We start from the raw sequence: 56,059 nt of genomic DNA, 5'->3' as shown, positions 1-56,059 counted from the left end.
CGGGCCACGAAGGCGCGGGCCGTCTTCGCGCTCGGACTGATGGGTGCGCTGACCGGACTGTTCATCGGGGGAGTGGTGCCGGCCACGGTGGCGCTCCAGTTGGCCCGGCAGGCGCGCCGCGAGGCGTACGCCTCAGGGGGGTTCCTGACCGGCGCGGCCTGGCTGCGGCGGGGGGAGACCCTGGCCTGGACGGGCCTGGGGCTGGTCGCGGTGAGTGTGGTCGTCGCGTTGGTGATCGGCGTGATCCGGCTCGCCGAGGCACCCTACGGGCACGACTTCGCGCCGAACATGGACTGAGACCGCTCTCGCGCCGCAGGCCGGTGGGCTGACCGGCGACGGTAGCCTGACGGTGTCCGCCGCACGGCGGCGGACGCGGCCGATGAGGAGGATTCCCGTGACGGAACCGGCGCGTCCCGAGAGCGGCGAACCCGCTCAGCCCACCGCCGGGCGCTCGGAGGCCGGTGCACCGGAACCGGGCAGCTGGACATCACCGGGACCGACCGGGGCAGACCTCTCCGCCGGGCACCCGCCGTCTCCACCGACCCCGCACGGACCCGTACCCTCCGCGCCGCCGTTCGGGTCCGTTCCCTCCGGGCCGTCGTTCGGATCTCCACCCTCTGCCCCGTACGGACCCGTACCGTCCGCGCCGCCGTACGGACCCGTACCGTCCGCGCCGCCGTTCGGACCCGGTCCGTCCGGGCCGCCGTTCGGGGCTGTGCCGTCCGGGCCGGTGGGTGGGCCGGGTGTGGGCGTACCCGGCGGGTGGGGTTCCGGCCCGGGGCACGGCGGTGGTGGCCGGGTCCCGCCGCCGCAGGAGCGGCCCCGACCGCCGAGTCGGGTGGAGCCCGTACCGGGCACTCCGTTCGCCATGGTGCACCTGGATGTGCCGCCGGTCACTTCGGGCCTGGCGGTCGGCTCCCTGATCGCCGGCATCATCTCCATTCTGGTGTCGTTCCTGGTCATCTGTGTGGGTTCGGTGGGGGGCGGGCTGAACGGTGTCTGGGCGGCCGGGTCCTTCGCCACCCTCGGCGGCCTCACCGGGGCCGGTGCCCTCGTGGCGGGCCTGCTGGGCGTCCGGCAGATCCGGCGGCCGACGCCGGCGCCGGCGGTGCGGTTCACCGGCCGTGGTCTCGCCATCGCCGGGATCAGCTGCGGCGGCGTCGGGTTGCTGTTGAGCCTGCTCGGCGTGGGCCTGGCCCTCCTGCTGACGCTGGCCTGAGCAAGATGCCTGATCAGAAGCGGCTGTTGCCGCGCGTCAGACTGCTGGCCTCGGCTCGGGGGCTCGGCGGGTGGTTTCCGGTGGAGCCGGTACACTTGTATCTGTAGGTGCCCATCACGGGCGGGTGGAGCGACGGAGCCGGTTGCCGAGCGGTGAGAAGTTCGGCAGGTCTCCCGTTTTGACCTGCGCGGCTGTGGTAGGTACTCTTTCCCCTTGTGCCCGGGCCAGCCCGGGCAAATCGTGCGTGCGCTGGATCCGGCCTCCGGTTTCCGGAAGGCGCCACGAATGAGCCAAAGATCCGGCGCACGGTCGCGTGTGCCGGTGACAGACCCCCGGGGCTGCGCTCACAAGCGTGCGGAACCGGGACCGTGATCGGGCGACACGCCCGACCGCGGGTGCCGGGACCTCCGCGAGGTGGCCCTGGTCGGAATGTAGGAGAGCCGGTCATCAGGTCGGCTACGGCAGACGGCGCGGTCGCGAAAGCGGCCGAAGGGAGCGGAGAAACCCGGTGCCCACGATCCAACAGCTGGTCCGAAAGGGCCGCCAGGCGAAGACCACCAAGACCAAGACCCCGGCGCTGAAGGGTTCCCCTCAGCGGCGCGGCGTGTGCACCCGTGTGTACACCACCACCCCGAAGAAGCCGAACTCGGCGCTGCGCAAGGTTGCTCGTGTCAAGCTCAGCAGCCAGGTCGAGGTGACCGCCTACATCCCGGGCGTCGGGCACAACCTGCAGGAGCACTCGATCGTGCTCGTCCGCGGTGGCCGTGTGAAGGACCTCCCCGGCGTGCGTTACAAGATCGTCCGCGGCTCGCTGGACACTCAGGGTGTCCGCAACCGCAAGCAGGCGCGCAGCCGTTACGGCGCGAAGAAGGAGAAGAGCTGACATGCCGCGTAAGGGACCTGCCCCGCGTAAGCCGCTGGTCGCTGACCCGGTGTACAACTCGCCGCTGGTCACCCAGCTGGTAAACAAGATCCTGCTTCGCGGCAAGCGTCAGCTCGCCGAGCGCATCGTCTACGCCGCCCTGGAGGGCTGCCGCGAGAAGAGCGGCACCGACCCGGTCGTCACGCTCAAGCGCGCGATGGACAACGTCAAGCCGACCCTCGAGGTCCGCAGCCGCCGTGTCGGTGGCGCGACCTACCAGGTTCCGGTCGAGGTCCGTCCCGCCCGGGCGACCACGCTGGGGCTGCGCTGGCTGGTCACCTACTCCCGCGCCCGCCGCGAGAAGACCATGGTCGAGCGGCTGATGAACGAGCTGCTGGACGCGAGCAACGGCCTCGGTGCCGCCGTCAAGCGGCGTGAGGACACCCACAAGATGGCGGAGTCCAACAAGGCCTTCGCGCACTACCGCTGGTAACACCTGAGGTCCCGGCGCCTACCGGCGCCGGGGCCGCCACCAGTTGTGTCGGGACGACGATAAGTAGGGATTGAAGTGGCCGCCGCAGACGCGCTCGCCAACGTACGCAACATCGGCATCATGGCGCACATCGATGCCGGTAAGACCACTACCACCGAGCGAATTCTGTTCTACACCGGTATCACGTACAAGATCGGTGAGGTTCATGAGGGCGGCGCCGTCATGGACTGGATGGAGCAGGAGCAGGAGCGCGGTATCACCATCACTTCCGCCGCCACGAAGTGCGAGTGGAAGGGCCACACGATCCAGATCATCGACACGCCCGGCCACGTCGACTTCACGGTCGAGGTGGAGCGGTCGCTTCGAGTCCTGGACGGTGCCGTCGCGGTCTACGACGGTGTGGCCGGCGTGGAGCCGCAGACGGAGAACGTCTGGCGTCAGGCGGACAAGTACAACGTCCCCCGGATGTGTTTCGTCAACAAGCTCGACCGTACCGGCGCGGACTTCTTCCGCTGCGTGCAGATGATGATCGACCGGCTGAACGCCACCCCGCTGGTGCTTCAGATCCCGATCGGCGCCGAGAGCGACTTCATCGGCGTGGTCGACCTGGTCGAGATGCGCGCCCTCACCTGGCGTGGCGAGACCCAGAAGGGTGAGGACTACGCGGTCGAGGAGATCCCGGCCGAGCTGGCCGACTCCGCTGCCGAGTGGCGCGAGAAGCTGATGGAGACCCTGGCCGACGTCGACGACGCGGTGATGGAGAAGTACCTGGAGGGCGAGGAGATCTCCGTCGAGGAGATCAAGGCCGCCATCCGTCGGGCCACCATCGCCGGCAAGGCCAACCCGGTCCTCACCGGTACCGCCTTCAAGAACAAGGGCATCCAGCCGATGCTGGACGCGGTCGTCGCGTACCTGCCGTCGCCGCTGGACATCCCGGCGATCGAGGGTACGGCCACCGACGGTGAGACCCCGATGCTGCGCAAGCCGTCGGTGTCCGAGCCGTTCTCCGGCCTGGCCTTCAAGATCCAGACGGACAAGCACCTCGGCAAGCTCACCTACGTGCGGATCTACTCCGGCACGCTCGAGTCCGGCTCCCAGGTGGTCAACTCCACCAAGGACCGCAAGGAGCGGATCGGCAAGATCTACCAGATGCACGCCAACAAGCGGGAAGAGCGCAGCACCGCGAAGGCCGGCGACATCATCGCGGTGCAGGGTCTGAAGCAGACCACCACCGGTGACACCCTGGCCGACTCGGCGAACCCGGTCATCCTGGAGTCGATGACCTTCCCGGAGCCGGTCATCGAGGTGGCCATCGAGCCGAAGACCAAGGCCGACCAGGAGAAGCTCAGCACCGCCATCCAGCGGCTGGCCGAGGAGGACCCGACCTTCCGCGTCAAGCTGGACGACCAGACCGGTCAGACGGTCATCTCCGGCATGGGCGAGCTGCACCTGGACATCCTGGTCGACCGGATGCGCCGCGAGTTCAACGTCGAGGCGAACATCGGTAAGCCGCAGGTGGCGTACCGCGAGACCATCCGCCGCAAGGTGGAGAAGGTCGAGTACACCCACAAGAAGCAGACCGGTGGTTCCGGCCAGTACGCCCGGGTGATCGTCAGCCTGGAGCCGCTGCCGCTGGGCAACGACGCGCCGACCTACGAGTTCGCCAACGCGGTCACCGGCGGCCGTATCCCCCGGGAGTTCATCCCCTCGGTGGACGCGGGTGCGCAGGACGCCATGCAGTACGGCATCCTCGCCGGCTTCCCGCTGGTGGGCGTCAAGCTGACGCTGCTGGACGGCCAGTACCACGAGGTCGACTCGTCGGAAATGGCGTTCAAGATCGCCGGCTCGATGGTGATGAAGGACGCGGCCCGCAAGGCCGATCCCGCGCTGCTCGAGCCGATGATGGCCGTTGAGGTCACCACTCCTGAGGAGAACATGGGTGACGTCATCGGTGACCTGAACTCCCGCCGTGGCATCATCCAGGCGATGGAGGAGCGCAGCGGCGCCCGCGTCGTCCGGGCTCTGGTGCCGCTGTCGGAGATGTTCGGCTACGTCGGCGACCTGCGGTCGAAGACCCAGGGCCGGGCTAGCTACAGCATGCAGTTCGACTCCTACGCCGAGGTTCCGGCCTCGGTGGCCAAGGAGATCATCGCCAAGGCGACGGGTGAGTGACGTCCGCCTGAGCTGAGCCGACGGTGGTCGCGGGAGGTTTCCCCGACCGCGACCACCTCGGTCGGATTGGGTGAATTCCGGGCCTGTAGGCTTCATCGCCGCAGAGCCCACAAAAGCTTCCCGGCCGTCAGGCCGGAAAGGCTGTCGACAGAGTCCTAAGCGCCACTCGTGGCGTACCGGGGCGAACGAACCAAGAAGTCCACAGGAGGACACCAGTGGCGAAGGCGAAGTTCGAGCGGACTAAGCCGCACGTCAACATCGGCACCATTGGTCACATCGACCACGGTAAGACGACGCTGACGGCGGCCATCACGAAGGTCCTGCACGACCAGTACCCCGACCTGAACCCGTACACGCCGTTCGACGAGATCGACAAGGCGCCGGAGGAGAAGGCCCGGGGCATCACGATCTCGATCGCGCACGTCGAGTACCAGACCGAGGCGCGGCACTACGCGCACGTCGACTGCCCCGGTCACGCCGACTACATCAAGAACATGATCACCGGTGCCGCCCAGATGGACGGCGCGATCCTGGTGGTCGCCGCGACCGACGGCCCGATGCCGCAGACCCGCGAGCACGTGCTGCTGGCCCGCCAGGTCGGCGTGCCGTACATCGTCGTGGCGCTGAACAAGAGCGACATGGTCGACGACGAGGAGCTGCTGGAGCTCGTCGAGCTCGAGGTTCGTGAGCTGCTCTCGTCGCAGGAGTACCCGGGCGACGACCTGCCGGTCGTGCGTGTCTCGGCGCTCAAGGCCCTGGAGGGTGACCCGGAGTGGACCGGGCGCCTGCTGGAGCTGATGAACGCTGTCGACACCGCGATCCCGCAGCCGGAGCGCGAGACCGAGAAGCCGTTCCTGATGCCGATCGAGGACGTCTTCACGATCACCGGTCGTGGCACCGTCGTCACCGGTCGCGCGGAGCGCGGCATCCTCAAGCCGAACGAGGAGGTGGAGATCGTCGGTATCCGCGAGAAGTCGCAGAAGACGGTCTGCACCGGCATCGAGATGTTCCGCAAGCTGCTCGACGAGGCCCGCGCGGGTGAGAACGTCGGTCTGCTGCTGCGTGGCATCAAGCGCGAGGACGTCGAGCGCGGCATGGTGGTCGTCAAGCCGGGCACCACGACCCCGCACACCGAGTTCGAGGCGACGGTCTACATCCTCTCCAAGGAGGAGGGCGGCCGGCACACCCCGTTCTTCCAGAACTACCGTCCGCAGTTCTACTTCCGGACCACGGACGTCACCGGTGTCGTCACCCTCCCCGAGGGCACCGAGATGGTCATGCCGGGTGACAACACCACGATGACCGTGAAGCTGATCCAGCCCATCGCGATGGAGGAAAACCTCAAGTTCGCGATCCGGGAGGGTGGCCGTACGGTCGGCGCTGGTCGCGTCACCAAGATCATCAAGTGAGCTGGGTAACCCCGATTAGACCCGCCGCCGGTCGTGCGGCATACTAGTCAGGTTGCGTAACGACAGTTCGCTGCCCGCGTTCGACTCACGTCGAACCTCCGGGTAGGCAGGACAGTCGGGCGTGGGGTGGTTGGCGGTTCACCCGTCAACCACCCTCGCGCGGCGTTCAGGTCGCGGTAGTGCGATCGGCGCCTCGACCCACCGCGGTCAGGATCGCTCCGGAAGGTTGGGGCGGAGCTGGGCCACAGAACGCGACACGCCCGACCGCGGGGGTGGGCGAAGAGGGTCTGTACCAGCCGGTACAGGACACCCGCAACACAGCGGCATCGAGAGAAGGAACAGAAGCCACCATGGCGGGACAGAAGATCCGCATCCGGCTCAAGGCCTATGACCACGAGGTCGTCGACTCCTCGGCGCGGAAGATCGTCGAGACGGTGACGCGTACCGGGGCGCAGGTCGCGGGCCCGGTGCCGCTGCCCACGGAGATCAACCGTTTCTGCGTCATCCGCTCGCCGCACAAGTACAAGGACTCGCGCGAGCACTTCGAGATGCGTACGCACAAGCGGCTGATCGACATCATCGACCCGACCCCGAAGACGGTCGACTCGCTCATGCGCCTCGACCTGCCGGCTGGCGTCGACATCGAGATCAAGCTGTAGGGACCGGACACATGGACAGGCAAGTTAAGGGGATCCTGGGCGCGAAGCTCGGCATGACCCAGGTCTGGGACAACAACAAGGTTGTTCCGGTGACCGTGGTTCAGGCCGGCCCGTGCGTCATCAGCCAGGTTCGTGACGCCGACAAGGACGGTTACTCCGCGGTCCAGCTGGCGTACGGCACGATCGACCCGCGCAAGGCCAAGAAGCCGCTGCGTGGGCACTACGCGAAGGCTGACGTGGCGCCGCGCCGGCACATCGTCGAGCTGCGCACCTCCGACGCCGCGGACTACTCGCTCGGTCAGGAGATCACGGTCGAGGAGTTCCCGGCCGGCATCTCGATCGACGTCACCGGCAAGACCAAGGGCAAGGGCTACGCCGGCCCGATGAAGCGGCACGGCTTCCACGGTCTGCGCGCCAGCCACGGTGTCGAGCGCAAGCACCGCTCGCCGGGCTCCATCGGCGCCTGCGCCACCCCGGGTCGGGTCTTCAAGGGCACCCGGATGGCGGGCCGCATGGGCGGCGTGCGCTACACCGTGCAGAACCTGACCGTCCAGGCGGTCGACACCGAGAACAACCTCCTGCTCGTCCGCGGTGCCATTCCCGGCCCGAAGGGCGCGCTGGTCCTGGTCCGCACTGCGGCCAAGACGAAGGCGAAGAAGGGCGGTGCGGCCAAGTGACCACCGTTGACGTCTTGAACTCCGAGGGCACCAAGACCGGCTCGGTCGAGCTTCCCGGGGACATCTTCGACGTGCAGGCCAACGTGCCGCTGATGCACCAGGTCGTGGTGGCGCAGCTGGCCGCGGCTCGGCAGGGCACGCACAAGACCAAGACCCGGGGCGAAGTCTCCGGCGGCGGCAAGAAGCCCTACAAGCAGAAGGGCACCGGTCGGGCCCGGCAGGGCTCGATCCGCGCGCCGCAGTTCGCCGGCGGTGGCGTGGTGCACGGCCCGGTGCCGCGCGACTACAGCCAGCGCACCCCGAAGAAGATGAAGGCTGCCGCTCTGCGTGGCGCCCTCTCGGACCGGGCACGCGCCGGGCAGGTGCACGTCGTCGAGGCGTTCGTCTCGGGCGAGAAGCCGTCGACCAAGGCCGCGCTGGCCGCGCTCACCAAGGTGACCGAGGCCCGCCGGGTGCTGGTCGTGCTGAGCAGCGTCGACGAGCTGAACTGGGTGTCGCTGCGCAACGAGCCGCGGGTGCACCTGATCGAAGCCGGCCAGCTCAACACGTACGACGTGTTGGTGGCCGACGACGTGGTCTTCACCAAGGAGGCCCTGGACGAGTTCCTGGGCGTTCCCGCCGAGACCACCGAGGAGGGTGGCAAGTGAGCACGATCGCCGACCCGCGCGACATCATCGTTGCGCCGGTCGTCTCGGAGAAGAGCTACAGCGAGCTGAACCGGAACTGGTACACCTTCCTGGTGCACCCGGACGCGAACAAGACCGCGATCAAGATCGCTATCGAGCAGATCTTCAACGTCCGTGTCCTGACGGTCAACACGCTCAACCGCGAGGGCAAGCGCAAGCGGACCCGCACCGGGTTCGGCAAGCGCAAGAACACCAAGCGCGCGATGGTGAAGCTGGCTGAGGGCGACCGTATTGACGCCTTCGGCGGCCCGGTCAGCTGAGGGGTGTAGACAATGGCTATCCGTAAGTACAAGCCGACGACGCCGGGCCGGCGTGGCTCCAGCGTCGCCGACTTCGCCGAGATCACCCGGTCGACGCCTGAGAAGTCGCTGCTGGCACCGCTGCCGAAGAAGGGTGGGCGTAACGCCCACGGGCGGATCACCGCCCGGCACCAGGGCGGCGGCCACAAGCGGCAGTACCGGATCATCGACTTCAAGCGGGTCGACAAGGACGGTGTGCCGGCCAAGGTCGCGCACATCGAGTACGACCCGAACCGCACCGCGCGCATCGCGCTGCTGCACTACGCCGACGGCGAGAAGCGGTACATCATCGCGCCGAAGGACCTGAAGCAGGGCGACCGGGTCGAGTCCGGTCCGGGCGCCGACATCAAGCCGGGCAACAACCTGCCGCTGCGCAACATCCCGGTCGGTACCACCATCCACAACGTGGAGCTGCGTCCGGGTGGCGGGGCCAAGCTGGCCCGCTCGGCCGGCGTCGGCATCCAGCTGCTCGGCCGGGAGGGCGTGTACGCCACCCTGCGTATGCCGTCGGGTGAGATCCGGCGTGTGGACGTGCGGTGCCGGGCCAGCATCGGCGAGATCGGCAACGCCGACCAGTCGAACATCAACTGGGGTAAGGCCGGCCGGATGCGGTGGAAGGGCAAGCGCCCGACCGTCCGTGGTGTGGCCATGAACCCGGTCGACCACCCGCACGGTGGTGGCGAGGGCAAGACCTCCGGTGGTCGCCACCCGGTCAACCCGCAGGGTAAGCCCGAGGGCCGCACCCGTCGTAAGGGCCAGCCGAGTGACCGGCTGATCGTCCGCCGCCGCTACGCCACGCGTAAGCGCGGCTGAGGGAGATAAGACATGCCTCGCAGCCTGAAGAAGGGCCCGTTCATCGACGACCACCTGCTCAAGAAGGTGGAGACGCAGAACGAAAAGGGCTCGAAGAACGTCATCAAGACTTGGTCGCGGCGCTCGACGATCATCCCGGAGATGCTCGGGCACACGATCGCGGTGCACGACGGACGTAAGCACGTCCCGGTGTTCGTGACCGAGGCGATGGTCGGGCACAAGCTCGGCGAGTTCGCGCTGACCCGCACGTTCAAGGGTCACGAGAAGGACGACCGGAAGAGCCGCCGGCGCTGACGCCGCGGGCATACGGATAGAGGATCAAGGGGTTACAGCGATGCCAGGAAAGGGCGACGCTCCGGTGCTTCCGGGCGCGCGGGCGGTTGCGCGATACGTGCGCATCTCGCCGATGAAGGCGCGCCGGGTGGTCAACCTCGTCCGCGGCCTGCCCGCGAAGGAGGCTCTCACGGTGCTGCAGTTCGCGCCGCAGGCTGCGAGCGAGCAGGTGTACAAGGTGCTCGCGAGTGCGATCGCCAACGCGGAGAACAACGAGCGGCTGGACCCCGACGCGTTGCTCGTCAGCGAGGCGTTCGTGGACGAGGGCCCGACCATGAAGCGGTTCCAGCCGCGGGCGCAGGGCCGGGCGTACCGGATCCGTAAGCGCACCTGCCACATCACGGTGGCGGTCGAGGCGGTGGCGCCGGCCGCGCCGAAGAAGTCGGCGAAGAAGGCGGCACCGGCGGCGCAGAGCGCACCGGCCGAGACGCAGAGCAACACGGAGGGCGCCGAGTAATGGGTCAGAAGGTTCACCCGCACGGGTTCCGCCTCGGCATCTCGACCGACTGGAAGTCCCGCTGGTTCGCGGACAAGCTCTACAAGGACTACATCGGCGAGGATGTCAAGATCCGCCGGATGATGTCCAAGGGCCTGGAGCGCGCCGGCATTTCCAAGGTCGACATCGAGCGCACCCGCGACCGGGTCCGCGTTGACATCCACACCGCCCGGCCGGGCATCGTCATCGGCCGTAAGGGTGCGGAGGCCGACCGGATCCGCGGCGAGCTGGAGAAGCTCACCGGCAAGCAGGTGCAGCTGAACATCATCGAGGTGAAGAACCCCGAGTCGGATGCGCAGCTGGTTGCCCAGGGCGTGGCCGAGCAGCTCTCGAGCCGGGTCAGCTTCCGTCGGGCGATGCGCAAGGCGATGCAGTCGGCGATGAAGAACCCGATGTGCAAGGGCATCCGGGTGCAGGTCTCGGGTCGCCTCGGCGGCGCCGAGATGAGCCGCACGGAGTTCTACCGCGAGGGTCGGGTTCCGCTGCACACGCTGCGGGCCAACATCGAGTACGGCTTCTTCGAGGCCCGTACCACCTTCGGCCGCATCGGCGTGAAGGTCTGGATCTACAAGGGTGACGCGGTGCCGGGTCGGGAGACTCCGGCCGAGGCGCCGTCGCGCCCGCGCCGGGATCGCGGTGACCGCCCCGAGCGGCCGCGTCGTGGTCGCTCCGGCTCGTCCGGTACGACCTCCGGTGGCACCGAGGCCGGCCGGGCTGCCGCGACGACCGTCGCGCAGCAGGCCGAGACGCCGAGTGGCGAGCCGGTGGACACGTCCGCCGTCGCCGCCGCGGCAGAAACGCAGCAGGAGGGCTGACAGATGCTGATGCCGCGCAAGCCCCCGAAGGGCTTCCGCAAGCCGCACCACCCGGACCGTAGCGGCGCGTCCAAGGGCGGCAACCGGGTGGTGTTCGGCGAGTTCGGGATCCAGGCTCTCGAGCCGGCGTACGTGACCAACCGGCAGATCGAGTCGGCGCGTATCGCGATGACCCGTCACATCAAGCGTGGCGGCAAGGTCTGGATCACCATTTTCCCGGACCAGTCCCTCACCAAGAAGCCGGCCGAAACCCGGATGGGTTCCGGTAAGGGCTCGCCGGAGTGGTGGGTCGCCAACGTCAAGCCGGGACGGGTTCTCTTCGAGATGTCCTTCCCGAACGAGCAGATCGCGCGAGAGGCGATGCGTCGCGCGATCCACAAGCTCCCGATGAAGTGCCGGATTGTGACGCGCGAAGTGGGTGAATCCTGATGGCAGCGGGCGTCAAGCCCTCCGAGCTGCGTGAGCTCTCCGAGGAGGAGCTGGTCACGAAGCTGCGTGAGGCCAAGGCGGAGCTGTTCAACCTCCGCGTGCAGGCCGCAACCGGGCAGCTGGACAACAACCGGCGGCTGCAGGTCATCCGTCGGGAGATCGCCCGGATCTACACGATCATGCGTGAGCGTGAGCTGGGGCTCTCGGCCGCGCCGACTGAGGTGGCTTCATGAGCGAGAACACGACGACCGCGGGCGCGGAGCTCGTGCGGGGACGCCGTAAGGTCCGCGAGGGCCTGGTGGTCAGCGACAAGATGGACAAGACCGTCGTGGTCGAGGTCGAGGACCGTGTCAAGCACGCGCTGTACGGCAAGATCATGCGCCGGACCAGCAAGCTCAAGGTCCACGACGAGCAGAACTCCGCGGGCATCGGCGACCGGGTCCTGATCATGGAGACCCGTCCGCTGTCCGCCACCAAGCGGTGGCGGCTCGTGGAGATCCTCGAGAAGGCCAAGTAGCGAAGGCTCGAGCTCGGCCGGATCGGTCGGGCGCAGGTTCCGCCAGGCTCCGGCCGCTCCGGCGGCCGGAGAACCGGCAGACATAGGAGATAGACGTGATTCAGCAGGAGTCGCGACTGCGCGTCGCCGACAACACGGGTGCCCGGGAGATCCTGTGCATCCGAGTTCTCGGTGGCTCCGGTCGGCGCTACGCGAGCATCGGCGACGTCATCGTCGCCACCGTCAAGGACGCGATCCCCGGTGCTGGTGTGAAGAAGGGCGACGTCGTCAAGGCGGTCGTCGTGCGTACGGCCAAGGAGAAGCGTCGGCCGGACGGTTCGTACATCCGCTTCGACGAGAACGCCGCCGTCATCATCAAGGACGGTGGGGACCCGCGGGGCACCCGCATTTTCGGCCCGGTCGGTCGTGAGCTGCGGGACAAGCGGTTCATGAAGATCATCTCTCTCGCGCCGGAGGTGTTGTGACCGTGAAGGTCAAGAAGGGCGACACGGTCGTCGTCATCGCCGGCAAGGACAAGGGTGCCAAGGGCAAGGTCATTGCGGCCTACCCGCGGCAGGACAAGGTCCTGGTCGAGGGCGTGAACCGGATCAAGAAGCACACCCGCATCAGCACCACTCAGCGTGGCGCCAAGACCGGTGGCATCGTCACCCAGGAGGCCCCGATCCACGTGTCGAACGTGATGGTCCTGGACTCCGACGGTAAGCCGACCCGTGTCGGTTACCGCATCGACGAGAATGGCCAGAAGGTCCGCATCGCGCGTAGCACCGGTAAGGACCTGTGATGACCACGGCTACCGAAACCAAGACCATGCCGCGCCTCAAGGAGCGGTACCGCAACGAGATCGTGGCGAAGCTGCGCGAGCAGTACGACTACGGCAACCCGATGCAGGTGCCGCGGCTGGTGAAGATCGTCGTGAACATGGGTGTCGGCGAGGCTGCTCGCGACGCCAAGCTCATCGACGGCGCGGTCCGCGACCTGGCCACGATCACCGGCCAGAAGCCGCTGGTCCGGCGGGCGAAGAAGTCCATCGCGCAGTTCAAGCTGCGGGAGGGAATGCCGATCGGCGCGAAGGTCACCCTGCGCGGCGACCGGATGTGGGAGTTCCTGGACCGGCTGCTGTCCATCGCGCTGCCGCGTATCCGTGACTTCCGCGGCCTCGACGGGCGCAAGCTCGACGGGCACGGCAACTACACGTTCGGTCTGACCGAGCAGTCGGTGTTCCACGAGATCGACCAGGACAAGATCGATCGCCAGCGGGGCATGGACATCACGGTGGTCACGACCGCCACGACCGACGACGAGGGCCGGGCGCTGCTCAAGCTCCTGGGCTTCCCGTTCAAGGAGAACTGAGATGGCCAAGAAGGCGCTGATCATCAAGGCGGCCGCGAAGCCGAAGTTCTCGGTTCGCGCGTACACCCGCTGCCAGCGGTGCGGGCGTCCCAAGGCGGTCTACCGCAAGTTCGGGCTCTGCCGGGTGTGCATCCGGGAGATGGCCCACCGCGGTGAGCTGCCCGGCGTGTCCAAGGCTTCCTGGTAATAGCCCGGCGCGCCCCGCGCGTTAGCTGGACTGTCTCTTCGCCGTAGGCCTGCGCTGACAAAGCCGCGGGAACCCCGGCGAGAAAGGTTGACGAGTTTCATGACGATGACCGACCCGATCGCAGACATGCTCACGCGTCTGCGTAACGCCAACCAGGCGTATCACGACCGGGTGACGATGCCCTACTCGAAGATCAAGGCGAACATCGCCGAGGTCCTCAAGACCGAGGGTTACATCGCCACCTGGTCGGTCGAGGAGCCCGAAGAGGGTGCCGTCGGCAAGCGACTGGTCGTCGAGCTGAAGTACGGCCAGAACCGGGAGCGGAGCCTGGCCGGCATCAAGCGCGTCTCCAAGCCCGGTCTGCGGGTTTACGCCAAGTCGGACGGGCTCCCGCGGGTGCTCGGCGGGCTGGGCGTGGCGATCATTTCGACGTCCCAGGGGCTGCTCACCGACCGGCAGGCCCGCAAGCGGAGCGTTGGCGGGGAAGTCCTCGCCTTCGTCTGGTAACGGGAGACAGGTAGAAATGTCGCGTATTGGACGTAAGTCGATCCCGGTACCATCCGGCGTCGACGTGACGATCGACGGCCGGACCGTCAAGGTCAAGGGCCCCAAGGGCGAGCTGTCGCACACTCTGGCCGAGCCGATCTCCATCGAGCGGGCCGAGGACGGGCAGCTGAGCGTCAACCGCCCGAACGACGAGCGCAAGGCCAAGGAACTGCACGGCCTGAGCCGCACCCTGGTCGCCAACATGATCGTCGGAGTCACCGAGGGCTACCGCAAGAGCCTGGAGATCTCCGGCACCGGTTACCGGGTCACCGCCAAGGGCAAGGACCTCGAGTTCGCGCTCGGGTTCTCGCACCCGGTCACGGTCCCCGCGCCGGACGGCATCACCTTCACGGTGGAGAAGCCGACGCTGTTCCACGTGGCCGGCATCGACAAGCAGCAGGTCGGTGAGGTCGCCGCCAACATCCGGAAGATTCGCCCGCCGGAGCCCTACAAGGGCAAGGGTGTCAAGTACCAGGGCGAGGTCATCCGACGTAAGGCCGGAAAGGCAGGTAAGAAGTGAGCGCCACGCTGCTCAAGCGCCGCCGCGGCGTCGCCGCCAAGCGTGCCGTCGGGCGTGCGCGTCGGCACTTCCGGGTCCGCAAGAGCGTCAACGGCACGCCCGAGCGTCCGCGCCTGGTCGTCACCCGTTCGCTGCGGCACATCGTCGCCCAGATCGTGGACGACACCAAGGGTCACACCCTGGCGTCGGCCTCGACCCTGGACGCCTCGGTGCGCGGCACGGAGGGCGACAAGAGCGCCCTGGCCGGCAAGGTCGGCACCCTGCTCGCCGAGCGGGCCAAGGCCGCTGGCATCTCCAAGGTCGTCTTCGACCGCGGTGGCAACCGGTACGCGGGGCGGGTAGCCGCGCTTGCCGACGCCGCCCGCGAAGCCGGGCTCGAGTTCTGACAATCCCCGTCACGAGAGAAAAGGAAGGCTGCTGATGCCAGGTCAACAGCGCCGTGGCGGCGGGTCCGGTGGCAACGAGGGTGGTCGCCGCGACAACCGCCGTGAGGGCGGCCGCGGAAACGCGCCCGCCGAGAAGACCCCGCACCTTGAGCGGGTCGTCGCGATCAACCGTGTCGCCAAGGTCGTGAAGGGTGGTCGTCGCTTCAGCTTCACCGCCCTGGTGATCGTGGGCGACAGCGACGGCACCGTGGGCGTGGGCTACGGAAAGGCCAAGGAGGTGCCCGCGGCGATCGCCAAGGGTGTCGAGGAGGCCAAGAAGCACTTCTTCAAGGTGCCGCGGATCGGCTCCTCGATCCCGCACCCGGTGCAGGGCGAGGCCGCTGCCGGTGTGGTGCTGCTCAAGCCGGCCTCGGCCGGTACGGGTGTCATCGCCGGTGGCCCGGTGCGTGCCGTGCTGGAGTGCGCGGGCATCCACGACGTGCTCTCCAAGAGCCTCGGGTCGTCGAACCCGATCAACATCGTGCACGCCACCGTGGCTGCGCTGAAGGGGCTCGAGTCCCCTGAGGCCGTGGCCGCGCGTCGGGGCCTGCCGGTGGAGGATGTTGCGCCGGCCGCCATGCTGGCGTCCCGGGCGGGGGTGGCTTCCTGATGGCACGTCTCAAGGTCACCCAGGTCCGGTCCGTGATCGGGACCAAGCACAACCAGCGTGAGTCGCTGCGTTCGCTCGGTCTCAAGCGGATCAACGACGTGGTGGTCAAGGAGGACCGGCCCGAGATTCGCGGGATGATCTTCACGGTGAACCACCTCGTGAAGGTCGAGGAGGTCGAGTAATGACGATCAAGGTCCACCACCTGCGCCCGGCGCCGGGGGCCAAGACCGCCAAGACCCGCGTGGGTCGTGGTGAGGGCTCCAAGGGCAAGACCGCCGGTCGCGGTACCAAGGGTTCCAAGGCCCGTAAGAACATCTCGGCGGCGTTCGAGGGTGGGCAGATGCCCATCCACATGCGACTGCCGAAGCTGAAGGGCTTCAAGAACAAGTTCAAGGTGGTCTTCCAGGTGGTCAACCTGGACCGCCTGGCTGAGCTGTTCCCCAACGGCGGTCAGGTCGGCCCGGCCGAGCTGGTCGAGGCCGGCGCGGTCCGCAAGGGCCAGCCGATCAAGGTTCTCGGTTCCGGGGACCTGGGCGGTGTCTCGCTCCAGATCTCGGCGCACGCCTTCAGTGCGTCGGCCAAGGAGAAGATCGCCGCCGCCGGTGGCTCGGTAACAGAGCTGTAAGCTGCACAAACGCTTGGCGCCCGCCAGTTGATCACAGCTGGCGGGCGCCATGCTCTCAACTCGGGCGTGTGCGCCCGGTAACATCGGATTCGGTTTATGTAGCCGGGCACATCTGCCCGGACCGGGATCGGGCTGTTAGAGTCCCTTCCCAGCATGGAGAATCGGGCACCCTGCCCGACACCACCACCACCCCGATCCGCCTGGGATGCCCGGCGGCCCGCCTCGCGCAGGAGGAAGAAGTTGCTGTCCGCCTTTCTCAGTGCGTTCCGTACGCCTGACCTGCGCAAGAAGCTGCTGTTCACAGTAGGCATCATCGCGATCTACCGGCTCGGCGCCACTCTGCCCAGCCCAGGTGTCTCGTACGGCAACGTGCAGAAGTGCCTCGACACGATCGAGGGCTCCACCGGTGTGCTGAACCTGCTCGACCTCTTCTCGGGCGGCGCACTGCTCCAGCTGTCGGTCTTCGCGCTGGGCATCATGCCCTACATCACCGCGTCGATCATCCTGCAGCTGCTGACGGTGGTGATCCCCCGGCTCGAGCAGCTCCGCAAGGAGGGCCAGGCCGGCCAGGCGAAGATCACCCAGTACACCCGCTACCTGACCCTCGGCCTCGGTGTCCTCCAGGCCTCGGCGTTCGTGGCGCTGGCCCGCTCCGGCCAGCTGTTCAACAACCAGTGCGACGAGTTCCCGATCATCCCGCAGGGCACCGGCATCCCGGACTGGCTGACGCTGTCCATCCTGGTGATGACGATGACCGCGGGTACCGGCGTGGTCATGTGGCTCGGTGAGCTGATCACCGACCGCGGCGTCGGCAACGGCATGTCCGTCCTGATCTTCACCTCGATCGCCGCCCGGCTTCCCAGTGAGGGCTGGCGGATCAAGGAGAGCCAGGGCTGGTTCAAGTTCTTCCTCGTCATCGCTCTGGTGCTGGTGGTCATCACCGCGGTCACCTTCATCGAGCAGGCCCAGCGCCGCATCCCGGTGCAGTACGCCAAGCGCATGATCGGCCGGCGGATGTACGGCGGCACCTCGACCTACATCCCGCTGAAGGTCAACCAGGCGGGTGTCATCCCGGTCATCTTCGGTTCGTCGCTGCTCTACCTGCCGCAGCTGGCGCTCCAGTTCTTCGACCAGAACGACCCGGGCAAGACCCAGGCGTGGATCCAGAACAACCTGGTCGACCCGACCAGCCCGATCTACATCTCGGTCTACTTCCTGCTGATCATCTTCTTCACCTACTTCTACGTCTCGATCACGTTCAACCCGACCGAGGTCGCGGACAACATGAAGAAGTACGGCGGTTTCGTGCCGGGCATCCGCCCCGGCAAGCCCACCGCCGACTACCTGGACTTCATCCTCAGCCGCATCACCCTGCCGGGGGCGCTGTACCTCGCGATCATCTCGATCCTGCCGAACTTCTTCTTCATCTGGCTGGACCGGCAGCAGTACCTCAACTTCCCGTTCGGTGGTACCGCTGTGCTGATCATGGTTGGTGTTGCTCTCGAGACCAGCAAGCAGATCGAGAGCCAACTGATGCAGCGGAACTACGAAGGGTTCCTGCGGTAGATGAGACTGGTTCTGGTTGGCCCGCCGGGCGCGGGCAAGGGCACACAGGCAGAGTTCATCGCCGCGCACCTGTCCGTTCCGAAGATCTCGACCGGGGACATCTTCCGGGCCAACGTTTCGCAGGGCACGCCGTTGGGCGTCGAGGCCAAGCGGTACATGGACGCCGGCAAGCTGGTCCCGGACGAGGTCACCATCAACATGGTCCGGGACCGGCTCGCCGAGCCGGACACCGCCGAGGGCTTCCTGCTCGACGGCTTCCCTCGGACCACCCCGCAGGCCGCGGCCCTGGACAAGCTCCTGGCCGACCTGGGCACCGCTCTGGACATCGTGCTGGAGCTGGTGGTCGATGACGACGAGGTGATCCGGCGGCTGTCCGGCCGGCGCACCTGCCGGGGTTGCGGCAAGATCTGGCACGTCGAGTTCGACGCGACCAGCCGGGAAGGCATCTGCGACAGGTGCGGCGCCGAGTTGTTCCAGCGGGACGACGACAAGCCGGAGACCATCGCGGCGCGGCTGCGGGAGTACGCGGACAAGACCGCGCCGTTGGTGGACTACTACGGCGCTCAGGGCAAGCTGGTCGGCATAGACGCCACGGGCCCGGTGGAGGACGTCACGGTCCGCGCGATCGACGCCCTGCGCTCCTACGGGAGCTGACCGCCGTCGGCTGACCGCCACCCGGATAGAGTGCGAACAGCGGGGTACGCTCGGCGTGCCCCGCTGTTCGTGGCAACGAAAGGTATCGCCTCCATGCGTCGTCCCCAGCTGGACATCCAGCTGAAAACCCCCGAGCAGATCGACAAGATGCGAGCCGCCGGCCTGGTGGTCGCGGAGGCGCTTCGCAGGATGCGGGAAGCGGTCGCGCCCGGGGTGACCACGGCCGATCTGGACGCGATCGCCGAGTCGACGATCCGTGAGGCGGGTGCCGTCCCGTCCTTCAAGGGCTACCACGGGTTCCCGGCGTCGATCTGCTCGTCGGTGAACGAGCAGATCGTGCACGCCATCCCGTCGCCGGAGCAGGCGTTGGCCGAGGGGGATCTGATCTCGATCGACTGCGGTGCGGTGCTCGACGGCTGGCATGGCGACGCGGCGATCACCGTCGGCGTGGGCGAGGTCGATCCGGCGCTGCTGCGGATGGCGACGGTCGCCGAGGACGCCATGTGGGCCGGAATCGCCGCCGCCGCCCGGGGCGCCGCCAGCGGCAAGGGCCGGCTGACCGACATCTCGCACGCGGTGGAGAACGCGGTACGCAAGGGCGGCCGGTACGGCATCGTCGACGGTTACGGCGGTCACGGCATCGGCACCGAGATGCACCAGGACCCGCACGTGCTCAACCACGGCCGGCCGGGCAAGGGGCCCCGACTGGTGCCGGGCATGGCGCTTGCCATCGAGCCGATGATCACCATGGGTTCCCCGCGTACCGTCGAGTTGGCCGACGGGTGGACGGTAGTCACCCGGGACGGCTCGCGGGCTGCGCACGTCGAGCACACCATGGCGCTGCTGCCCGACGGGGTGTGGGTGCTGACCGCCCCCGATGGTGGCCGGGGCCGCCTCGGTGACCTGGTCACCGCCCGCCAGCCGAGCAACGCGCCGTCCGCCTGAGTCGCGCCCGAGCCAAGGACCCCGACCCACCTTCGATCGAGTGCCGGGTGGGCGGACTGGCGGGCCGGTGGCATGCTTGCCCGCATGGATGGGCGTGACGGGATGCGGGCAGCGGACGCCGACCGTCAGGCCATCGCCGATCGGCTGCGGGTCGCGCTCGACGAGGGCCGGCTGAACCTGCACGAGTACGACGAGCGACTCCAGCGGGCGTACGCCGCTCGTACCTACGCCGACCTGGACGACCTGGTGCGTGATCTGCCGGCGGCGGGTGCGGTGGCACCGACGCCGGGTGCGGTGCCTGCGCAGCGGGCGGCCGACGGTGCGGTATCGGCGTCCGACGGCGCCGTCGACCGGACGGTGACCGTGCGCTGGCTGGTCGAGGTCTGGGAGCCGTGGCTGAAGACTGTCGGGATCGTGGTGGCGATCTGGGCGGTGACCTCCTTCGCCTCCCGCGACCTGCTTTACTTCTGGCCCGCCTGGGTGGCCGCGCCGTGGGGTGCGATCCTGCTGGTCCAGACCGTCACCGGGCTGGTCGGTGGCGAGCCCCGGCGGTGGGCGGCAGAGCGGGAGCGCCGCCGGCGGCGGCGGGCCGAGAAGAGGGCCGTCAAGCGGGACCGCAAGGCCGCCCGTCATCTGCCGCACCACGGCCGGCGATCGGCGGGCGGAACCGAGGCCCTGGCCGATGCGCAAGGGTCGCAGCATGACCTGGGTCACCAGGCGACCGAACCGGGCCGCGTGCCGCAGCAGCCGGAGGGGAATGCCTGAAAGGCACGTTTGTCGTGCCGGTCCGGGCGTATTGGCCGGTCGGTTTGGCGACGGCGTGCATGCGGGCGTACACTTTCTGATCGGCGCACAGCGTCCACTCCGCCATGCCCACCAAGCGCTTCGGTGGGACGCGGAGCCGCGGCTGGCGCGGGTCAACTGATCATGATCAGCACCCGTGTAAGGCGTTGTGAGCCGGTCCGGAGTAACCGACGTCAGGACAGCGGAGGACATGCCGAAAAAAGACGGAGCCATCGAGATCGAAGGTCGGGTCATCGAGCCCCTGCCGAACGCCATGTTCAGGGTGGAGCTCGCCAACGGCCACAAGGTGCTGGCTCACATCAGCGGCAAGATGCGGCAGCACTACATCCGTATCCTGCCGGAGGATCGGGTCGTCGTGGAACTCTCGCCGTACGACCTGACCCGCGGGCGCATCGTCTACCGCTACAAGTAGTCCTGACGACGGCCGGAAACGTCCCGTGTCCGTCTTCGACGTCCGGTGTCGCGCCTCGTGGTGCCGGGCCAGATGGGAAGTAAGGCAACCGTGAAGGTCAAGCCGAGCGTCAAGAGGATCTGCAACAAGTGCCGGGTTATCCGCCGGCACGGCCGGGTCATGGTCATCTGCACCGACCCGCGCCACAAGCAGCGCCAGGGCTGATCGTCACGGCCGACCGGTGACCACCGGTCGGCCGAGGGCGTGATCCGGGCCGCAGATCCAGCCAGCACATCACACATGCTCGTCCCAGCCGCGAGCGGTGCGCAGCGCGTACTTTCTCGTGGTTGACCCCCGGTCGGAGGCCGGGGCCCGCTTGGGCAGCGACCGAACCGCGTCGCCGGCGCATCACGCGCCGGAGGGACAGGTCGGTCGGTAGCGGGGTGGGACGGGTCCACACCTCCGCGAGACAACACAAGGAGTACGCCCACAGATGGCACGTCTAGTCGGCGTCGACCTCCCCCGCGAGAAGCGGCTGGAGATCGCGCTCACCTACATCTTCGGCGTGGGTCGCACCCGCGCTCTGGAGACGCTCGCTGCCACCGGCATCTCGCCGGACAAGCGCGCCCGGGACCTCACGGACGAGGAGCTGGTCCAGCTCCGTGACCACATCGAGGCCAACTACAAGGTTGAAGGCGACCTGCGCCGCGAGGTCGCCGCTGACATCCGCCGCAAGGTCGAGATCGGCTGCTACGAGGGCATCCGGCACCGCCGGGGTCTGCCCGTCCGTGGCCAGCGGACCCGTACCAACGCCCGCACCCGCAAGGGCCCGAAGCGGACGGTCGCCGGCAAGAAGAAGCCCGGCAAGAAGTAATTCTCTTTCACCGGAGTGCGGGTCCGGGTCTGCCCAGGTAGGCCAGGCCGCAACCCGTGCCGGGAAGTCAACTAGGAGCGCACAGACTTATGCCACCGAAGGCTCGTGCCGGGGCCGCTGTAAAGAAGGTCCGGCGCAAGGAACGCAAGAACGTCGCCCACGGGCAGGCGCATATCAAGAGCACCTTCAACAACACCATCGTGTCCATCACGGACCCGACCGGTGCCGTCATCTCCTGGGCCTCCGCGGGCCAGGTCGGCTTCAAGGGTTCGCGCAAGTCGACCCCGTTCGCCGCCCAGCTGGCCGCCGAGGCCGCTGCGCGTCGGGCCATGGAGCACGGCATGCGCAAGGTCGACGTGTTCGTCAAGGGCCCCGGCTCCGGCCGGGAGACCGCCATCCGTTCGCTGCAGGCGGTGGGCCTGGAGGTCGGGCAGATCTCCGACGTCACCCCGCAGCCGCACAACGGATGCCGTCCGCCGAAGCGTCGTCGGGTCTGAGAGGTTAGAGAGAGATGGCTCGTTACACCGGTGCTGACTGCCGCCGTTGCCGGCGGGAGAAGATGAAGCTGTTCCTCAAGGGCAGCAAGTGCGATGGTCCGAAGTGCCCGTTCGAGTCCCGGCCGTTCCCGCCCGGGCAGCACGGCCGCGGCCGCACCAAGGAGACGGAGTACCTGCTCCAGCTCCGTGAGAAGCAGAAGGCTCGCCGGGTCTACGGCGTGCTGGAGAAGCAGTTCCGCGGTTACTACGAGGAGGCCGTGGCCAAGCAGGCCAAGACCGGTGAGGTCCTCCTGCAGATCCTCGAGTCGCGGCTGGACAACGTGGTCTACCGGGCTGGCTACGCCAAGTCCCGGGACATGGCCCGTCAGCTGGTCAAGCACGGTCACTTCACGGTGAACGGCAAGAAGGTCGACATCCCGTCGTACCGCGTCAGTGCACACGACATCATCGAGGTTCGGGCGAAGAGCAAGGAGCTCACCCCGTTCATCGTGGCTCAGGCCGAGGCCGGTTCGAAGACCGTGCCGGCGTGGCTGGAGGCCATCCCGAGCCAGATGAAGGTTCTCGTGCACTCGCTCCCGGCCCGCCAGGTGATTGACACCCAGGTCCAGGAGCAGCTGATCGTCGAGCTCTACTCCAAGTAAGGGCTCGTTGCGGTGGTCCGCCCGGCGACGGGCGGGCCACCGGAACAGTTTGTGTCGTGGGCGTCATATGGCGGGCGCCCCGGAAGAGAAGAGAAGACATGCTCATCAGCCAGCGACCGACCCTCTCCGAGGAGTCGATCAACGAGACCCGGTCCCGGTTCACCATCGAGCCGCTGGAGCCGGGCTTCGGCTACACCCTGGGCAACTCGCTGCGGCGTACGCTGCTGTCGTCCATCCCGGGTGCGGCGGTCACCTCGATCAAGATCGACGGTGTGCTGCACGAGTTCACCACGATCCCCGGCGTCAAGGAGGACGTGGTCGAGCTCGTCATGAACATCAAGGAGCTCTGCGTCAGCTCCGAGCACGACGAGCCGGTCAGCATGTACCTGCGCAAGCAGGGCCCGGGCGACGTGACCGCCGGTGACATCCAGCCCCCGGCCGGTGTCTCGGTGCACAACCCGGACCTGAAGCTCGCCACCCTCAACGGCAAGGGCCGGCTCGACATGGAGCTGACCGTCGAGCGGGGTCGTGGCTACGTCACGGCGGCGCAGAACAAGCAGGCGGGCGCGGAGATCGGCCGGATCCCGGTCGACTCGATCTACTCGCCGGTGCTCAAGGTGACGTACCGCGTCGAGGCGACCCGTGTCGAGCAGCGGACCGACTTCGACCGGCTGATCATCGACGTCGAGACCAAGCCGTCGATGGGCCCGCGTACCGCGCTGGCCTCGGCCGGTTCGACGCTGGTGGAGCTGTTCGGGCTGGCCCGGGAGCTGGACGAGACGGCGGAGGGCATCGACATCGGCCCGTCGCCGCAGGACGCGCAGCTGGCGGCGGACCTGGCCCTGCCGATCGAGGAGCTGGACCTCACCGTCCGCTCCTACAACTGCCTCAAGCGCGAGGGCATCAACTCCGTTGGTGAGCTCATCGGGCGTACCGAGGCCGACCTTCTCGACATCCGTAACTTCGGCCAGAAGTCGATCGACGAGGTCAAGATGAAGCTCGCCGGGATGGGTCTGGGGCTGAAGGACTCGGCTCCGAACTTCGACCCGGCGCACGTCGTGGACGCCTTCGGCGAGGCCGACTACGACACCGACGACTACCGCGAGACCGAGCAGCTCTAGTCCGCGCTGCCGCCACACCTGAGGAGCACCAAGCATGCCCACGCCCACCAAGGGCCCCCGCCTCGGCGGCAGCCCCGCGCACGAGCGGCTGATGCTGGCCAACCTGGCCACCGCGCTGTTCCAGCACGGCAAGATCCAGACCACCGAGACGAAGGCCCGGCGGCTGCGTCCGCTGGCCGAGCAGCTCATCACCAAGGCCAAGCGCGGCGACCTCGCCTCGCGTCGGCGGGTACTGGGCGTCGTCAAGGACAAGGACGTGGTCTACTCCCTGTTCGACCAGATCGCGCCGCGGTACGCCAACCGCAACGGTGGCTACACCCGGATCGTGAAGACCGGTCCGCGCAAGGGTGACGCCGCTCCGATGGCGATCATCGAGCTGGTCGAGGAGCTGCAGGTCACCGAGCCGACGGCGAACCGCAAGACCGCCGCCCGCAAGGCCGCCCAGCAGGACAAGGTCGAGGCGCTCGCCCCGGCCGAGGAGGCCCCGGCCGCGCGTTCGGCCGACCAGGACTCCGAGGCTCCGGTGTCGGCGTCCGGTGACACCGCCGCCGCCCGCGAGGACAGCGACCTGGCCACCGAAGAAGGCAAGGCCTGATCCAGGCCGTCGTCGGGCCCGGCATCCCCACGGGGTGCCGGGCCCGAGTCGTCTTGAGGGAGGTACGACGTGGACGAGCGGGTCCGGCTACGGCTGGATGTCGCGTACGACGGCACGGACTTCTCCGGCTGGGCCGCCCAGCCGGATCGGCGTACGGTCGCCGGGGTCCTGGTGGAGACGCTGGATCTGGTGCTCGGCGCCGGGACCGCGACCGGGTTGACGGTGGCTGGTCGTACCGATGCCGGTGTGCACGCCTCCGGGCAGGTCTGTCACCTCGATCTGCCCGTGGAGGTCTGGCGCGAGCACGAGGGCCGGCTGCTGCGCCGGCTGGCCCGGCTGCTGCCGGGCGATGTGCGGGTCCGGGCGATGACCGAGGTGCCGGCCAGCTTCGACGCCCGCTTCTCCGCCACCTTCCGGCGGTACGAGTACCGGGTCACCGACGCCCCGTGGGGTGCCGAGCCGCTGCGTCGACACGAGGTGCTGGCCTGGCCGCGCCCGCTCGACACCGATCGGCTCGCCGCCGCCTCCGCCGGGCTGGTGGGGGAGCACGACTTCGCCGCGTACTGCCGACGCAAGGAGAACGCCACCACGTTGCGGGAGGTGACCCGGCTGGACTGGCGGCGTGACCCGGACGGGATCCTGGTCGCCACCGTGCAGGCCGACGCGTTCTGCCAGGCGATGGTGCGCAGCCTGGTCGGCGCGATGCTGGTCGCCGGGGACGGCCGCCGACCCGTGGAGTGGCCGGCCGGCCTGCTGACGCGGCGGGAACGGTCCAGCGAGGTGACCGTCGCGCCCGCGCACGGGTTGTCCCTGGTGGCGGTGGGCTACCCGGACGATCCGGCCGAGTACGCGCGCCGTGCCGAGGCGACCCGACGGTTGCGGGTGCCGGCCGACGCCTGAGGCTCAGTCCTCGTCGGACCCGTCCTGACGTCCGGCGCCGTCGGTGGGCTCGGGCGAGGGCTGGTTGGCGACACCGCCGTTGGCCCGCCGTTCCAGCACGTCCCGGTTGAGGTGCAGTTCGAGCATGTCGAAGAGGATCTCGCGGACGGCCGTGTCACCGGAGCGGATGGTTGCGCCGTCCGCGCGGGAGACCACCGCGTACGCGACGTAGTGGCCGCGTACCTGCCAGCCGACGCGGGCGGGGGCGGTGGCGATGGCGTCGGTGCCGTCGCCGGCCGGCATGCCGCGGAAGCGGCCCTCCCGCTCGTCGAGCACCTGGCGGATCCGGTCGCGGGCCCGTTCGGCGCTGGACCTGTCGGTCAGGTTGAACAGGCCGGTGGTGACCAGGTGTTCCTGGTCGGGGGCGCGCAGGGTGGCCCGGACGACCTGGTTGCAGCCGAGCCGCACGAGCAGATCCGCGACCTCGCCGGTGGCCGCCACCGGGCAGCTCGCGCTCGACTGGGTGCGCAGCACCTCGTACCCGTTCTGGCTGTCGCCGATCGCCAGGGTGCTGCTGGGGAAGACTTCCCGGGCGGTCAGCGGTGCCTGGTCGGTGTCGCGGGAGTCGAGGTCGCTCGCCTGGGTCGGATCCGTGCCCGGGGTGTTGTCCGGTGTGGTGTTCGGGGCGGCCTGCTGGCCGATCAGCTGCCGGCCGTCGAGCAGCGCGGCACCGGCCAGACCACAGAGGGCGAGCAGCACCAACGCGGCGGCGCCACCGATCAGCACCTGCCAGGTGCGGCCACCGCCGCGACGTGGCGGCGGCACGGTCGCGGCCTCCTGCGGTGCGGGTACGGCGGCGGGCAGGTCGTACTGGGCCGTCGGAGCGGCCTCGTAGTTCGGAGCGGCCTCGTAGTGCGGCACCGCGTCCTGCACCGGCGGGGAGGCTGCTGTCGACGTCCCCGACGAGGGCAGCACCAGCTGGTTGGGCCGGGGCAACGACGGCGCGGGGAAGCGCGACGGCGACGGGCCGGACGGCACCGCACCGGCTGCGGGCGGTGGCTGCCCCTCGGAGTCGTCGTCCCGGTACGGGACGAAGGCGTCCTCATCGGAGTCGTACCGATATACCATGTCGTCCAGAGTAGGGACTTTTATCCCTTTAGTAGGTTTTTCTGGGAAAACGAGCGGCGGGTCGTGTCGCCGCCGGGCTACTCCGTCCCGTCGGGCGGGTCGAGGCCGGTGCGAGAATGACCGGCGTGACCGGGGACCATTACTTCACCACCGCACCGAGCGCATCCGCCCACCCGCGCGAGGTGCAGTTCGCCGTCGCCGGCCGCGAGTTCACCCTGGCCTCGGCGTCCGGGGTGTTCTCGGCGACCCGCCTCGATCCGGGTACCGGCGTGCTGCTGCGCAAGGCCGACCTGCCGCCCGCCACGACCGAGGGCGCCCTGCTCGACCTCGGCTGCGGCTTCGGTCCGATCAGCTGCGTGCTCGCGACCGTCGCACCGACGGCGACGGTGTGGGGGGTGGACGTCAACGAGCGGGCCCGGGAACTCACCGCCGCCAACGCGGACCGCCTGGGTCTCGCCGACCGCCTGCGGGTGGCCGCACCCGAGGACGTACCCGCCGACCTGGCCTTCACCCAGATCTGGTCCAACCCGCCCATCCGACCGGGCAAGGACGAGCTGCACGCGCTGCTGTTGCGCTGGCTGCCGCGGTTGACCCCGGACGGGGTGGCCTGGCTGGTGGTCGGTCGCCACCTCGGCGGTGACTCGCTGCACCGCTGGCTGGTCGAGCAGGGCTGGCAGGTGGAACGGCACGCCAGCCAGAAGGGCTTCCGGGTGCTTCGCGTCACGCGGTGAGCCGCCGACGCCGGTAATCGGTTGGCTCCTCCGTCGGGCTCCGGGAGGATGCCCGCGTGGGATATGTGGACGTGGCAGCGGTCGGGTACGTCCTGCCGGACGGGCGGGAACTCTTCGCCGACGTGTCGTTCCGGGTCGGTGAGGGTGCCAAGGTGGCACTGGTCGGGCCGAACGGCGCCGGCAAGACGACGTTGCTGCGGATGGTCGCCGGTGACCTGCCGGTGCGTGCCGGCACCATCGCGCGTACCGGTGGGTTGGGCGTGATGCGCCAGTTCATCGGCATGATCGGGGACGAGTCGACGCTTGCCGACCTGGCGTTGTCGCTCGCCCCGCCACCGCTGCGCGAGGCCGGTCGCCGACTCGCCGAGACCGAGGCGGCCATGCGCGCGGCCGAGCTGCGCGGCAAGTACAGCAACGCCGCCGGCAAGGCCCAACTGGCGTACGCGGACGCGCTGGCCGCCTGGGGCGAGACCGGCGGGTACGACGCGGAGGTCCTCTTCGACACCGTCGCCACCATCGTCCTGGGCCTGCCCTGGGACACCGCCCGGCAGCGACCGGTACGCACCCTCTCCGGCGGTCAGCAGAAGCGCTTCGCGTTGGAGTTGCTGCTGCGCGGCACCGACGAGGTGCTGCTGCTCGACGAGCCGGACAACTTCCTCGACGTGCCCGGCAAACGGTGGCTGGAGGCGCGGCTGCGCGAATCCGGCAAGTCGGTGCTCTACGTCTCGCACGACCGGGAGTTGCTGGCGCACACCGCCGACCGGGTGGTTGCCGTGGAGGGCGGCAGCGCCTGGGTGCATCCGGGTGGCTTCGCGAGCTGGCACGAGGCTCGGATGGCCCGGCACGCCCGCCTCGACGAGCAGCGCCGCCGCTGGGACGAGGAGCACCAGAAGCTGCGTGAGCTGATGCTGATGTACAAGCAGAAGGCCGCGTACAACGACGGGTTGGCCTCGCGCTACCAGGCCGCACAGACCCGGTTGCGCAAGTTCGAGGAGGCCGGGCCGCCGCCCGTACCGCCGAAGGACCAGGACATCCGGATGCGCCTGACCGGCGGACGGACCGGCAAACGCGCGTTGGTCTGCGAGCAGTTGGAGCTCGACGGCCTGACCTACCCGTTCGACCTGGAGGTCTGGTACGGCGACCGGGTCGCGGTGCTCGGTGCCAACGGCACCGGCAAGTCGCACTTCCTGCGGCTGCTGGCGCGCGGTGGCACGGACCCCGATCCGGCCAACCCGCCGGTCGACGGCGCGGCGGTGCTCGCACCGGTGGCGCACGGCGGTGTCGCGCGGCTCGGCGCCCGGGTGCGTCCCGGGCACTTCTCGCAGACCCATGACCGTCCCGAGCTGACGGCGAAGACCCTTGTCGAGATCCTCTGGCGCGGTGACGAGCACCGGGACGGCATGGACCGGCACGCGGCGATGGCGGCGCTGAGCCGGTACGAACTCGCCGGTCAGGGCGACCAGCGCTTCGGCACCCTCTCCGGTGGGCAGCAGGCCCGTTTCCTGGTGTTGCTGCTGGAGCTGTCCGGGGCGACCCTGCTGCTGCTCGACGAGCCCACCGACAACCTCGACCTGGCCTCCGCCGAGGCGCTGGAGGCCGGCCTGGCCGCCTTCGCCGGCACGGTGCTCGCGGTCACCCACGACCGCTGGTTCACCCGCACCTTCGACCGGTTCCTGCTGTTCCGCGGCGACGGCGAGGTGGTCGAGACCGACGAACCGGTGTGGGACGTCGGTTGACGGTGGCCGCCCCGGGTCACCGTCCGGTGAGGCCGCCCGGCCGCTGAGCCTGCGGCATATGGTGATCTCGTGAGTGAGATGACCTATCGCCGGTTGGGCGACTCCGGGCTCGTGGTGTCCGCTGTGGGGATCGGCTGCAACAACTTCGGCCGCAAACTCGACCTCGACGGCACCCGCGCGGTGGTCGACGCGGCTCTCGACGTCGGGATCAACTTCTTCGACACCGCCGACATCTACGGCGAGCCGCACGGCGCGTCGGAGACGCAACTCGGTGCCGCCCTCAAGGGCCGCCGCGACGACGTGGTGCTGGCGTCCAAGTTCGGCATGTCGATGAGTGGCGCCAACGGGCGGGACTTCGGCGTACGCGGCTCACGGCGGTACGTGATGCGGGCGGTGGAGGCGTCGTTGCGCCGACTGGACACCGGCCACATCGACCTGTACCAGTTCCACGAGCCGGATCCGGGCACCCCGATCGACGAGACCCTCGCCGCCCTGGACGACCTGGTCCGCGACGGCAAGGTGCGCTACCTGGGCAACTCCAACTTCGCCGGCTGGCAGATCGCCGACGCCGACTGGACGGCCAAGACTCGCGGGCTGACTCGCTTCGTCAGCGCGCAGAACAACTACAGCCTGCTCAACCGGGACGCCGAGATCGAGGTGCTGCCCGCCTGTGAACGCTTCGGGCTCGGCATGCTGCCGTTCTTCCCGCTGGCCAACGGGCTGCTCACCGGCAAGTACAAGCGTGGCGAGGCGCCGCCGGCCGGTAGCCGGCTGGCCGGTGGCGGCCGGTACGCCCAGCGGCTCGCCGCCGCCGACTGGGACACCATCGAGGCCATCGAGGCGTACGCCGCCGAGCGTGGCGTACCCATGTTGCACGTGGCAATCGGCGGGCTGGCCGCCCAACCGTCGGTGGCCTCGGTCATCGCCGGAGCGACCACGCCCGAGCAGGTACGCGCCAACGCGGCGGCCGGGTCCTGGCAGCCCACCGACGCCGACCTCAAGGCGCTGCGCGAGGTGCTCGACCGCCGCTAGCGGCCAGCGAAACGACACGGGACGCGGAACGGCCCGGCACGCGTGATGCGTGCCGGGCCGTATCCGTCGACGCTGGTTACGGGCGGCGGCGACGCCGGCCGAGCAGCGGTGCGGTCAACGCCACCACGATGAGCGTGGCGACACCGAGCCCGACCGCCCACCACCAGCCGGGTGCCGTGCCGTCGCCGCCACGGTCGGCCCGCGCCGGTTCGGCGTCCCGGTTCTCGGCGACGGGCACCACCGGCGGCGGCTGCGCCACCCGTGCCTGCACCTTCGCCGATGCCGTGCCGGAGTAGGGCGCGGCCGGCTTCACCCGCACCTTCCACTCGCCGGGGGAGAGAATCGGGCCGGTGGTGTAGAAGCCCTGTCCCTCGGCGGCCGGTTCCAACTGCACCGGGCCGACCGTGCGGCCCTCCGAGCCGGTGGCGGTGAGCACCAACCGGACCGCCTTGTCCAGGTAGTGACCGTCGGCGTAGGTGGCCTGGATGGTCACCCCGTCGGCACCGTCACCGGCCACCGTCAGCTTGAGCTTGTTGTTGTGCGCCGCCGCCGGGTTCGCGGCGAGGACCGCCAGGAGCAGAGCGGCGATCATGGCGGTGGTCACCGTCCGGATCCGGGTCACGGTGCCTCCTCACGTCGTTGAGCGGGGCCCCGCCCGGACGATGCCGGGCGGGGCCCACTGATCACAGGCGACGGCCGGGTGCGAGCCGGGTGGGGTCGTCACCGAGGCGTCCAGCGCCCTTGACGGACTTGCCGTCATTGGCCTTGACGCCCGCCGTGCTGGCCGTGCCGCCGAGCCGGACGATCATCGCGTCGGCGTCCCGGATCAGCACTTCCCGGATCTCCGCCTCGGCGACCAGCTTGGTGTCGGCGGCAAGGTCACGGAACTTGATCAGCTCCTTGATGGCCTTGTCGTCCTTGCCCTTGGCCTCCTCCTTGCGGACCTTCTCGAGCTGCTTCGACAACTGGTCGTACGCCTTGTTGGACAGGCGTCCGGTCGCCTTGAACCGGTCCAGCAGGTTCTGCATGTCCCGGAACGAGGTGGTGACGAAGAACCGGACCGACGCGGTGGTGGCGTTACCCGCCTTGTCGGTCGCGGTCACGGTCAGCTCGTGCAGACCCAACGGCAGCTCGTACATCGCCTGCAGCGTGCCGCTGGCGTACGGCCGGCCGTTGAGCGTGCCGACCACGGTGGCGATGCCGGAGGTCGGGTCGACCGCCTGCCAGGACACGCGCACGTCCTGGCTGTCACCGTAGAGCTGACCGTCGGCGATGCCGGAGACCAGCAGGGTCGGCTTGGTGCCGTCGATGCGTACCACCGCGGACTTCAACGTCTCGACGTTGCCGACCTTGTCGGTGGCCCGGTACAGCAGCTCGTGGGTGCCGTCGCCGGTGATCTCCACCGGCTCGGTGTACGGCGTCCACGCGCCACCGTCGAGCGACCACTCCAGCAGCTGCACCCCGGAACCGGCGTCGGTCGAGGTGAGCACCACCGGGATGGTGCCGTTGTGCCAGCCCTCGTCGTTCGCCGGAGCGAACGACGCGGTGCTGACCGGCGCGGTGGTGTCGATCCGGACGGTGACCGTCTTCGTCGCCTCCACGTTGCCGGCCTCGTCGACGGAGCGGAACCGCAGCTCGTGCTCGCCGTCCCCGGTCACCTGCACCGGGTCGGTGTAGGCGGTCCACTCGGTGGCCTCGCCGAGCTGGTACTCGGTGCGGGCCACCCCGCTGCCGCCCTCGGAATCGGTGGCGGACAGCGTGACGGTCACCGGACCGGTGTGCCAGCCCTCGACCGGCGTACCGGACACCTCGGCGGTGGTCACCGGAGCCACGGTGTCGCTCGGCACCTCCTCCGCGGAGAACCGGAAGTAGTCGAACGACGCCACCTTCGAGGCGGTCTGGTTGCCGCTGAGGGTGAACACGCCCACCTTCGGGGTCGCCCCCACGGCCGCGTTGACCAGTTCGGTCAATGCCGTCCAGGTGGTGCCGTCCGCCGAGTACGACGCGGTGAAGGTGTCACCGGCGCGGGACACCCGCAGGGACCACTCGGACGAGGTCAGGTTCTCCGCACCCGGCTGCGGGTCCTGGATCACCCCGTCGATCTCGCTGCGGAACTCGATCCGCCGCGTCACCGGCTGACCGGCCTGGTTGTCCACGACGAAGTCGAACTTGAGGTAGTTGTCGTCGTCGCCGTACACGATCAGACCCGCCTGCTGGTACTGCTCGTCCAGCAGACTGCCGTCGATCCTGGTCTCCATCGTCCAGTCGCCGGTCGGGGCGTTCTGCAGGATGAAGTTCGTCGGATCGGTGTTGTTGGTGCCGTAGATGTCACCGTTGGGCACGTCGACGTAGAGTTTCCCGCCGCTGACCCGGTAGGCGCTCGGGTCCTCCCGCAGGATCGCGTTCCACCGGCACTTGTCAAGCGAGATGCCGTCGAACTCGTCGGACGGGTCGACCGGCCCGGCCGGGGAGTCCGGCGTCACCTGGAACCAGTCGAACACGGCATCCACGACGGGGGCGTCGGTGCCACCGTTGAGGGCGAACAGGCCGATCCGCGGGTTCTCGATGCCGGCCAGCGCGGCGGACCGCCCGACCGGGCTGAAGGTCTGCCCGTCGGCCGACATCTCCGCGGTCAGGTTGGTGCCGTCGCTGCTGATCCGCAGGTAGACGGTGTCACCGTCCGGTGCGGCGACGTTGTCGGCACTGTCGTTGCGCGGCGTGCCGGCAGTCTCCCGGAGGAACTCCACCCGCCGGCTGCCGTTGTAGAGCAGGTCGACCTTGGCGTAGTTGTCGTCGTCGCCGTAGATGATCAGACCGGCCTGCTGGTAGGTCGCCGTCACCGGGACAGTGACCTTCGTGGTCGCCTGCCAGGCACCCGACGGTGCCGGCTGGAGCACCAGGTTGGTGGCGTCGTTGCGGTCGCCGTAGAGGTCGCCGACCCCGGTGGGCAGGCGCAGCGCGCCGTCGGAGACGGACAGCAGCTGGTTCTCCCGGACCACGCTGGTCCACCGGTCGCGGTTGAGCGTGTCGCCGGTGAAGTCGTCCGAACGCGCCCCGAGGCAGGAGGTGTTCGGCGATTCGATCCGGACCGGCACGGTCGCGTACGACCGGGCACCCCGGCTGTCGGTCACCGTCAGGGTGGCGGTGAAGTTGCCGGGCGCGGCGTAGGTGTGCTCGGCGTTGAGCGTGTCGGCCGTACCGCCGTCACCGAAGTCCCACTCGTACGTCAGCGGGGTGTCGCCCTCGGGGTCGGTGGCCGTACCGCTGAACGCGACGGTGAGCGGCGCGGTGCCGCTGGTCGGCGTGGCGTTGGCGGTGACGACCGGCGGAGCGTTGTCGGTGACACCCTTGCCGAGGAAGTCGATCCAGTTGACGTTGAACAGGCTCGCCGTGCCGCCGGCCGGGTCGCGGGCGACGAAGAACAGCTTGCCGTTCGAGTCGGCGTCAGCGGGAACCTCGGCGGTGACGTCGGTGTACGACTGCCAGTCTCCGGTCCCCGGTACGACGACCGAGGTGACAAGCGGACCGTCGGCCGCACCGGCGCGGACCTCGAGCCGACCGCCGGAGTTGGCCGAGGCCACCCGGAAGCGGATCGACTCGATGCCGGTCAGGCTGGCCGGCTCGACCGACCACCAGTCGCCGTCCTCGATGAAGCCGATGTTGTCACCACCGCCTGCGGTGTCCCCGGTGGCCTCCTTGGCCACACCCGGGTCGCCGCTGCCGGTGCCGTCGGCCAGCCGGCCGGTGTTGGAGTAGTACTCGGCCTGCTTGCGCTTGGGCTGGAGGATCTCCAGGGCCCGGCCGGTCAGCGGGTTGGCCCCACCGGAGCCACCCTTGTCGGTGTAGGTCGCCTCCAGCACGGTGAAGACGTTCGCCTCGGCGCCGTGTCCGGCGGCGAGCTGGGTCTGCACCACACCTTCGCAGCCGGTGTGCTGCTCCAGCGGGTGGGCGTGCTCGTCGTGACCGAGGAGCACCTGGAGTTCCACGTCGGCGCAGTCGATCTCGCCGTCCTCCGGGTCGGTCACCTTGATGGTGTACTTGACCTGGTCACCCCAGTCGAAGAAGCCGCCGTCCGGCGGGAACTCGATGGTGACCGTCGGTACGGTGTTGCCGACCGTGACCGGCACGTTCGCCACCGCGGTGCGCCCCTTGGGGTTGGTCACGGTGAGCTGGGCGTTGTAGTTGCCCGCCGAGGCGTACGTGTGGGTGGGGTTGGCCACGTCGGAGCTGTTGCCGTCACCGAACGTCCAGGCGTAGGTCAACTCGCCACCGTCCGGGTCACGCGAGCCGGCGCTGGAGAAGCTGACGGTCAGCGGAGCCGGCCCGGAGGTCGGGTTGGCGCTGCCCACGGCGATCGGAGCCCGGTCACCGGCGATGTAGTCGATCCGGTAGACCCCGGAGTTGTCGTTGTTGCCGCCGAAGCCGCTGCCCCACTCGATCATGTAGAGCGCACCGTCGGGGCCGAACTCGAAGTCCATCGGACGGATGAAGCTCATCCCGTCCAGCAGGCGGTTGATGTCCACCAGGGACTTGCCGTCCGCGGTGAGCTGCATGGTGTACATCCGCGACTGGTTCCACTCACCGAGCAGCGCCTTGCCGTCGAAGTACGCCGGCCACTTGCGGTCGGAGTTCAGGTCGGCGTCGTACCGGTAGACCGGGCCGCCCATCGGCGCGCCGCCGCCACCGATCTCGGGGAACAGCGGGTTCGCGGCGTAGCCGTAGTCGACAGTGGCCGAGACGGCCGGCGGCAGGTTGGTCAGGCCGGTGTTGTTGGGCGAGTCGTTTACCAGGTTCGCGCAGTCGAACTTGGCACCGCTCGGCCCGGACGGGAACTGGTAGTCGTTGTACGCCTTGTTCGCGCCGTGGCAGTACGGCCAGCCGAAGTTGCCCGGCTTGTCGATGATGTTCCACTCGACGAGACCCTCCGGGCCCCGGTTCGGGTTGGCGGAGTTGGCGTCGGGCCCGTAGTCGGCCACGTAGAGCACGTTCGTGGCGAGGTCGATGCCGATCCGGAACGGGTTACGGAAGCCCATCGCGTAGATCTCGGGACGGGTCTTCTCGGTGCCCGGCGGGAAGAGGTTGCCCTCCGGGATGGTGTACGTCCCGTCGTCCTCCGGGTGGATCCGGATCACCTTGCCGCGCAGGTCGTTGGTGTTGCCGGAGCTGCGCTGCGCGTCGTAGTCGGCGCGGCCGGGCCGCTCGTCGATCGGCGTGTAGGCGTCGGAGGAGAACGGGTTGGTGTTGTCCCCGGTGGCCAGGTAGAGGTTGCCGTCCGAGTCGAAGACCATCGTCCCGCCCGCGTGGCAGCAGGTGTTGCGCTGCGTGTCGACGCGCAGGACCTCCTTCTCGCTGGCCGGGTCGATCGAGTCGCCGGTGACGGTGAACCGGGACAGCAGGTTGCGCGCGATCCCGTCGTTCGGGGCGTAGTAGAGATACACCCAGTTGTTCGTGGCGAAGTTCGGGTCGAGCCGGATGCCGATCAGGCCGTCCTCGTTGCCGGTGAAGACGTCGAGGTCGAGGGCGGTGACGGTGCTACCGGTGTCCGGCTTGATGATCTGGACCCGGCCGTCGCGCTCGATGTAGAAGACCCGGCCGTCGGGGGCGATGTCCAGCTCCATCGGGTTGCTGGTGTTGCTGTCCAGCGTGACCTTCTCGAAGCTCGACGTCAGCGTGGCGCGGCAGTCGGCGCTGCTGACCCCGGCCGCGGTGCGGATGCCGCCGAGCAGATGCTGGAGGAACTCCGGCTCGGCGTACGACTCGCGGGTGTGGCCGCCGCCGGTGTACCAGGTCCGGCCGCCGTCGTAGTCCCGGCACCAGGCGATCGGGTGGTCGTGACCCATCGCGCCCGCGCCGGGGGAGTAGCTGCGCTCGTCGAGCGTGGCCAGCACGTGCACCTTGCCGCGCGGGTTGGTCCGGAAGTTGTACCACTCGTCGTAGCGGGACCAGCGCTCCGGCAGGTGGGCGGTGGACTCGTGGGCCGGGTCCTCCACCTTGACGGTGGCCGTCTGGTTGGCCGGGTGGTTGGCGAAGTACGCGCCCACCAGCTCGCCGTACCAGGGCCAGTTGTATTCGGTGTCGGAGGCGGCGTGGATGCCGGCGTAGCCGCCGCCGGCCTGGATGTAGCGCTCGAACGCCTCCTGCTGCTCGGCGTTGAGCACGTCGCCGGTGGTGGAGAGCCAGATCACCGCCTCGTAGCGGGCCAGGTTCTCATCGGTGAACGCGGCGCCGTCCTCGGTGGTGTCGACGGTGAACCCGTTTGTGGCACCGAGCTGCTGGATCGCGGCGATGCCGGTCGGGATCGAGTCGTGCCGGAAGCCGGCGGTCTTGGAGAAGACCAGGACCGAGAAGTCCTCGGCTGCGGCGTTCGCGGCGGGCGCGGCCTGCTTGACGGGGGCGCTCTGCGCGACGGCCTTTACGCTCGGCGCGGCCTGTGCGGCAGGAACGCCGACGAGGCCGGTCGCGGCGAGGCCGAGGGTGAGAAGTGTGGCGGTGATGGGTACGCGGGCACGGGGTGGTCGGGACACTCCGGTCTCCTCTGTCCTTGCTGGACGGGGTCGCGGGGGCCGGCTCGCCGAAGACCGTCCCAGATGGAGCAGGTCCGGACACCTCGCCGGTGGTGTCCGTTCCAGCATTATGTCGATTCGCTGAACAAATTAGCCCCGCTGAAACGGTTTATGGCAACACTTCGATTGATAACGTTTCGGTAACTGCGCGTGACATTCCTGGTCAGTTCGCTCAAAGCCCGTATCTCCGACATGGAGCGGCCGGCCCGTACCTCCGGGTGGAGGTACGGGCCGGCCCCTGGCTGTCGGCTACCCGGGCGTGAGCCGGAAGTAGTCGAATGCCGCCGTCTTCGAGGCGGTCTGGTTGCCGCTGAGGGTGAACAGGCCCACCTTCGGAGTCGTGCCGACCGCGGTGCTCGTCAACGAGCCCAGGGTCGTCCAAGTCGTGCCGTCCGCCGAGTACGCAGCGGTGTAGGTGCTGCCGCTACGCGTCAGCCGCAGGTGCCAGATCCCCTGCGTCAGGCCGGTCGCCTGCGGTTGGGTGCTCTGCACCACCCCGCCGACCTCGCTGCGGAACTCGATCCGCCGCGAGATCGTCTGACCCGCCGCGTTGTCCGTGACGTAGTCGTACTTCAGGTAGTTGTCGTCGTCGGCGTACACCAGCAGACCGGCCTGCTGGTACTGCTCGTTGAGCAGGCTGCCGTCGACCCGGGTCTGGATCGTCCAGTTCCCGGCCGGGCTGTTCTGGAGGATGAAGTTGGTCGGACCGGTGTTGGTGGTGCCGTAGATGTCACCGTTCGGCACGTCGATGCGCAGCGCGCCGTCGGTGACCCGGTAGCGGGTCGCGTCCTCCCGCACGATGGCGTTCCACCGGCACTTCTCCAGGCTGCTGCCGGTGAACTCGTCCGAGGGCGTGGTGCTCGTGCCGGTGGTGGCCTCCGGGGTGATCCGGAACCAGTCGAACTCGGCGTTCACCACCGGCGCGGTGGTGCCGCCGTTGAGGGCGAACAGCCCGATCCGCGGGTTGGTGATACCGGCCAGGGCGGCGGACCGGCCGACCGGGGTGAAGGTCTGACCGTCGGTCGAGTAGGCCGCGGTCAGGTTCGTCCCGTCGCTCGTCAGTCGCAGATGGATGGTGTCACCGGTGGGAGCGGCGGTGGCGTCCGCGCTGTCGTTGCGCGGCGTCCCGGAGCTCTCCCGGATGAACTCCACCTTGCGGTTGCCGCCGTAGACCAGGTCCAGCTTGGCGTAGTTGTCGTCGTTGCCGTAGAGGATCAGGCCGGCCTGCTGGTAGTCGGCCCGGGCCGCGACGGTGACCCGGGTGGTCGCCTGCCAGGCCCCGCTGGGTGCGGGCTGGAGCACCAGGTTTGTCGCGTCGTTGCGGGTGCCGTACAGGTCACCCGCGGCGGTGGGCAGGCGTAGCGCACCCCCGGAGACCGAGAGCGACTGGTTGTCCCGCACCACGCCGCTCCACCGCTGACGATCCAGCGAGGTACCGGTGAACTCGTCGGACCGTACTGGCCCCTGCTGCACCTGGCAGGGCTCGTTGCCCCCGGTCCCGTCGACCCGGATCGGCACCGTGGCCTGCGCCCGCGCGCCCCGGCTGTCGGTGACCGTCAGGGTGGCGGTGTAGGTGCCAGGCGTGGTGTACGTGTGGGTGGCGTTGAGCGTGGTCGCCGTCGCACCGTCGCCGAAGTCCCAGGCGTACGACAGCGGGGTGTCCCCGTCCGGGTCGGTCGCCGTACCGGTGAAGGTCACGGGCAGTGGCGCGGTCCCGCTGGTCGGGGTGCCCGTGGCGGTGACCGTCGGTGGGGCGTTGCCGCTCACACCGGGGCCGACGAAGTTCATCCAGTTGACGTTGAACAGGGTTCCGGTGCCCCGGTTGGGGTCCCGGGCGACGAAGAACAGCCCGCCCTCCGAGGAGGCGCCGTTGGGAATCTGCGCGGTGACGTCGGTGTACGTCTGCCACCCGCTGGTGCCGGCCACGGTGGCGGTGGTGATCAGTGGCCCGTCCGCGGCGCCGGCGCGTACCTCGATCCGGCCGCCGGAGGTGGCCGAGGCGACCCGGAACTGGATCGACGTGACGCCGGTCAGGCTGGCCGGGGTGACCGACCACCAGTCGCCGTCCTCGATCCAGCCGATGTTCTGCCCGCCGCCGGCGGTGTCACCGGTGGTCTCCTTCTCGACCCCGGCGGTGCCGCCGCCGGTGGCACCCGCCACCCGGCCGGTGGCCGAGAAGTACTCGGCCTCCTTGCGCTTGGGCTGGAGGATCTTCAGTGCCCGGCCGGTCTGCGGCTCGGCCCCGTCGGATCCGCCCTTGTCGGTGTAGGTCGCCTCCAGCACGGTGAAGACGTTGGCGTCCGCTCCGTGGCCGTCGGCGAGCTGGGTCTGCACCGTGCCGGTGCAGCCGGTGTGCCGCTCCAGCGGGTGGGCGTGCTCGTCGTGACCGAGCAGGACCTGGAGTTCGACGTCGGCGCAGTCGATCGTGCCGTCCTCCGGGTCGGTGACGCTGATGGTGTAGGCGACCTGGTCACCCCAGGCGAAGAAACCACCGTCCGGCGGGAACTCGATGGTGACGGTCGGTGCCGTGTTGCCGACGGTGATCGGCACGTTCGCCACCGCGGTCCGCCCCGCCGGGTTGGTGACCCGAAGCTGCGCGGTGTAACTGCCGGACCGGGTGTACGTGTGGGTCGGGTTGGCCTGGGTGGAGGTGCCACCGTCACCGAACGTCCAGGCGTAGGTGAGCGCCCCGCCGTCCGGGTCACGGGAGCCGGCGCTGGAGAAGCTCACGGCAAGTGGTGGCGCTCCCGAGGTCGGGTTCGCCGAGGCGACCGCGATCGGGGCACGGGCACCGGCGGTGTAGTCGATCCGGTAGACCCCGGAGTTGTCGTTGTTGCCGCCGAAGCCGCTGCCCCACTCGATCAGGTACAACGCGCCGTCGGGGCCGAACTCCATGTCCATCGGCCGGACGAAGGTCATCTGATCGAGGATCCGGTTGATGTCGACGAGCGTCTTGCCGTCCTTGCTCACCTGCATGGTGTACATCCGCGACTGGTTCCACTCGCCGAAGATCGACTTGCCGTCGAAGTACGCCGGCCACTGGCGGCGGGACGAGATGGTCGGGTCGAACCGGTAGACGGGGCCGGCCATGGGCGCTCCACCGCCGCCGATCTCCGGGAAGCGGCTGTTGCCGCCGTAGCCGTAGTCGACAGTGGCCGGAATGGCCGCCGGCAGGTTGGTCAGGCCGGTGTTGTTGGGGGAGTTGTTCACCGGCGCGGAGCAGTTGAACTTCGCCCCGCTCGGGCCGGACGGGAACTGGTAGTCGTTGTACGCCTGGTTGTTGCCGTGGCAGTACGGCCAGCCGAAGTTGCCGGGCCGGTCGACGATGTTCCACTCGACCAGGCCCTCCGGGCCCCGGTTCGCGTTGGTGGTGGTGGCGTCCGGGCCGTAGTCGGCGACGTAGAGCACGTTGGTGACCGGGTCGACGCCGATCCGGAACGGGTTGCGCAGGCCCATCGCGTAGATCTCGGGACGGGTCCGCGCGGTGCCCGGGGCGAACAGGTTTCCGCTCGGGATGGTGTACGTCCCGTCGGCCTGCGGCCGGATCCTGAGCACCTTGCCACGCAGGTCGTTGGTGTTGCCGGCGGTGCGCTGCGCGTCGTAGTCCGACCGGCCGGAGCGCTCGTCCAACGGGCTGTAGCCACTGGACTCGAAGGGGTTGGTGTTGTCCCCGGTGGCCAGGTAGAGGTTGCCGGCCGAGTCGAAGGTCATCGTCCCGCCCATGTGGCAGCAGGTGTTGCGCTGCGTGGGCACCTCCAGCACGACCCGTTCGCTCGACGCGCTGATCGTGTCACCGGTGACGGTGAACCGGGACAGGTAGTTGCGGGAGCCGCCCGCGCTCGGGGCGTAGTAGAGCCAGACCCATCCGTTGCTGGCGAAGTTGGGGTCGAGTCGGATGCCGAGCAGGCCGTCCTCGTTGCCGGCGAAGACGCTCAACCGCAGTGCGGTGACGGTCTGGCCGCTGTCCGGCTTGATGATCTGCACGCGGCCGTCGCGCTCGATGTAGAAGACCCGGCCGTCGGGCGCGATGTCCAGCTCCATCGGGTTGCTGGTGTTGCTGTCCAGCGTCACCTTCTCGAAGCTGGCGGCCCGGCCGGCGCCGCAGTCGGAGTGCACCACACCGGCCGCGGTCTGGATGCCGCCGAGCAGGTGTTGCAGGAAGGCCGCGTCGGAGAAGGACTCCTGGGTGTGCCCACCGCCGGTGTACCAGGACCGGCCACCGTCGTAGCCCTGGCACCAGGCGATCGGGTGGTCGTGCCCCATCGCCCCGCTACCGGGGCTGTAGCTGCGCTCGTCGAGCGAGGCCAGCACCTGCACCTGACGGGCGCGGGGGTTGGTGCGGAAGTTGTACCACTCGTCGTACCGGGACCACCGCTCCGGCAGGTGTCGGGTCGACTCGTGGGTGTAGTCCTCGACCTTCACGGTCGCCGTCTGGTTCGCCGGGTGGCTGTTGAAGTACGCGCCGACCAGTTGGCCGTACCAGGCCCAGTCGTATTCGGTGTCGGAGGCGGCGTGCACGCCGACGTATCCACCACCGGCGCGGATGTAGCGCTCGAAGGCCGACTGCTGGCTGGCGTTGAGCACGTCACCTGTGGTCGACAACCAGATGACCGCCTTGAACCGGGCCAGGTTGGTGTCGGTGAAGGCGCCGCCGTCCTCTGTGGTGACGACTGTGAAATTGTTCGCGGTGCCGAGTTGCTGGATCGCCCGGATGCCCGCGGGGATCGAGTCGTGGCGGAACCCGGCGGTCTTGGAGAACACCAGGACGGAGTACGGGTCAGCGGCGGCAGCGGCTGCGGTACGGCCGGCGGCCTGGGCGGCTGCGGGCCCGGCGATCGGAGCGGGCGCACCGGTCAGTACGAGTACGAGGGCGAGCAGCGCCACGGTCAGTAGACCGGGCGTTGCTCGTCGACGGCGGGTTCGGGGCACGAAAGTCTCCTCTTCCGGGTGGGACGGGTCGGAGCGGGCGGCGGTGACTACTCCGGTTCGGTCCGAGCGCTCGTACCTGACGGTGAGGGTCTGGCTGCCGAGGAACTGAGCCGATCATTCAATTTGTGTTTGTCGATCGGTGTCGGGCAAGACTCATTGATGTAACAGATTGGTAACGAGAGCTTGGGCAATTGGCATGAGTCACTGCATATCGGGGGTTTTTCCGGTCGCCGCGTCCCGGCGAGTCGGATTGACGCGGCTGCCCTCGGCCCGGCTCGTACGGCAGGACGGGGGTTGGCGGCACAGCCGAAACAACGTACGGTGACACCCAACGAACCCACGGGAGCCCGGTGTACCGGGCTGAGAGGGGGGCTGCCAGCCCCCGACCGTCGAACCTGATCCGGGTAATGCCGGCGCAGGGAGGAGAGTTGCCGTGCCGTCCCTCGGACGACTGCATCTGATCACCGACACCCGCCCTGGGCGGGATGCGCTCGCCGTGCTCGCCGCCGCACTGCCGGTGGCCCACACCGAACTGGTCGTCCAGGTCCGGGTCGAGGACACCACCACCGACCGCGAGGCGTACGAGCTGACCCGGCAGGTGCTGGTGCTCTGCCGCCCGTACGGGGTCACCTGCCTGGTCAACGACCGGTTGCACGTGGCGCTGGCGGCGGGCGCGTCCGGCGGCCACGTCGGTGCCGACGACCTGCCGGTGGCGACGGCCCGGCGGGTGCTCGGCTCGGATGCGGTGCTGGGCGCCACCGCGCGCGAGCCGGTGTCGGCGGCCGAGGCCGTCGCCGCCGGCGCAAGCTATCTGGGCGTGGGCCCCTGCCACGCCACCACCACCAAGGACGGCCTGCCGCCGGCGATCGGCGTGGCGGGCGTCCGGGCGGTGGTCGAGGCGGTCACCGTGCCGGTGATCGCCATCGGGGGAGTGACGGCGGAGGACGTGCCTGTGTTGCGGTCCGCCGGCGTGTACGGGGTGGCGGTGGTCGGCGCGCTCTCCGGAGCCGCCGACCCCGCCCACGCCGCAGCCGAGTTCATGGACGCACTGGCGTGTTAACAAGGGGCCCTTCCTCTACCGGAGGAGTTAACAAGGGGCCCTTCCTTGCACCGCAGGTGACGGTGGTGGGGGCGGGGCCGATCGGGTTGGCGATCGCGTGGCGGTGCGCGGCACGCGGGCTGCGCGTCGTGGTGCACGATCCGGCGCCCGGCTCGGGTGCCTCGCACGTCGCTGCGGGCATGCTGGCGCCGGTGGCCGAGGCGTACTTCGGCGAACACGAGTTGACCGGGCTGCTCACCGAATCCGCCCGACGCTGGCCGGGCTTCGCCGCCGAGCTCACCGAGGTGACCGGAGTCGACATCGGATACCGGACCGAGGGCACCCTGATGGTCGGGCTCACCGCCGACGACCTGGCCGAAGCGCGCCGACTGTGGGCGTACCAGCAGGGGTTGGGTCTGCCGGTGACCCCGCTGCGCCCCTCCCAGCTGCGGGAACACGAACCGGCGCTGGCACCGCGGGTTCGCGGCGGCGCGCTCGCCGCCACCGACCATCAGGTCGATCCGCGCCGTCTGGTGCCGGCGCTGCGCCTCGCCGCCGCGCGGGCCGGCGCGATGCTGGTCACCGAGCCGGTCCGGCAGCTGTCCGAGCCGTCGGGCGGGGTGACAGTGGTCGCCGCCGGCTGCGGCGCCGCCGCCCTCACCGGGCTGCCGGTCCGTCCGGTGAAGGGCCAGGTGCTGCGGCTACGCACCCCCGACGGTGGCCCGCCGGGCTTCCGGCACGTCATCCGGGGGTACGCCGACGGCGAGCACGTCTACCTGGTCCCGCGCGAGTGCGGTGAGGTGGTCGTCGGCGCCACCGTCGAGGAACGCACCGACGTGGCGGTATCCGCCGGTGCGGTGCTGCGGCTGCTGCGGGCCGCCGTCGACCTGATGCCCGAGCTTGCCGAGTACGACCTGGTGGAGACGATCGCCGGGCTGCGTCCGGGCACCCCGGACAACGCGCCGATCCTCGGGCCGCTCCCGGGCCGACCGGACGTGCTGGCGGCCACCGGCCACCACCGGCACGGGATCGTGCTCACCCCGGTCACCGCGGATCTGATCACCGGCCTGATCACCGGGGAGGGGACGGACGACCCGCTGCTCACCCCGTTTCGGGCCGACCGGTTCCACCCGGACAGCAAGGAGGACGACCTGTGGAGTTGACGGTGAACGGCGTCGAGCGGGACGTGCCCGACGGTGCCACGGTCGCCGACCTGGTTCGGCAGGTCACCCCGCAGCAGCGCGGGGTGGCGGTGGCGGTGAACGGTGAGGTGGTGCCGCGTACCGGCTGGCCGGCGACGGCGCTGCGCGGTGGCGACCGGGTCGAGGTGCTCAGCGCCGCGCAGGGCGGGTGACCATGGACTCCGACAGCTTCGAGATCGGCGGTACCCGGTTCGGGTCACGGCTGATCCTCGGTACCGGTGGCGCGGCGAACCTGCACGTGCTGGAGCAGGCGATCCGGGCCTCCGGCACCGAGCTTGTCACTCTGGCACTGCGTCGGGTGGACACCGTCCCCGGTGGCTCGGGCGGTCTGCTGGATCTGCTGGACCGGTGCGGGGTACGGCTGCTGCCGAACACGGCCGGCTGCTACACCGCCGGGGAGGCGGTGAAGGTGGCGCACCTGGCGAGGGACGCGTTCGACACCGACTGGGTCAAGCTGGAGGTGATCGGCGACGAGCGCACGCTGCTGCCCGACGGGGTGGAACTGCTGCGCGCCGCCGAGGAACTCGTCGACGACGGGTTCACCGTGCTGCCGTACACCTCGGACGATCCGATCCTGGCCCGCCGGCTCGCCGACGTGGGCTGCGCGGCGGTGATGCCGGCCGGCTCGCCGATCGGGTCGGGGCTCGGGGTGTCCAACCCGCACCACATCCGGCTGATCCGGCAGAGCGTCGACGTGCCGGTGATCCTGGACGCCGGGATCGGTACCGCCTCCGACGCGGCGCTGGCCATGGAGTTGGGCTGCGACGCGGTGCTGCTGGCCAGCGCGGTGACCCGGGCCGCCGATCCGGTGGCGATGGCCACCGCGATGCGCCACGCGATCACCGCCGGTCGTCTCGCCGCCGGTGCCGGCCGCATCCCCCGCCGCTTCCACGCCCTCGCCTCCACCCCCGACGAAGGTCGCCCCGACCTGTGATCCCGCACCCTGGCGAGGGCGGCCTGTCGGGTTCCCCGACCGTCTCGGGGGTCGTGGTGCTCACCGACCGGCGGCTGGCCCGCAGGCCGCTTGTCGACGTGGTGGCGGCAGCCGTGGCCGGGGGCGTGCGCTGGGTGGTGCTGCGCGAGAAGGATCTGCCCCGCGCCGAGCGGTCGGCCCTCGCCGCCGAGCTGCGGCCGATCCTGACCGGGGCCGCCGGCACCCTCATCGTCGCCGGACCGGACCCCCTGCTGGACAGCGAAGCAGAGCAGAGGGGCAGGGGAGTAGGTGGTGACGGCCGGTTGGCGCTGCATCTGTCGGCGACCGACGCCGGCCCGCCGCCGGGCGCCGAACTGGTCGGCCGGTCCTGCCACGACGAGGCGGAGCTGCGCCGGCTGCGTACCGAGGACTACGCCTTCCTCTCGCCGGTCTATCCGACAAGCACCAAACCCGGGTACGGGCCGCCGCTGGGGACGGTGGGACTGGCCGCGCTGATCCGCCTGAGTCCGGTACCGGTGCTGGCCCTCGGCGGCATCGAGACACCAGCCCAGGTACGCGCCTGCGTGCGGGCGGGCGCGGTCGGCGTCGCCGTGCTCGGGGCCGTCATGCGGTCCCCCGACCCCCGACAGACCGCAGCCGAACTGACAAGCGCCTTCGCGGCGGCCATCGGGCAGCCGCGCGGCCTCACCATCGAGGAAGACAGATGACCCCGACGACCGTGCTCACCGTGGCCGGCTCGGACTCCGGCGGCGGCGCCGGCATCCAGGCCGACCTGAAGGTCTTCGCCGCGCTCGGCGCCTACGGCACCAGCGTGATCACCGCGGTGACCGCGCAGAACACCCGAGGCGTGGACGCCGTCCTGCCGCTGCCCCCGCAGACGGTCACCGACCAACTCGACAGCGTGCTGTCCGACTTCGCGGTACGGGCGGTCAAGACCGGAATGCTCGGTACCCCGGCGGTGGCGGGGGCGATCGCCGACGCCGCGGCGGCCGGGCGACTTCCGCAGCTCGTCGTCGATCCGGTGCTGGTGGCCACCAGCGGGCACCGGCTCGGCGTGGTGGCGGCGGTGGAGCGGCTGTTGCCGTACGCCCGGGTGGCGACGCCGAACAGCGCGGAGGCCGCGGCGCTCACCGGCGCTGCGGTGACGGACCTGGCGGAGATGACGACTGCCGCCCGGGCCCTGGCGTCCGGTGGACCGGAGTGGGTGATCGTGACCGGCGGTGACGTCGACACCGGCGGCGAAGCGCTGGACGTGCTGCACGGCCCGGACGGGACGACGGTGCTGCGGGCCCCCCGGGTGCCGACCCGGCACAGCCACGGGACCGGGTGCTCGTTCTCGGCGGCGACCGCGGTGCGGCTGGCGATGGGCGATTCGGTGCCGGTGGCGGTCGCCACCGCCAAGGAGTACGTGACCCGCGGGCTGACCGGCGCGCGGGCCTGGGAGTTGGGCGCGGGACGCGGCCCGTTGGACCACTTCGGCTGGTCCGCCTGAGCAGGAGGTAGTCATGCAGGTACGGCGCAAGGTGTACGTCGAGGGATCGCGGCCGGAGATCCGGGTGCCGTTCGCGGAGGTGGAGCTGACCGGGGACAACCCGCCGGTGCGGCTCTACGACACCTCCGGTCCGGGCTCCGATCCGCAGGTCGGGCTGCCCGCGCTGCGCGGGCCGTGGATCGCCGAGCGGGGAGATGTCGCCCCGGCGCGCGGACCGGGCACCCCGTTGGCCGGGGCGGGCGGGAAACGGCCGACCCAGCTCGCGTACGCCCGGGCCGGGGTGGTCACGCCGGAGATGGAGTTCGTGGCGATCCGGGAGGGCATGTCGCCCGAGTTCGTCCGGGACGAGATCGCGGCCGGGCGGGCGGTGCTGCCGCTCAACATCAACCACCCGGAGTGCGAGCCGGCCATCATCGGCAAGGCGTTCCTGGTCAAGGTCAACGCCAACATCGGTACCTCGGCGGTCAGTTCCTCGGTGGCCGAGGAGGTGGAGAAGCTGACCTGGGCGACCCGGTGGGGCGCGGACACGGTGATGGACCTGTCCACCGGCAAGCGGATCCACGAGACCCGCGAGGCGATCGTGCGCAACTCGCCGGTGCCGATCGGCACGGTACCGATCTACCAGGCGTTGGAGAAGGTCGGTGGCGACCCGGTCAAGCTGAGCTGGGAGGTGTTCCGGGACACCGTGATCGAGCAGGCCGAGCAGGGCGTGGACTACATGACCGTGCACGCCGGGGTGCTGCTGCCGTACGTGCCGTTGGCGGTGAACCGGGTGACCGGAATCGTCTCGCGCGGTGGGTCGATCATGGCGGCCTGGTGCCTGGCGCACCACGAGGAGAACTTCCTCTACACCCACTTCCGGGAACTCTGCGAGATCCTGGCCCGCTACGACGTCACCTTCTCTCTCGGCGACGGGCTGCGGCCCGGCTCGATCGCGGACGCCAACGACGAGGCGCAGTTCGCCGAGCTGCGCACGCTCGGCGAACTGACGCAGATCGCCTGGGAGTACGACGTACAGGTGATGATCGAGGGTCCGGGTCACGTGCCGATGCACAAGATCAAGGAGAATGTGGACCTTCAGCAGGAGTGGTGCCACGAGGCGCCCTTCTACACGCTCGGCCCGCTGACCACTGACATCGCGCCCGCGTACGACCACATCACCTCGGCCATCGGCGCCGCCATGATCGGCATGTTCGGCACCGCGATGCTCTGCTACGTGACCCCGAAGGAGCACCTGGGGCTGCCGGACCGCGACGACGTGAAGGCGGGCGTGATCGCGTACAAGATCGCGGCGCACGCGGCGGACCTGGCCAAGGGGCACCCGGGCGCGCAGGCCTGGGACGACGCGCTGTCCAAGGCGCGGTTCGAGTTCCGCTGGGAGGACCAGTTCAACCTCTCGCTCGACCCGGAGACGGCACGGTCGTACCACGATGCGACGCTGCCCGCCGAACCGGCGAAGACGGCCCACTTCTGCTCGATGTGCGGGCCGAAGTTCTGCTCCATGAAGATCACCCAGGATCTCAAGGAGTACGCCGCCCGGGGCATGAAGGACAAGTCCGACGAGTTCCTCGCCGCCGGTGGGCGCGTCTACCTGCCGCTGGCCTGACCTCCTGCCTGCCTGACCTGCGCTTGCCTGATCTGCGCTTGCCTGATCTGCGCTTGCCTGGCCTGCGCTGGTCTGGCCTGCGCTGGTCTGACCCGTCGCGCGCTCGGCCGGCAGGGCACCGTCAGTCCCGGTGGTGCCGGCCGGTCGAGCGCAGCGAACGACGGGACTTCTTCGGCGCGGGTTCGTCGTCGGCCACCGGCCGGCCGAGCCCGGTCACCCAGTCCACGTACTCCTCGTCCTGGGCCGCCAGCGGCTCCTCGCCGCCCTCGGTGTTGTCCGGGCGGGACTTGCCGCGCCGAAACAGGCCGCGCAGCCCCTTGTCACGTTCGCCGCTCGGCTGGACGTCCTCAGGGGCGACGGCGGGCGGCTTGGTGAAGGCGGCGGAGAGGTCGCGGGCGGTGGCTGCCGGGTCGCTGGAGAGGCTCGGCACGGCGGCGAAGGCGGCCGAGACCTCCCGTGCGGTGGTCATCGGGTCGAGCACCGCAGGCGAAGCGGGATCCAGCCCGGCGGGCGAGGCTGCCACCGGACCGGTGGGTGCCGCTGCCGGCCCGGCGGACGGCGCGGGGTCGGTTCCGCCGGTTGCGCCGGTTCTGTCGTGACCGGTCGGCGTCGGCGGCTCGATGGCGGCTGGACCGCCGGCAGCGGGAGGCTCGTGGGCGGCACCGGTCTTCTCGTCGCCCGGTTGCGGATCGGCCGGCCGGGTCGGCGCGAAGGCGTTCCAGGGCGTCGTCGCGTTCAGTTCGGGCAACGACAGGCGGTGCCGGGGGCGCGGTGTCGGCTCGGGTCGCACGTTGGCGGCGCTCCCGCCGGTGCCACCGCTCGGCCAGGGTGAGCCTGCAGTGTCGGCGTCCGGCTTGGTGTCGACGGACGGGGTGGCCTTGGCGTCCGGCCTGGTGTCGGCGACGGGCTCAGCGGCGACGGGCTCAGCGGCAACGGGCTCAGCGGCGACGGGTTGGGTGTCGGCGGGCGAAGTCGGGTTGGCGTCGGGCGCGACATGGGCGGGCGCGGGAGGTTGCCCGTCCTCGGACGGCTGGTCCGAACCCGCGGCCGTCGTGCTGGTCCGGGGTTTGCGCGTCCGCCGGGGCGTGGGCGTCTTGCCCGCCGGTGCCGCGTCCGCGAGCGGGCCTGGAGCCGGAGCCGGGCCCGAAGCCGGGTCTGAAGGCGAAGCCTGGACTGGGGGCGTAGCCAGGCCCGAAGCCGGAGCCAGGCCCGAGGCCGGAGCCAGGCTCGGGGGCGTAGCCAGGTCCGAGGTCAGGTCCGAAGGCGAAGCCGGGCTCGGCGCCGAAGGCCGGGCCGTTGCCCGTGGTGACCTGGCGGCCCGCCCGGCCCGGCGGATGTCGCTGCCGTCTCCCACCGGCATCGGGTCGACCGCGAACTCGACGTCATCCGGCGCGGCAGGGGCCTCCGCTGAGGCGGGGGTCTCGGGACGCAGGGGCTCGACGGTCGTCGTGGCGGCGTCCGCTGGTGCGGGTGTCTCCGCCGTCGACGTGCGGCCGGTGGTTGCCGGGGCGGGGTGGCGGTCGTCAGCTGCCGGCGATTCCTGCGCTTCGAGCCCCGCACCGGTCGCGACACCTACCGTTGCCGGCGGTGCGTCGACTGACGTCCCGGTCGCGGCTGAGCTGGTGGCCTCCGCGCCGACGGTGTGCTCGGCGGGGCCGGAGAAGGCCGGTGCGTTGATCGACGGTGTGTCGGCGCGGGTGGGTGCCGCCCCGGCGGCCGTGGGCAGGGAACTCGTCCGCTGGTCCGGCCACTGCCAGTGCGGTGGCGGGTCCGCCGGTTGCTGCCCGGCCGGACGGGTCGGCGAGGTGGGCAGGGCCGGGGTCGGGGGCAGCGGCTGGAGAATCGCGGTCGGCTCGATGGCCTGGGTGTCGGGACGGGCGCGGCCGGTCAGCGGCCAGGGCAGCAGGGCGGCAGCGGTCGAGCCGAGCGCGCCGACGGCGATCGCGATCAGGGCACCGTAGTACGGGGCGAGTTGATAACGGTCGGCCGAGTCGCCCGGCCCGGCGGCCAGGTAGGCGAAGGCCACCAGCACCGGCCCGGCGACCCCGCTCGGTCCGCTGACCAGGGGCGGGTGCCCGCGCCACCGGGCCGCCCACCCACCGGCGATGCCGGCCAGCAGGGTGGTCAACGGCAGGATCAGCAGGGCCAACCGCTGCGCGGTGTCGGCGGAGAACCAGACCGGCTCCAGCACACCGAGGCGGACCGGGATCAGCGGCCCGCTGGCACCCAGTGACGGTACGACCGACAGCAGGGCGATCAGCCACATCGCTGCGGCGACGGCGGCCATGTTCCAGGCGAACGGTGGCCGGACGAGTACGGCCAGCGCGGCACCCGCGCCGACGACCGCACCGAGGACGGCGCAGATGGCCACGGCCCAGACCGGATCGACGGAGATGAGCTCGGCGCTGCGGGCCGGTTGCATGCACAACGGTGCCACGACCGTGGCACCCAGCGCAGCGCTGCCGGCGACCGCCAGTTGCCGGCCGGTGCCGGTGAGTTGGCGGTCCTGCCGGGCCGTCCGCTCGGTGAGCACGGCACCGATCACGGCGGCGTTCGCCGCGAACCAGCCGACCCAGACGAGCTGGGCCGGCCACTGGTTGACAGTGGCGCCGCTGAAGGCGCCGGTGAGCCGGACGATGCCGAAGCCGAAGGCGAGGCCAAGCTGACCGGCTCCGGCCAGCAGGCTGACGCCGAACGCCGTGAGCAATAGGCGGCTCAAGGTCCGATTGGCCATGTCCGGCACGTTACGGTCCGTTGCCACCGATCGCCACCGGCGCGCCGTGAACGCCGTCCGACCTGGTTGCGGTAGGTCTACTTGAGTTCGACCAGCCGGGCCAGGTATGTCGTGTCACCGACATTGGTAAGCATGTGCACCGCGCCGGGGTCGCGGTAGACCACCCCACCGGTCGGCTCGTCCGCGTCGATCCGTACGCCGTCGACGGTCTGGATCACGTTCTTCGCACCCTGCACGGCCACCACCAGGTAGGGGTGGTCGTGGCGGTGCAGCGGCTGCTGCTCGCCCGGCTCGAGCCGGATGTGCCAGACCCGTACCCGGTCGTTCTCCAGGACGATCTCCTGGCCCACCGGGCCGAGCACGAGATCCTGGTCGGTCGCCGGGGTGGTGGGGGAGTTGCCGGTCATCGGGTCGCCTCCAGTCGGGGGAGCACCTCGCTGGCGATGAGCTCCAGGTGGTCGAGGTCGGTGAGGTCGATCAGACGCAGGTGCACCCGCTGGGTGCCGATCGCCGCGAACTCGCCGATCCGGTCGACCAGTTGCTGCGGCGAACCGATCACCGCGTCCTCGGGCGGCAGGGCGCTCTTGACGTGCAGGGGCGCGGCCCGCCGTGCGGCCTCCGCGTCGGTACGCCCGACCGCCACCACGATGCCCGCCGAGAGCACCAGCGGGGCACGTCCGCTGTCGGCGCGGCCGATCCGCTCGCTGGCCTGCCGGGCCCGCTCGTACGCGTCACCGGTCTGCTCAAGGCTGGTGAACGGAACGTTGAACTCGTCGGCGTACCGGGCGGCCAGTTCGGGGGTACGCCGGGGACCACGCCCGCCGACGATGATCGGCGGGCCCGGGGTCTGCACCGGCTTCGGCAGCGCGGGGGCGTCGGCGAGCTGGTAGTGCTCTCCGGCGTAGCTGAAGGTCTCGCCCGATCGCGTGGCCCACAGCCCGCTGATCACTTCCAGCTGCTCGGCGAACCGGTCGAAACGTTCGGTGACCGAGGGGAACGGAATGCCGTACGAGATGTGCTCCCGGGCGTACCAGCCGGCACCGATGCCCAGCTCGACCCGGCCGCCGCTCATCTGGTCCACCTGGGACACCATCACGGCCAACGGTCCGGGCAGCCGGAAGGTGGCCGAGGTGACCAGGGTGCCGAGCCGGATCCGGCTGGTCTCCCGGGCGAGCGCGGCAAGCGTCAACCAGGCGTCGGTCGGGCCGGGCAGGGCCGGTTCGTCGCCCATCGCCTGGTAGTGGTCGGCGCGGAAGAAGCCCTCGAACCCACCTTCCTCGGCGAGCCGGGCGAAGCGGAGCTGGTCGTCGTAGCTGGCGCCCCGGTGCGGCTCGGTGAAGACGGTGACCCGCATCCTCATCGCCCTTCGGGGCCGGCGGCCACCGGCTGGTCGCGTTCCATCAGCAGCTCGTGCAGGTCGGCGCTGACCTGGGCGACCTCCGCCAGGTGGGCGTTGCGGCCGAGCGTACGCGGGCGGGGGATGTTCACCTCGACGATCTTGCGAACCCGGCCCGGACGCGGGCTGAGCACCACCACCCGGTCGGCGAGCAGGACGGCTTCGTCGATGGAGTGGGTGACGAAGACGACAGTGGCCCGGCTGCTCATGTGCACCCGCTGGAGTTCCCCGGACAGCTCCTCCCGGGTGAGCGCGTCGAGGGCGGAGAAGGGCTCGTCCATCAACATCACCCGGGGGTTGCCGATCAACGACCGGCACAGCGACACCCGCTGCTGCATGCCGCCGGAGAGCTCGTGCGGCAGCCGCTTCTCGAAGCCGGCCAGGCCGGCGACGTCGAGCAGTTCCCGGGCCCGCTCGCGGTGGTCGGCCCGCTTCCAGCCGAAGATCTCCACCGGCAGCAGGACGTTGTCCAGTACGGTCCGCCACGGCAGCAGGGCCGGGCGCTGGAACAGCATGGCGATGTCCTGGCGTGGCTTGGTGATCGGCGTACCGCCCACAGTGATCTCACCGGAGCTGACCGGGATCAGCCCGGCGATCAGTCGCAGCAGAGTGGACTTGCCGCACCCGGATCGGCCGAGGATCGCGATGAACTCGCCATCGCCCACGTCGAGGTCGATGCCGCGCAGCGCTTCGACCCGGCCGGTGCGGCCGTCGAAGGTGCGGGACACCTCGGACAGACGGATCATCTCCGGGGGCCTCCGCTGAGTAGTTGATCAGGAATCCGCCACAGGCTAACCGGCCTCGTCCCGAAAAGCACCGTCCGGGGTGGACATGACTTTGTTTCCGTACCGCAACCCGATACGCCTGGCGGCACAAAGGTGGACCTCTCGTACGCTGTGCCCGCGCAGAATCCCCTCGATGCGCGGTGTCGGCTCCCCTTCCGGCTGCCGGCGCCGCCCGACACACTCCCTCCCGGCGGCCCGACGCCCCGGTTGGAAAGGACAAGGTGCACTGATGAAAAGGCTGACCCGTACGGTCGCCGCGGCCACCATGGCCACCGCGCTCGCCCTCGTCGCCGCGTGCAGCAGCGGCTCGGACGACACCGACGACACCAACAGCGGCGGAGGCGCGGCCCTGGAACAGGTGACCTACCTCACCTCGTTCGGCAACTTCGGGCGCGACTCCTACGCGTGGGTGGCGAAGGAGAAGGGCTACTTCAAGGAGGCCGGCTTCGAGGTAGACATCAAGCCCGGCCAGGGCACCAACGCCGTGATCCAGACGATCGTCGGCGGCCAGGCGCAGTTCGGCCCGATCGACCTGACCGGTGGCCTGCTCCAGCTCGGCAACGGCGAGGCCAAGGACTTCGTCGCGGTCGCGGCGATCCAGCAGCGCACCATGGCCGCCATCGCCACCGTCGAGGGCACGGGGATCAACACCCCCAAGGACCTGGAGGGCAAGAAGCTCGCCGACACCCCCGGGTCCGTCGTGCGTAACCTCTTCCCGACGTACGCGCGGATGGCCGGCATCGACTACGAGAAGGTGACCTGGGTCAACGGTGAGGCGCAGACCCTGATGGGCATGCTCGCCGCCAGCTCGGTCGACGGCATTGGCCAGTTCGTCGTCGGTCAGCCGACCGTCGAGGCGGTGACCAAGAAGAAGGCGGTCCTGCTGCCGTACAGCAACGTGATGCAGGACCTCTACGGCAACGTGCTGATCACCTCCAAGCAGTACGCCGCTGACAAGCCGGAGTCGGTCAAGCGGTTCACCGCAGCGCTGCTCAAGGGCCTGGAGTACGCCCTGGCGAACCCGCAGGAGGCGGCCGACATCCTGGCCAAGAACGCCGAAGCGGTGAACCCCGCTGCGGCCGCCGCCGAGCTTCAGCTGATGGCGGGGTACGTCCGCTCCAGCAACTCCGGTACCGCTCTGGGCACGTTGGACAGTGGCCGGGTCGCCAAGAGCATCGCGATCCTGCGCGGTGCGGGTGCGCTGAAGTCCGACCTGACCCCCGAGCAGGTCATCGACTTCAACCTCGCCCCCAAGGCCTGAGCAGCCCCACCACGTCGACGGCGGGTACGCCGCACCGGTTGTCCGGTGCGGCGTACCCGCCTCGGCACCGAACCACGAAACGTAGGAGGATCCAATGACCGACGTCCGCCCTCGCCAGACGGCGGGGAGCGTGCCCGAGCCGCTCCATGCCGTACCGCGCGGCCGACGAGTGCGCGCCGGTGACCTGCGGCTCGCCACCGTCGCGGCGTTGCTGCCGGCCGTTGGTCTGCTTGTCGCATTCGGTCTCTGGTGGCTGGTCGCCCGGCTGGAGCTGATCCACCCGGCCGCCCTACCGCCGCCGGGCAGCGTGCTGTCGGCGTTCCTCGAGCGGCCGGACCGGCTGCTGGAGCACACCGCCGTCACCACTCGCGCGATCCTGATCGGCTTCGCGCTATCCGCTGCGGCGGGAGTGCTGATCGGTCTGGCGTTGGCCGCCTCGCGGACGGTCGAGCGGATGTTCACCCCACTGCTGGTGGCCGTCAACGCGGTGCCGAAGATCACGTTGGGTCCGCTGCTGGTGGTGGCGCTCGGTTGGGGTCAGAAGCCGATTCTGACGATGGTCTTCCTGCTCTGCTTCTTCCCGATCGTGCTGTCCACCGCGACCGGTCTGACCACCACGCCGGCCGAACTGGCCGAACTGGTCCGGTCGTACAACGCCTCCCGCTGGCAGTCGTTCCGGAAGATCCGCTTCCCGGCCGCCCTGCCGCAGATCTTCGTCGGACTCAAGGTGGCCATGCCGCTGGCCGCGATCGGCGCGGTGATCGGCGAGTTCCAGGCCGGCGAGGGCGGCCTGGGTTACGTGATCCAGCAGTACGCCGGCGTCGGCGACACCGCCACGGCGTGGGCCGCGATCATCCTGATCGCCCTGGTCAGCATCCTGTTCTACGGCGCGCTGGTGCTCGTCGAGCGCTTCAGCCTGCCCTGGCTGCGCGAAACCACCTCCAGCCGCTGACCCTCATCTCAGAGCGGACGGGCGACAGCTCGCGGACCGCAACCCAGGACAGAGACCCCCACCCAAGCTGACCGCGTCCGTCACCCTTCGACGGACGCAGGTGTGGCCCCAGCACAACCGGCGCAGGGATCAAGCCTGACCGCCCGGAGCCGGTTGTGCTGGGGCCACACCCACCGAGGCCACAGAGACGGACCTCAGCTGGCCAACCGCCAGCGGCCGTTACGGGCGACCAGGGTGGTGAGCGCCTGCGGCATCAGCCCGGAGTGGTTGTCCGGCGTCATCCGGATCGGCCCGGACAGCCCGTCCATCTGCGAGGTCTCCAGCACGTCGCGCAGCCCCTCCCGGTCGACAGTTGCCGGGGGACCACCCGCGCGCAGTTCGGCGTCGACGATGAGCTGCACGGCGTCCGCCGCGAACGACGACGAACCGTGGTACCCGCCGAAGCGGGCGGTGTAGTCCTGGAACCACTGGCGGCGCGCGGCCTTCGCGGGGGTGGTGGCGATGACGTCGTCGATCACCATCGTCTGGGTGAAGACGAGCGTCGCCCGCTCGGCGGCCCGGCCCGACGCACCGAGGAAGAGGTCACCCGCGGCGGACGCGTCGAAGTACAGCGGACCGGTGAAGCCGGCCTGCTTGACCGCGGCGGCGGCGAGCATGGCCTGCTCCGGCGGGGTCCAGATGACCAACGCCTCGGGTTCGGCCGCGGCGAGCGTGCCGGCCTGCCGGTCCACCTCGGTGTCGGTGGTACGCAGCGACGCCTCGGCGGTCAGCTGGATGCCGGCCTTGCGGAACTCGGCGCGCAGGGCTTGGACGCCCTCCCGGCCGTAGGCGTCGTCAGTGCGCAGCAGGCCGACGGAGGTGACCTTCCGGCGGACGAGTTCGACGGTGAGAGCGCTGGCATTGTCGGCTGCATTCGGTGCCAACTTGAACACGTAGCGTCGATCTGCGACCGGATTGGCCACTGCGCTGGCCGAGGCGAGTGCGACGGTGGGGATCTGCTTCTCATTGATGGTGCGCGCTGCGCCGATCGCGCATTCGTTGCAGCCGCCCATGATGATGGCGCTGACCCGTTTATCGTTGCCGAAGTCGGCGATGTTGCGCAGTGACTCACTGGCGTCGGAGCGGTTGTCCTTCAACAACAGTTCGACAGTCCTGCCGTTCAGGGCACCGGAGTCATTCAGCTGTTGGACTTTCAACTCCAGTGCCTGCCGGTACGCCTTGCCGACGCCGGCGGCCGCCCCGGACAGTTCCAGGTCGGCGGCGATGACGATCGGCGAGGTGTCCTGCTCCTGCCCGCCGAACTGGCAGCCGGTGAGGGTGGTGGCCAGCATGGCTGATGCGGCCGCCAGAGCGGTCGCGGAGCGGAAGGGGGTCAACTCGGTCCTCCTGATGCGGCGCGGGCGGGGCCCGGTCACCGGCGGCAGCCAGAT

At 69.7% G+C, this 56,059-nt stretch carries 59 protein-coding genes, 1 pseudogene and 1 riboswitch (1 of these 61 cut by a window edge); of the genes and pseudogenes, 51 read left to right on the top strand and 9 right to left on the bottom strand.

Going from position 1 to position 56,059, the window contains the following annotated elements; all coding sequences use genetic code 11:
- The 39 genes and pseudogenes from Vgi01_RS08040 to truA form a co-directional block, all read left to right on the top strand.
- Nucleotides 1-297: the 3' portion of a hypothetical protein gene (locus Vgi01_RS08040; protein WP_102658906.1), read on the top strand. 78 nt of this gene lie to the left of the window's left edge; the window shows 297 of its 375 coding nt (coding positions 79-375); its start codon lies off the left edge, out of view; it ends in the stop codon at nt 295-297.
- 541 nt (nt 298-838) lie between these two features.
- The gene (locus Vgi01_RS08035) at nt 839-1,219 is read left to right on the top strand and encodes a hypothetical protein (RefSeq protein WP_102658907.1); all 381 of its coding nucleotides are present in this window, start codon (nt 839-841) and stop codon (nt 1,217-1,219) included.
- A 508-nt stretch (nt 1,220-1,727) separates the two neighbouring features.
- Nucleotides 1,728-2,102 carry a 30S ribosomal protein S12 gene (gene rpsL, locus Vgi01_RS08030; protein ID WP_013735958.1) on the top strand — a complete coding sequence of 125 codons (375 nt, stop codon included), beginning with the start codon at nt 1,728-1,730 and terminating at the stop codon, nt 2,100-2,102.
- A gap of 1 nt (nt 2,103) precedes the next feature.
- A complete protein-coding gene (gene rpsG / locus Vgi01_RS08025; protein WP_013735957.1) occupies nt 2,104-2,574 on the top strand; it encodes a 30S ribosomal protein S7 in 471 nt (156 codons plus the stop codon).
- Between the two features lie 75 nt (nt 2,575-2,649).
- Entirely contained in the window at nt 2,650-4,746 is a 2,097-nt protein-coding gene (fusA, locus tag Vgi01_RS08020) for an elongation factor G (protein WP_102658908.1), read from the top strand.
- 215 nt (nt 4,747-4,961) lie between these two features.
- Complete coding sequence (tuf, locus tag Vgi01_RS08015) at nt 4,962-6,155, top strand: elongation factor Tu (protein ID WP_102658909.1); 1,194 nt, start codon at nt 4,962-4,964, stop codon at nt 6,153-6,155.
- A gap of 350 nt (nt 6,156-6,505) precedes the next feature.
- On the top strand, nt 6,506-6,814 hold the full coding sequence (gene rpsJ / locus Vgi01_RS08010; protein ID WP_007073037.1) for a 30S ribosomal protein S10: 309 nt from the start codon (nt 6,506-6,508) through the stop codon (nt 6,812-6,814).
- An 11-nt stretch (nt 6,815-6,825) separates the two neighbouring features.
- Nucleotides 6,826-7,491, top strand: a complete 666-nt coding sequence (gene rplC / locus Vgi01_RS08005; RefSeq protein ID WP_043721961.1) for a 50S ribosomal protein L3 — start codon at nt 6,826-6,828, stop codon at nt 7,489-7,491.
- The gene (gene rplD / locus Vgi01_RS08000) at nt 7,488-8,138 is read left to right on the top strand and encodes a 50S ribosomal protein L4 (RefSeq protein WP_013735953.1); all 651 of its coding nucleotides are present in this window, start codon (nt 7,488-7,490) and stop codon (nt 8,136-8,138) included. The genes rplC and rplD overlap by 4 nt, the downstream gene beginning before the upstream one ends.
- A complete protein-coding gene (gene rplW, locus Vgi01_RS07995) occupies nt 8,135-8,437 on the top strand; it encodes a 50S ribosomal protein L23 (protein ID WP_102658910.1) in 303 nt (100 codons plus the stop codon). Before rplD ends, rplW begins: the two co-directional genes overlap by 4 nt.
- 12 nt (nt 8,438-8,449) lie before the next feature.
- The gene (gene rplB, locus Vgi01_RS07990; RefSeq protein WP_013735951.1) at nt 8,450-9,289 is read left to right on the top strand and encodes a 50S ribosomal protein L2; all 840 of its coding nucleotides are present in this window, start codon (nt 8,450-8,452) and stop codon (nt 9,287-9,289) included.
- A gap of 12 nt (nt 9,290-9,301) precedes the next feature.
- Nucleotides 9,302-9,583: a 30S ribosomal protein S19 gene (rpsS, locus tag Vgi01_RS07985; protein WP_013735950.1), complete on the top strand. Its 282-nt coding sequence runs from the start codon at nt 9,302-9,304 to the stop codon at nt 9,581-9,583.
- A 40-nt stretch (nt 9,584-9,623) separates the two neighbouring features.
- Entirely contained in the window at nt 9,624-10,079 is a 456-nt protein-coding gene (gene rplV / locus Vgi01_RS07980; RefSeq protein ID WP_043721958.1) for a 50S ribosomal protein L22, read from the top strand.
- Complete coding sequence (rpsC, locus tag Vgi01_RS07975) at nt 10,079-10,933, top strand: 30S ribosomal protein S3 (RefSeq protein WP_102658911.1); 855 nt, start codon at nt 10,079-10,081, stop codon at nt 10,931-10,933. Before rplV ends, rpsC begins: the two co-directional genes overlap by 1 nt.
- 3 nt (nt 10,934-10,936) lie before the next feature.
- A complete protein-coding gene (gene rplP, locus Vgi01_RS07970) occupies nt 10,937-11,362 on the top strand; it encodes a 50S ribosomal protein L16 (protein WP_013735947.1) in 426 nt (141 codons plus the stop codon).
- Nucleotides 11,362-11,595 (top strand): 50S ribosomal protein L29, encoded by a 234-nt coding sequence (gene rpmC / locus Vgi01_RS07965; RefSeq protein WP_013735946.1) that lies wholly within the window; start codon nt 11,362-11,364, stop codon nt 11,593-11,595. Before rplP ends, rpmC begins: the two co-directional genes overlap by 1 nt.
- The gene (rpsQ, locus tag Vgi01_RS07960) at nt 11,592-11,879 is read left to right on the top strand and encodes a 30S ribosomal protein S17 (protein WP_013735945.1); all 288 of its coding nucleotides are present in this window, start codon (nt 11,592-11,594) and stop codon (nt 11,877-11,879) included. Before rpmC ends, rpsQ begins: the two co-directional genes overlap by 4 nt.
- Nucleotides 11,880-11,974: 95 nt before the next feature.
- The gene (rplN, locus tag Vgi01_RS07955) at nt 11,975-12,343 is read left to right on the top strand and encodes a 50S ribosomal protein L14 (protein ID WP_007073026.1); all 369 of its coding nucleotides are present in this window, start codon (nt 11,975-11,977) and stop codon (nt 12,341-12,343) included.
- Complete coding sequence (gene rplX, locus Vgi01_RS07950; protein WP_013735944.1) at nt 12,340-12,660, top strand: 50S ribosomal protein L24; 321 nt, start codon at nt 12,340-12,342, stop codon at nt 12,658-12,660. The genes rplN and rplX overlap by 4 nt, the downstream gene beginning before the upstream one ends.
- The gene (gene rplE / locus Vgi01_RS07945) at nt 12,660-13,229 is read left to right on the top strand and encodes a 50S ribosomal protein L5 (protein ID WP_102658912.1); all 570 of its coding nucleotides are present in this window, start codon (nt 12,660-12,662) and stop codon (nt 13,227-13,229) included. Before rplX ends, rplE begins: the two co-directional genes overlap by 1 nt.
- A 1-nt stretch (nt 13,230) precedes the next feature.
- Nucleotides 13,231-13,416 (top strand): type Z 30S ribosomal protein S14, encoded by a 186-nt coding sequence (locus Vgi01_RS07940; RefSeq protein ID WP_007465272.1) that lies wholly within the window; start codon nt 13,231-13,233, stop codon nt 13,414-13,416.
- 99 nt (nt 13,417-13,515) lie between these two features.
- Nucleotides 13,516-13,923 carry a 30S ribosomal protein S8 gene (gene rpsH / locus Vgi01_RS07935; protein ID WP_007073022.1) on the top strand — a complete coding sequence of 136 codons (408 nt, stop codon included), beginning with the start codon at nt 13,516-13,518 and terminating at the stop codon, nt 13,921-13,923.
- A gap of 16 nt (nt 13,924-13,939) precedes the next feature.
- Entirely contained in the window at nt 13,940-14,482 is a 543-nt protein-coding gene (gene rplF, locus Vgi01_RS07930; protein WP_013735942.1) for a 50S ribosomal protein L6, read from the top strand.
- The gene (gene rplR / locus Vgi01_RS07925; protein ID WP_013735941.1) at nt 14,479-14,868 is read left to right on the top strand and encodes a 50S ribosomal protein L18; all 390 of its coding nucleotides are present in this window, start codon (nt 14,479-14,481) and stop codon (nt 14,866-14,868) included. Before rplF ends, rplR begins: the two co-directional genes overlap by 4 nt.
- A 34-nt stretch (nt 14,869-14,902) precedes the next feature.
- Nucleotides 14,903-15,517: a 30S ribosomal protein S5 gene (gene rpsE, locus Vgi01_RS07920; protein WP_204290582.1), complete on the top strand. Its 615-nt coding sequence runs from the start codon at nt 14,903-14,905 to the stop codon at nt 15,515-15,517.
- Complete coding sequence (rpmD, locus tag Vgi01_RS07915; protein ID WP_102658913.1) at nt 15,517-15,699, top strand: 50S ribosomal protein L30; 183 nt, start codon at nt 15,517-15,519, stop codon at nt 15,697-15,699. The genes rpsE and rpmD overlap by 1 nt, the downstream gene beginning before the upstream one ends.
- Entirely contained in the window at nt 15,699-16,142 is a 444-nt protein-coding gene (gene rplO / locus Vgi01_RS07910; protein WP_013735938.1) for a 50S ribosomal protein L15, read from the top strand. Before rpmD ends, rplO begins: the two co-directional genes overlap by 1 nt.
- 240 nt (nt 16,143-16,382) lie before the next feature.
- A complete protein-coding gene (gene secY / locus Vgi01_RS07905; RefSeq protein WP_013735937.1) occupies nt 16,383-17,708 on the top strand; it encodes a preprotein translocase subunit SecY in 1,326 nt (441 codons plus the stop codon).
- On the top strand, nt 17,709-18,362 hold the full coding sequence (locus Vgi01_RS07900) for an adenylate kinase (RefSeq protein ID WP_013735936.1): 654 nt from the start codon (nt 17,709-17,711) through the stop codon (nt 18,360-18,362). It begins immediately after the preceding gene.
- A 93-nt stretch (nt 18,363-18,455) separates the two neighbouring features.
- The gene (map, locus tag Vgi01_RS07895) at nt 18,456-19,307 is read left to right on the top strand and encodes a type I methionyl aminopeptidase (RefSeq protein ID WP_204290581.1); all 852 of its coding nucleotides are present in this window, start codon (nt 18,456-18,458) and stop codon (nt 19,305-19,307) included.
- Nucleotides 19,308-19,391: 84 nt separating this feature from the next.
- A pseudogene (locus Vgi01_RS07890) lies at nt 19,392-19,946 on the top strand (DUF1707 SHOCT-like domain-containing protein); the annotation flags it as partial.
- Nucleotides 19,947-20,301: 355 nt separating this feature from the next.
- Entirely contained in the window at nt 20,302-20,523 is a 222-nt protein-coding gene (gene infA / locus Vgi01_RS07885; protein ID WP_007073013.1) for a translation initiation factor IF-1, read from the top strand.
- Between the two features lie 90 nt (nt 20,524-20,613).
- A complete protein-coding gene (gene rpmJ, locus Vgi01_RS07880; protein ID WP_012184307.1) occupies nt 20,614-20,727 on the top strand; it encodes a 50S ribosomal protein L36 in 114 nt (37 codons plus the stop codon).
- Nucleotides 20,728-20,995: 268 nt separating this feature from the next.
- Complete coding sequence (rpsM, locus tag Vgi01_RS07875) at nt 20,996-21,376, top strand: 30S ribosomal protein S13 (RefSeq protein WP_013735933.1); 381 nt, start codon at nt 20,996-20,998, stop codon at nt 21,374-21,376.
- 89 nt (nt 21,377-21,465) lie between these two features.
- Entirely contained in the window at nt 21,466-21,873 is a 408-nt protein-coding gene (rpsK, locus tag Vgi01_RS07870; RefSeq protein WP_007073011.1) for a 30S ribosomal protein S11, read from the top strand.
- Nucleotides 21,874-21,887: 14 nt separating this feature from the next.
- Nucleotides 21,888-22,514 carry a 30S ribosomal protein S4 gene (gene rpsD / locus Vgi01_RS07865; protein ID WP_013735932.1) on the top strand — a complete coding sequence of 209 codons (627 nt, stop codon included), beginning with the start codon at nt 21,888-21,890 and terminating at the stop codon, nt 22,512-22,514.
- 98 nt (nt 22,515-22,612) lie between these two features.
- Nucleotides 22,613-23,635 (top strand): DNA-directed RNA polymerase subunit alpha, encoded by a 1,023-nt coding sequence (locus tag Vgi01_RS07860; protein WP_013735931.1) that lies wholly within the window; start codon nt 22,613-22,615, stop codon nt 23,633-23,635.
- Nucleotides 23,636-23,669: 34 nt separating this feature from the next.
- On the top strand, nt 23,670-24,230 hold the full coding sequence (rplQ, locus tag Vgi01_RS07855; RefSeq protein ID WP_102658916.1) for a 50S ribosomal protein L17: 561 nt from the start codon (nt 23,670-23,672) through the stop codon (nt 24,228-24,230).
- Between the two features lie 69 nt (nt 24,231-24,299).
- Complete coding sequence (gene truA / locus Vgi01_RS07850) at nt 24,300-25,130, top strand: tRNA pseudouridine(38-40) synthase TruA (protein ID WP_204290580.1); 831 nt, start codon at nt 24,300-24,302, stop codon at nt 25,128-25,130.
- A 3-nt stretch (nt 25,131-25,133) separates the two neighbouring features.
- Here the strand turns inward: truA and Vgi01_RS07845 are convergent, their stop codons facing one another.
- Nucleotides 25,134-26,237: a hypothetical protein gene (locus tag Vgi01_RS07845; protein WP_204290579.1), complete on the bottom strand. Its 1,104-nt coding sequence runs from the start codon at nt 26,235-26,237 to the stop codon at nt 25,134-25,136.
- A 125-nt stretch (nt 26,238-26,362) separates the two neighbouring features.
- Between Vgi01_RS07845 and Vgi01_RS07840 the strand changes: the two genes are divergently transcribed.
- The 3 genes from Vgi01_RS07840 (at nt 26,363) to Vgi01_RS07830 (ending at nt 29,736) form a co-directional block, all read left to right on the top strand.
- Nucleotides 26,363-26,968: a class I SAM-dependent methyltransferase gene (locus Vgi01_RS07840; RefSeq protein ID WP_204290578.1), complete on the top strand. Its 606-nt coding sequence runs from the start codon at nt 26,363-26,365 to the stop codon at nt 26,966-26,968.
- A 56-nt stretch (nt 26,969-27,024) separates the two neighbouring features.
- Nucleotides 27,025-28,704 (top strand): ABC-F family ATP-binding cassette domain-containing protein, encoded by a 1,680-nt coding sequence (locus tag Vgi01_RS07835; protein ID WP_204290577.1) that lies wholly within the window; start codon nt 27,025-27,027, stop codon nt 28,702-28,704.
- Nucleotides 28,705-28,782: 78 nt separating this feature from the next.
- A complete protein-coding gene (locus tag Vgi01_RS07830; RefSeq protein ID WP_204290594.1) occupies nt 28,783-29,736 on the top strand; it encodes an aldo/keto reductase in 954 nt (317 codons plus the stop codon).
- Nucleotides 29,737-29,812: 76 nt separating this feature from the next.
- Here Vgi01_RS07830 and Vgi01_RS07825 read toward each other — a convergent pair whose 3' ends face one another.
- The 3 genes from Vgi01_RS07825 to Vgi01_RS31110 form a co-directional block, all read right to left on the bottom strand.
- A complete protein-coding gene (locus Vgi01_RS07825; RefSeq protein WP_204290576.1) occupies nt 29,813-30,358 on the bottom strand; it encodes a hypothetical protein in 546 nt (181 codons plus the stop codon).
- 61 nt (nt 30,359-30,419) lie between these two features.
- Nucleotides 30,420-36,260: a ThuA domain-containing protein gene (locus tag Vgi01_RS07820; RefSeq protein ID WP_204290575.1), complete on the bottom strand. Its 5,841-nt coding sequence runs from the start codon at nt 36,258-36,260 to the stop codon at nt 30,420-30,422.
- A gap of 288 nt (nt 36,261-36,548) precedes the next feature.
- Nucleotides 36,549-41,228, bottom strand: coding sequence for a ThuA domain-containing protein (locus Vgi01_RS31110; protein ID WP_204290574.1), 4,680 nt, complete (start codon nt 41,226-41,228; stop codon nt 36,549-36,551).
- 329 nt (nt 41,229-41,557) lie between these two features.
- A riboswitch (TPP riboswitch) is annotated at nt 41,558-41,667 on the top strand.
- Between Vgi01_RS31110 and thiE the strand changes: the two genes are divergently transcribed.
- From thiE to thiC, 7 genes are all read left to right on the top strand, one after another.
- Complete coding sequence (gene thiE, locus Vgi01_RS07810; protein ID WP_102658780.1) at nt 41,662-42,288, top strand: thiamine phosphate synthase; 627 nt, start codon at nt 41,662-41,664, stop codon at nt 42,286-42,288. (Overlaps the previous riboswitch by 6 nt.)
- Entirely contained in the window at nt 42,282-43,430 is a 1,149-nt protein-coding gene (gene thiO / locus Vgi01_RS07805; protein ID WP_102658781.1) for a glycine oxidase ThiO, read from the top strand. Before thiE ends, thiO begins: the two co-directional genes overlap by 7 nt.
- On the top strand, nt 43,421-43,621 hold the full coding sequence (gene thiS / locus Vgi01_RS07800) for a sulfur carrier protein ThiS (RefSeq protein WP_013735919.1): 201 nt from the start codon (nt 43,421-43,423) through the stop codon (nt 43,619-43,621). Before thiO ends, thiS begins: the two co-directional genes overlap by 10 nt.
- A 2-nt stretch (nt 43,622-43,623) precedes the next feature.
- Nucleotides 43,624-44,403, top strand: a complete 780-nt coding sequence (locus Vgi01_RS07795; protein ID WP_102658782.1) for a thiazole synthase — start codon at nt 43,624-43,626, stop codon at nt 44,401-44,403.
- A complete protein-coding gene (locus Vgi01_RS07790; protein WP_373306902.1) occupies nt 44,403-45,110 on the top strand; it encodes a thiamine phosphate synthase in 708 nt (235 codons plus the stop codon). The genes Vgi01_RS07795 and Vgi01_RS07790 overlap by 1 nt, the downstream gene beginning before the upstream one ends.
- The gene (gene thiD / locus Vgi01_RS07785) at nt 45,107-45,895 is read left to right on the top strand and encodes a bifunctional hydroxymethylpyrimidine kinase/phosphomethylpyrimidine kinase (protein WP_102658783.1); all 789 of its coding nucleotides are present in this window, start codon (nt 45,107-45,109) and stop codon (nt 45,893-45,895) included. Before Vgi01_RS07790 ends, thiD begins: the two co-directional genes overlap by 4 nt.
- Nucleotides 45,896-45,908: 13 nt before the next feature.
- Nucleotides 45,909-47,501 (top strand): phosphomethylpyrimidine synthase ThiC, encoded by a 1,593-nt coding sequence (thiC, locus tag Vgi01_RS07780; RefSeq protein WP_204290573.1) that lies wholly within the window; start codon nt 45,909-45,911, stop codon nt 47,499-47,501.
- A gap of 121 nt (nt 47,502-47,622) precedes the next feature.
- Here thiC and Vgi01_RS07775 read toward each other — a convergent pair whose 3' ends face one another.
- The 4 genes from Vgi01_RS07775 to Vgi01_RS07760 all read right to left on the bottom strand — a co-directional run bounded on the left by Vgi01_RS07775 (nt 47,623) and on the right by Vgi01_RS07760 (nt 52,377).
- Complete coding sequence (locus Vgi01_RS07775; RefSeq protein WP_204290572.1) at nt 47,623-50,235, bottom strand: hypothetical protein; 2,613 nt, start codon at nt 50,233-50,235, stop codon at nt 47,623-47,625.
- Between the two features lie 77 nt (nt 50,236-50,312).
- Nucleotides 50,313-50,642: a cupin domain-containing protein gene (locus Vgi01_RS07770; protein ID WP_102658786.1), complete on the bottom strand. Its 330-nt coding sequence runs from the start codon at nt 50,640-50,642 to the stop codon at nt 50,313-50,315.
- Nucleotides 50,639-51,589 (bottom strand): LLM class F420-dependent oxidoreductase, encoded by a 951-nt coding sequence (locus Vgi01_RS07765; protein WP_102658787.1) that lies wholly within the window; start codon nt 51,587-51,589, stop codon nt 50,639-50,641. Before Vgi01_RS07765 ends, Vgi01_RS07770 begins: the two co-directional genes overlap by 4 nt.
- Before the next feature lie 2 nt (nt 51,590-51,591).
- The gene (locus Vgi01_RS07760; RefSeq protein WP_204290571.1) at nt 51,592-52,377 is read right to left on the bottom strand and encodes an ABC transporter ATP-binding protein; all 786 of its coding nucleotides are present in this window, start codon (nt 52,375-52,377) and stop codon (nt 51,592-51,594) included.
- Between the two features lie 268 nt (nt 52,378-52,645).
- On the opposite strand from Vgi01_RS07760, the gene Vgi01_RS07755 reads away from it, so the two are divergent.
- Both Vgi01_RS07755 and Vgi01_RS07750 read left to right on the top strand, forming a co-directional pair.
- Nucleotides 52,646-53,677, top strand: a complete 1,032-nt coding sequence (locus Vgi01_RS07755; RefSeq protein WP_102658789.1) for an ABC transporter substrate-binding protein — start codon at nt 52,646-52,648, stop codon at nt 53,675-53,677.
- 94 nt (nt 53,678-53,771) lie between these two features.
- A complete protein-coding gene (locus tag Vgi01_RS07750; RefSeq protein ID WP_204290570.1) occupies nt 53,772-54,629 on the top strand; it encodes an ABC transporter permease in 858 nt (285 codons plus the stop codon).
- Between the two features lie 194 nt (nt 54,630-54,823).
- On the opposite strand, the gene Vgi01_RS07745 is transcribed toward Vgi01_RS07750, so the two are convergent.
- Nucleotides 54,824-56,005 (bottom strand): ABC transporter substrate-binding protein, encoded by a 1,182-nt coding sequence (locus tag Vgi01_RS07745; RefSeq protein ID WP_102658791.1) that lies wholly within the window; start codon nt 56,003-56,005, stop codon nt 54,824-54,826.
- Nucleotides 56,006-56,059 lie beyond the last annotated feature (54 nt).

It is taken from the genome of Micromonospora gifhornensis (assembly GCF_016863515.1).
Lineage (GTDB): Bacteria > Actinomycetota > Actinomycetes > Mycobacteriales > Micromonosporaceae > Micromonospora > Micromonospora gifhornensis.
This window is presented reverse-complemented; position numbering and strand designations above follow the sequence as displayed.

Excerpts from the sequence above, each read along its gene's own strand:
- rpsD (WP_013735932.1), top strand. The coding sequence starts at position 21,888 with ATGGCTCGTTACACCGGTGCTGACTGCCGCCGTTGCCGGCGGGAGAAG.
- rpsC (WP_102658911.1), top strand. The coding sequence starts at position 10,079 with ATGGGTCAGAAGGTTCACCCGCACGGGTTCCGCCTCGGCATCTCGACC.
- thiD (WP_102658783.1), top strand. The coding sequence starts at position 45,107 with ATGACCCCGACGACCGTGCTCACCGTGGCCGGCTCGGACTCCGGCGGC.
- Vgi01_RS07900 (WP_013735936.1), top strand. The coding sequence starts at position 17,709 with ATGAGACTGGTTCTGGTTGGCCCGCCGGGCGCGGGCAAGGGCACACAG.
- rpsH (WP_007073022.1), top strand. The coding sequence starts at position 13,516 with ATGACGATGACCGACCCGATCGCAGACATGCTCACGCGTCTGCGTAAC.
- rpsS (WP_013735950.1), top strand. The coding sequence starts at position 9,302 with ATGCCTCGCAGCCTGAAGAAGGGCCCGTTCATCGACGACCACCTGCTC.
- rplF (WP_013735942.1), top strand. The coding sequence starts at position 13,940 with ATGTCGCGTATTGGACGTAAGTCGATCCCGGTACCATCCGGCGTCGAC.
- Vgi01_RS07830 (WP_204290594.1), top strand. The coding sequence starts at position 28,783 with ATGACCTATCGCCGGTTGGGCGACTCCGGGCTCGTGGTGTCCGCTGTG.
- rpsM (WP_013735933.1), top strand. The coding sequence starts at position 20,996 with ATGGCACGTCTAGTCGGCGTCGACCTCCCCCGCGAGAAGCGGCTGGAG.
- rpmC (WP_013735946.1), top strand. The coding sequence starts at position 11,362 with ATGGCAGCGGGCGTCAAGCCCTCCGAGCTGCGTGAGCTCTCCGAGGAG.
- Vgi01_RS07860 (WP_013735931.1), top strand. The coding sequence starts at position 22,613 with ATGCTCATCAGCCAGCGACCGACCCTCTCCGAGGAGTCGATCAACGAG.
- rpmD (WP_102658913.1), top strand. The coding sequence starts at position 15,517 with ATGGCACGTCTCAAGGTCACCCAGGTCCGGTCCGTGATCGGGACCAAG.
- rpsK (WP_007073011.1), top strand. The coding sequence starts at position 21,466 with ATGCCACCGAAGGCTCGTGCCGGGGCCGCTGTAAAGAAGGTCCGGCGC.
- rpsE (WP_204290582.1), top strand. The coding sequence starts at position 14,903 with ATGCCAGGTCAACAGCGCCGTGGCGGCGGGTCCGGTGGCAACGAGGGT.
- Vgi01_RS07940 (WP_007465272.1), top strand. The coding sequence starts at position 13,231 with ATGGCCAAGAAGGCGCTGATCATCAAGGCGGCCGCGAAGCCGAAGTTC.
- rplP (WP_013735947.1), top strand. The coding sequence starts at position 10,937 with ATGCTGATGCCGCGCAAGCCCCCGAAGGGCTTCCGCAAGCCGCACCAC.
- Vgi01_RS07750 (WP_204290570.1), top strand. The coding sequence starts at position 53,772 with ATGACCGACGTCCGCCCTCGCCAGACGGCGGGGAGCGTGCCCGAGCCG.
- rplV (WP_043721958.1), top strand. The coding sequence starts at position 9,624 with ATGCCAGGAAAGGGCGACGCTCCGGTGCTTCCGGGCGCGCGGGCGGTT.
- thiC (WP_204290573.1), top strand. The coding sequence starts at position 45,909 with ATGCAGGTACGGCGCAAGGTGTACGTCGAGGGATCGCGGCCGGAGATC.
- Vgi01_RS07845 (WP_204290579.1), bottom strand. The coding sequence starts at position 26,237 with ATGGTATATCGGTACGACTCCGATGAGGACGCCTTCGTCCCGTACCGG.
- Vgi01_RS07770 (WP_102658786.1), bottom strand. The coding sequence starts at position 50,642 with ATGACCGGCAACTCCCCCACCACCCCGGCGACCGACCAGGATCTCGTG.
- rpsJ (WP_007073037.1), top strand. The coding sequence starts at position 6,506 with ATGGCGGGACAGAAGATCCGCATCCGGCTCAAGGCCTATGACCACGAG.
- rpsG (WP_013735957.1), top strand. The coding sequence starts at position 2,104 with ATGCCGCGTAAGGGACCTGCCCCGCGTAAGCCGCTGGTCGCTGACCCG.
- rplQ (WP_102658916.1), top strand. The coding sequence starts at position 23,670 with ATGCCCACGCCCACCAAGGGCCCCCGCCTCGGCGGCAGCCCCGCGCAC.
- rplO (WP_013735938.1), top strand. The coding sequence starts at position 15,699 with ATGACGATCAAGGTCCACCACCTGCGCCCGGCGCCGGGGGCCAAGACC.
- Vgi01_RS07765 (WP_102658787.1), bottom strand. The coding sequence starts at position 51,589 with ATGCGGGTCACCGTCTTCACCGAGCCGCACCGGGGCGCCAGCTACGAC.
- map (WP_204290581.1), top strand. The coding sequence starts at position 18,456 with ATGCGTCGTCCCCAGCTGGACATCCAGCTGAAAACCCCCGAGCAGATC.
- Vgi01_RS07755 (WP_102658789.1), top strand. The coding sequence starts at position 52,646 with ATGAAAAGGCTGACCCGTACGGTCGCCGCGGCCACCATGGCCACCGCG.
- infA (WP_007073013.1), top strand. The coding sequence starts at position 20,302 with ATGCCGAAAAAAGACGGAGCCATCGAGATCGAAGGTCGGGTCATCGAG.
- Vgi01_RS07795 (WP_102658782.1), top strand. The coding sequence starts at position 43,624 with ATGGACTCCGACAGCTTCGAGATCGGCGGTACCCGGTTCGGGTCACGG.
- rplE (WP_102658912.1), top strand. The coding sequence starts at position 12,660 with ATGACCACGGCTACCGAAACCAAGACCATGCCGCGCCTCAAGGAGCGG.
- rplC (WP_043721961.1), top strand. The coding sequence starts at position 6,826 with ATGGACAGGCAAGTTAAGGGGATCCTGGGCGCGAAGCTCGGCATGACC.
- Vgi01_RS07760 (WP_204290571.1), bottom strand. The coding sequence starts at position 52,377 with ATGATCCGTCTGTCCGAGGTGTCCCGCACCTTCGACGGCCGCACCGGC.
- rpsQ (WP_013735945.1), top strand. The coding sequence starts at position 11,592 with ATGAGCGAGAACACGACGACCGCGGGCGCGGAGCTCGTGCGGGGACGC.
- Vgi01_RS07775 (WP_204290572.1), bottom strand. The coding sequence starts at position 50,235 with ATGGCCAATCGGACCTTGAGCCGCCTATTGCTCACGGCGTTCGGCGTC.
- rplB (WP_013735951.1), top strand. The coding sequence starts at position 8,450 with ATGGCTATCCGTAAGTACAAGCCGACGACGCCGGGCCGGCGTGGCTCC.